The following is a 57301-nucleotide window of genomic DNA, read 5'->3' as shown; positions in this document are numbered from 1 at the left end:
GGGCACCGACTCCGCGCCGCCCGCCAGCGCCGTGCGACCCGGGGTGGCGGCGGCCAGCTGGGCCCGCATGCCGGGGTCCGGCTCCACCGGGGTCACCTCGTGGCCCAGGGCCAGCACGCCGCGGGTGAGGATGCCGGTGCCCGCGCCCAGGTCCACCACGTGCGCGGAGGCCGGCAACCCGTTCAGTGCCCACCGCACGGCCGGCTCCGGGTAGCGGGGCCGAAACCGGTCGTACTCGGCTGCCGCCGCGCCGAACGAGAGGGCCTGAGTGTGATCCGCCATGCCGGGCAGGTTATCCGGTAACGACCCCCAGAGGGCTTGAGTACGCTCGGGCCTGACCCCGCCGACAATCCTTCGTTGAGGAAGCGTGCCGTGAGCGAGCAGAACGCCGTGCCAGTGGACCCCGCCGACGACCTTCCCGAGCAGATGAAGGTCCGCCGGGAGAAGCGGGACCGGATGCTCGCCGAGGGCGTCGAGCCGTACCCGGTCGGTTTCTCCCGGACGACCACCCTGGCGCAGGTCCGGGAGCGCTACGCGGATCTGCCCACCGACACCGCGACCGGTGACCAGGTCGCAGTCACCGGCCGGGTGATCTTCGTGCGTAACACCGGCAAGCTGTGCTTCGCGACCCTCCGCGACGGCGACGGCACCGAGTTGCAGGCGATGCTCTCCCTGGACCGGGTCGGGCCGGAGCGGTTGGAGGCGTGGAAGCGCCTGGTCGACCTCGGTGACCACGTCGGTGTCACCGGTGAGGTGATCACCAGCCGCCGCGGTGAGCTGTCGGTGCTGGCCCAGCAGTGGGAGATGACCGCGAAGGCGCTGCGTCCGCTGCCGGTGGCACACAAGCCGCTCTCCGAGGAGGCCCGCGTCCGGCAGCGGTACGTCGACCTGATCGTCCGGCCGCAGGCACGGGAGATGGTCCGTACCCGGGCGGCCACCGTACGCAGTCTGCGCGATTCACTGCACGGGCAGGGCTTCATCGAGGTGGAAACGCCGATGTTGCAACTGCTGCATGGTGGTGCGGCGGCCCGACCGTTCGTGACCCACAGCAATGCGTTGAACACCGATCTGTATCTGCGAATCGCGCCGGAACTGTTTCTCAAGCGCGCCGTGGTTGGTGGCGTCGACCGCGTCTTCGAGATCAACCGCAACTTCCGTAATGAGGGTGTCGACTCTTCGCACTCGCCGGAGTTCGCGATGCTGGAGACGTACCAGGCGTACGGGGACTACGACACGATCGGCGAGCTGACCCGTAATCTCGTGCAACAGGCGGCGATCGCGGTGAGCGGTTCGATGGTGGTGACCCACGCCGACGGGCGAGAGTTCGACCTGGGCGGCGAGTGGCGATCCGTGACGCTGTTCGGTGTGCTTTCCGAAGCGCTGGGTGAGGAGGTCACGGTCCGCACCGAGCGTTCCCGCCTGGTGGAGTACGCGGACAAGGTGGGATTGGCCGTCGACCCGAAGTGGGGGCCGGGCAAGCTGGCCGAGGAACTGTTCGAGGAACTCGTCGTTCCCAGCCTCGAGGCGCCCACCTTCGTGCGGGACTACCCGGAGGAGACCAGCCCGCTCACCCGAGGGCATCGCAGCGAGCCGGGTCTGGCCGAGAAGTGGGACCTCTACGTGCTCGGCTTCGAGCTGGGCACCGGGTACTCCGAGCTGGTCGACCCGGTGGTGCAGCGTGAGCGGCTGCTGGCCCAGGCGCAGCTCGCGGCCCGTGGCGACGACGAGGCGATGCGTCTTGACGAGGACTTTCTTCGGGCGATGGAGTACGGAATGCCGCCGGCCGGCGGTATGGGAATGGGAATCGACCGCCTGTTGATGGCCCTGACCGGGCTTGGAATTCGGGAAACGATCCTCTTCCCGTTGGTCCGCCCCGAGTAGTCTCGCCCGGCTCGCGCCGAGCCGTAACGGCATCCTATTGACGCGGGAAGCGGCTTACGGGTTATTGTGCTCTCGTTAAGCAGGAGCACCCTGCTCGAAAGGAATGTGGGACGTGGCCAAGCAGATCATTCACAAGCTGGTCGATGACCTGGACGGCGGGGACGCTGACGAGACCGTCAAGTTCGCCCTCGACGGCGTTCAGTACGAGATCGACCTGTCGAAGGCCAACGCCGCTAAATTGCGCGACGCTTTTGCCTCGTACGTTGCCGCCGGCACCAAGGTCGGTCGCGGTGGCGTCGTGATCGGTGGGCGTGCGGCCCGCGGTCGGGGTGGCGCGACCGTCGACCGGGAGCAGAACAAGGCGATCCGGGAGTGGGCCAAGAAGTCCGGCAAGGACATCTCGGACCGGGGTCGTATCCCCCAGGAGATCGTCGACGAGTACCACGCCAAGCGCTGATCAGATCAGCAACCGGTGGCGCGCAGCCACCGCAGGCGACACCGACGCCGGGCCGGAGCACCTCTCCGGGCCGGCGTCGCCGTATCCGGGAGCGGGGTGGCCGCTCCTCCCCGGCGCGGGCGTGTCCGGGAGCGGGGTGGCCGCTCCTCCCCGGCGGGGGCGTGTCCGGGAGCGGGGTGGCCGCTCCTCCCCGGCGCGGGCGTGCCAGGGTGCGGGGGTGGCCGCTCCTCCTCGCGCTGGCGGGTCCGGAGCCGCTTCTTCCTGGCGCCGGCGAGCGACGGCCGGGAGGCGGTGAGCGGGCGGGAAGCATCCGAGGGCCGGCGGCGTTGTCCACAACCAGTGGAGCAGCCATCCACAGCCTGTGGACAACCTCTCCGAGGCCGGGCGCGGCGCTCGCCGCGACTCCCGATCCGCCCTCTCCGAGCCCCCGGAAGCGCCTTCGGGGCCCGGATCGGGCACCTGTAGCGCCCGTCGGATTTCGCTCTGCGCGTAGCGACGGGGCTACCGGAACACCTCCTGAGCGCGGACGGTTGTCCAAAACGACGTGGAACCGACCCAGAGCAGAGACACACGACCTCAGCTGAGTCGGTCGGCGACGATAGAGTAAGGAGGCACGGACGCCCGTCCCGGACGTTCGTGCACCGGCCCCGCCAAGATCTTGACCATCAAGGCGCACGGCACGTGAGGAGCACGAGGGCATGTTCGAGCGGTTCACCGACCGAGCGCGACGGGTTGTCGTCCTGGCCCAAGAAGAGGCCCGGATGCTCAACCACAACTACATCGGTACGGAACACATCCTGCTGGGCCTGATCCACGAAGGTGAAGGCGTCGCGGCAAAGGCCCTGGAGAGCCTCGGCATCTCCCTGGAGGGCGTCCGCCAGCAGGTCGAGGAGATCATCGGCCAGGGCCAGCAGGCGCCGAGCGGGCACATCCCGTTCACGCCGCGGGCCAAGAAGGTGCTTGAGCTGTCGCTGCGCGAGGCGCTGCAGCTCGGCCACAACTACATCGGCACCGAGCACATCCTGCTCGGGCTGATCCGTGAGGGCGAGGGCGTCGCCGCCCAGGTGCTGGTCAAGCTCGGCGCCGACCTCAACCGGGTCCGCCAGCAGGTGATCCAGCTGCTCTCCGGCTACCAGGGCAAGGAGCCCGCCGCCGCGGGTGCCGCGCCGGGTGAGGCCGCGCCGTCGACCAGCCTGGTGCTGGACCAGTTCGGCCGCAACCTGACCCAGGCCGCCCGCGAGGGCAAGCTCGACCCGGTCATCGGGCGCGAGAAGGAAATCGAGCGGGTCATGCAGGTGCTCTCCCGCCGTACCAAGAACAACCCGGTCCTGATCGGTGAGCCCGGCGTCGGTAAGACCGCCGTGGTCGAAGGGCTGTCCCAGAAGATCATCAAGGGCGAGGTGCCCGAGACTCTGAAGGACAAGCAGCTCTACACGCTCGACCTGGGTGCGCTGGTCGCCGGCTCCCGCTACCGCGGTGACTTCGAGGAGCGCCTCAAGAAGGTGCTCAAGGAGATCCGCACCCGCGGCGACATCATCCTGTTCATCGACGAGATCCACACCCTGGTGGGTGCGGGTGCCGCCGAGGGCGCGATCGACGCCGCGAGCATCCTCAAGCCGATGCTGGCCCGTGGTGAGCTGCAGACCATCGGTGCCACCACCCTCGACGAGTACCGCAAGCACCTGGAGAAGGACGCCGCTCTCGAGCGCCGCTTCCAGCCGATCCAGGTGGGTGAGCCGTCGCTGGCGCACACCATCGAGATCCTCAAGGGCCTGCGCGACCGCTACGAGGCGCACCACCGCGTGAGCATCACCGACGCGGCTCTCGTCGCGGCGGCGACTCTGGCCGACCGGTACATCTCCGACCGCTTCCTGCCGGACAAGGCGATCGACCTGATCGACGAGGCCGGTGCCCGGATGCGCATCCGTCGGATGACCGCGCCGCCAGACCTGCGTGACTTCGACGAGCGCATCGCCCAGGTGCGTCGCGACAAGGAGTCCGCGATCGACGCTCAGGACTTCGAGCGCGCCGCCCAGCTGCGGGACAAGGAGAAGCAGCTCCTCGGCCAGAAGGCTCAGCGGGAGAAGGAGTGGAAGGCCGGTGACCTGGACGTCGTCAGCGAGGTCGACGACGAGCAGATCGCCGAGGTGCTCGGCAACTGGACCGGCATCCCGGTCTACAAGCTGACCGAGGAGGAGACCTCGCGCCTGCTGCGCATGGAGGACGAGCTGCACAAGCGCGTCATCGGCCAGGAGGACGCGGTCAAGGCGGTCTCGAAGGCGATCCGGCGTACCCGGGCCGGCCTGAAGGACCCGAAGCGCCCGTCGGGCTCGTTCATCTTCGCCGGCCCCTCCGGTGTCGGTAAGACCGAGCTGTCCAAGGCGCTCGCCGAGTTCCTCTTCGGCAGCGAGGACGCCCTCATCCAGCTGGACATGTCCGAGTTCCACGACCGTTACACGGTCTCCCGGCTCGTGGGTGCCCCTCCCGGCTACGTCGGCTACGACGAGGGCGGGCAGCTGACCGAGAAGGTGCGGCGTCGGCCGTTCTCGGTGGTCCTCTTCGACGAGATCGAGAAGGCCCACCCGGACGTGTTCAACACGCTCCTGCAGATCCTCGAAGACGGTCGGCTCACCGACGGTCAGGGTCGGATCGTGGACTTCAAGAACACGGTCATCATCCTGACCACCAACCTGGGCACCCGTGACGTCGCCAAGGCGGTGTCGCTCGGCTTCCAGGCGTCGGAGGACTCCGAGTCCAACTACGACCGGATGAAGCAGAAGGTCAACGACGAGCTCAAGCAGCACTTCCGGCCTGAGTTCCTCAACCGGATCGACGACACCATCGTCTTCCACCAGCTGCGTCAGACCGAGATCCTCTCGATCGTAGACATCATGATCCAGCGGATCGAGACGCAGCTGCGCAACAAGGACATGGGTCTGGAGCTGACCGACAACGCCAAGAAGTACCTGGCGGCGAAGGGCTTCGACCCGGTGCTCGGTGCCCGTCCGCTTCGTCGCACGATCCAGCGCGACATCGAGGACAACCTCTCCGAGCGGATCCTGTTCAACGAGCTGACCCCGGGTCAGATCGTCGTGGTGGACTGCGAGGGCGACCCGAACGACATCGACAAGTCCAAGCTCGTCTTCCGGGGCGCGGAGAAGCCGGTCGAGGTTCCGGACGCCGTTCCGGCCGACCTCGGCGGCACCGCCGCCGGCACCGCGGCAGCGGCCACCGACGAGTAGCACGATCAGCACCAAGGGGCGGGGCCCCGGTGGCATGAGCCACCGGGGCCCCGCCTTTTCTGCGGTACGCACCGTCGCGCGTCGGATCCTGCCCCGTCCCCGATGCTGCCGCGCGGCGCGCCCGCCGCGTGGGGGCCGACCGCGCCGCCTCCGAGGATCACAAGATCCGCGCAACATCAGGGAAACTGCTGGCTCGCGGCGTCCGGAGGCAGCACTTTCCCTGATGTTGTGGGCGGAGTGACGCTCGGGGCGTTGAGTGGCGGGGTTGCGGGTGGTTTTGATGGCCCTGGGGGCTCGCGACTGCAAGATCACGCAACAACCTGGATGTAGTGGCCTCCAGCTCGGGCGAGACCACTACATCCAGGATCCAGCACGATCTTGCGGGCGCGGGCGCGGGCGCGGGCGCGGGCGCGGGCGCGGGGCGCGGCGTGCGCAAGGCGCGGGGCGCGGGGGTGCCGGGCGCGGGGTGCCGGGCGCGGGGTGCGGGGTGCCGGGCGCGGGGTGCGGGGTGCCGGGCGCGGGGCGCGGGGCGGCGTGCGCGGGGCGCGGGGCGGCGTGCGCGGGGCGCGGGGCGGCGTGCGCGGGGTGCAGGGCGCGGGGGCAGGGCACAGGGTAGGGCGGCGCGGCGGGCAGGGCGGGTCGGCGCGGGGGTGTGGGATGTGGTGGCTTCACCCGGGGCGCGGTCCAACGCCGAACGGGCCATCACCGGGCCGGCTAACGCCGAACGGGCCATCACCGGGCGGGCTAACGCCGGGCGGTGTGGGTCGTTCAGGTGGTCAGGTCAGCGGTGGGGTGGGACGGGCCGTCACCGACCAGGCGGAAGCTGTCAGCGCCGGCTGCTTCGACGAGTCCGTCCTGGACCAGGCCGGCCAGGGCGCGGGCGCGTTGAACGTCGTCGGTCCACACCTGGTCCAACCGTTGGTGCGGGACCGGCTCGGTGGACTCCCGGAGCACCCCGAGCAGTAGGCCGCGTACCTGTCGGTCGGTGCCCGCGTACCGCTGGCGTCGGCGGGTCGGCCCGGCCGGTGCTTCCTGGCCGGAGGCCCGCCACGCGCAGATCGACTCGACCGGGCAGGCCGTGCAGCGCGGTGATCGGGCCGTGCAGATCACCGCGCCCAGCTCCATGAACGCGGCGCTGGCGAGGGCTGCCGCGGCTGGTTGCGCGGGGAGGAGTTCTTCGGTGGCGACCAGGTCGGCGGGCCGGGTGACCGGTCCGGCGTCCGGCTCGCCGGCCACCACTCGGCAGACCACCCGGCGCACGTTGGTGTCGACCACCGGGTGCCGCTGCCCGTACGCGAAGGCGGCCACCGCCCGGGCGGTGTAGGTGCCGACGCCGGGCAGTGCCAGCAGTTGCTCCAACCGGTCCGGCACCTGGCCGCCGTGGCGGTCCACGATGGCGACTGCGCATTCCCGCAGCCGGACCGCCCGGCGGGGGTAGCCGAGGCGTCCCCACATCCGGATCGCCTCGGCGGGGGTGTCGGCCGCCAGCGCCGCCGGGTCCGGCCAGCGGTCCAACCACGCCTGCCAGGCCGGTACGACGCGGACGACGGGCGTCTGCTGGAGCATGACCTCGCTGACCAGGATGGCCCACGGGGTGACCCCGGGTTCACGCCACGGCAGCTTACGGGCGTGCTGCTGGAACCATCGGCTGACCAGTGCGGCGAAATCGGGTTGAGTCATGGCGTCGTCGATGATGTCACGCTCGGCGATCCCGCTGGATGGGCGGCTCGGGCGGGGTGTCACGGCGGGTCTCGCCGGATCGGGGAGAATGCGCGGATGAACGAGCTCGCGATCACCGTCATCGGTCGGGACCGGCCGGGCATCGTGGCCGACGTCGCCGAGGTGCTGGCCGGACTCGGTGCGAACCTGACCGACAGCACGATGACGCGGCTGCGGGGGCATTTTGCGATGACCCTGATCTGCACCGGGCCGGCCGCCGCCGAGGTCGAGGTGGCGTTGGCCCCGTTGGCCGCCGAGGGGCAACTGCTGGCGACGGTACGCGCGGTGACGCCGGACGGTGACGTGCCTCCGGCGGGTGAGCCGTACGTGATGGCGGTGCACGGATCGGACCGGATGGGCATCGTCGCGGCGATGACCCGGGTGCTCGTCGACGCCGGGGGGAACGTCACCGACCTGAGTACGCGGTTGGCGGGTTCGCTCTACGTGGTGCTGGCCGAGGTGGAGTTGCCGGCCGGTGTGGCCGACACACTGGTCGACCGGTTGCACCGGACTGCTGGTGAGTTGGGCGTGGAGGTCACGCTTCGACCGGCGGACCCGGATCTGTTGTGACGGGCGAGGAGAGCGGGCCGGTCGCCGGTCTGGGTGGGTGGACACCGGAGTCGCTGGGCGTGTCGGGTGAGGTGCGGCCGGTGGTGTCGGCCCCGCACCCGGTGTTGAGCCGGGCGTCGGAGGCGGTCGATCCGACCGCGAAGGAGACTGTCCAGCTCGCGGCCGACCTGGTGGCGACGATGCGGGTGTCGCCGGGCTGCGTGGGGCTGGCCGCGCCACAGGTCGGGGTGGGCGCGCACGTGTTCGCCGTCGACGTGACGGGGCACCCGAAGGCGGTGACGGTGCACGGCACGTTCGTGTTGTGCAACGCTCGTGTGGTCGAGGCGACGCGGTGGAAGCCGGGCCGGGAGGGGTGCATGTCGGTGCCCGACCTGACCGGTGACGTGAAGCGGGCCAGTCGACTCGTGGTGGAGGGTGACCTGCCGGGCACGGGCGAGCCGGTCCGCCTGGTCACCGACGGGTTCGAGGCGCGGGCGTTGCAGCACGAGATCGATCACTGCACCGGCCTGCTCTTCCTGGATCGGGTGGCCGGTGCGCACGCCGTCTACCAGCGGAAGGTCTATCTCTGATCGGCCGTCGGGCGGTCCGCACGTCCGTCCTCAGTGGAGGCTGGCACGCGTGCCCGGGAACGGCTCCGGCGCGTCGCACCGTGTTGACGGGCGAAGCGCGACTACGGTGAGGGCATCATGCGTCTGACGGTCGGCCCCCTGCCACCCGCTGTGTACTGGCGGCGTCGTGTCGTCGTACTCGGAGCGGGGCTTCTCTTCCTGATTGTCCTGCTTTATTCCTGCACCCAGTCGGGTCGTTCCGGCGGTCAGGATCCGAAGGCGGGAGGCTCGCCGTCGGGGACGTCCGCTGCGACGTCCGATCCCGGCGGGCCGGTGCTGACACCGCAGACCGGGGCGCCCTCGCCGTCCGCGTCCGCCGACTCGGGTGCGACGACTCCGAGCCCTGCGATGACCAGCAATGATCCTCCGCTGGGCGCGGCGGCCGGCGCGGAGGACGACGGCACCTGCACCAACGACGAGATCAGCGTCGTCTCGGTGGCGAGCCCGACCTCCGTCCAGCGCGGGGCGATCGTCGACCTGCAACTCAAGATTCAAAACACGTCGGACCGGACGTGCAGCCGCAACGTCGGCGCCGAGGCGCAGGAGATCTTCATCAAGTCCGGTGCGGAGAAGGTCTGGTCGTCCGACACCTGTGGCAAGGTCCAGGGCGCGGACGTGCAGTCCTTCCCGCCGGACTTCGTGCGCTCCTACCGGGTGGCGTGGAACGGTCGGGACACCAGCCGGTGCGACGGCAGTGGGCTGGCGGCCGGGCCGTTCCCGCCCGCCGGGTCGTACCAGGTGTTCGCCCGGGTCGGCACGAAGCTCAGCTCACCCACGAAGCTCACCGTCACCGGCTGAGCCGGGTCAGGCGTGAGGTCGCCGGCTCAGACGTAGCGTTCGAGGATGGATGCCTCGGCGAGCCGGGACAGCCCCTCGCGGACGCCCCGGGCCCGGGCGTCGCCGACCCCCTCGACAGCCTGCAGATCCTCGACTGTCGCGCCCAGCAGCCGTTGGAGGCTGCCGAAGTGCACCACCAGGCGGTCGACGACCGCCACCGGCAGACGGGGCACCTTGGCCAGCAGCCGGAAGCCGCGTGGGCTGACCGCGGCGTCCAGCGCGTCGGACGCGGCCGGGTAGCCGATCGCCTTGGCCACCGACACCAGGTCGATCAACTCGGTCGCGCCGAGCAGATCCAGCTCGACCAGCGCCTCGTCCAGGGTGCGCGACTTGCGGCCGACCGGGAGGTAGTCCCGGATGACGAGCGTCCGGTCGGCGTCCACGCCGGCCATCAGCTCGTCGAGTTGGAGGGCGAGCAGACGGCCGTCGGTGCCCAGCTCCACCACGTAACCGGCGATCTCGTCGGCGATCCGGCGAACCATCTCCAGGCGCTGGACCACGGCGACCGCGTCCCGGACGGTCACCAGATCCTCGATCTCCAGTGCGGAGAGCGTGCCGGAGACCTCGTCCAGCCGGAGCTTGTAGCGCTCCAGGGTGGCGAGCGCCTGGTTGGCCCGGGAGAGGATGGCCGCCGAGTCGTCCAGCACATGCCGCTGGCCACTGACGTAGAGGCTGATGATCCGCATGGACTGGCTGACCGAGATGACCGGGTAGCCGGTCTGCCGGGCCACCCGCTCGGCGGTGCGGTGCCGGGTGCCGGACTCCTCGGTCGGGATGGACGGGTCCGGCATCAGGTGCACCGCCGCCCGGACGATCCGGGTGCCGTCGCTGGAGAGCACGACGGCGCCGTCCATCTTGCACAGCTCGCGCACCCGGGTCGCGGAGAACTCCACGTCCAGCGGGAAACCGCCGGTGCACAGACCCTCGACGACCTTGTCGTAGCCGAGCACGATCAGGGCGCCGGTGCGACCCCGCAGGATGCGCTCCAGACCGTCGCGCAACGCCGTGCCCGGGGCCATCAGGGCGAGGTTGGCCCGCAACGGGTCCCCGGCGCCTCCGGCGGCGCCTGCGGCCACGCTCACGCTGATCGGGCGGGCAGGCGAGCCCACGGCGCCGGTGCGGGCCTGGGGCGGCGCGCCGGCTGGCTTGGTGGTATCGCGGTCGATCGGCACGGGCACAGTCTACGGACTGCCGTGCGGTGGGTGCTGTCGTGGTTACTGTGATGTGTCACGATGCGGCCCTTCGAACCGGTTTCCCTCTTGCGGCGCGCTGTCCGGTATCGCCACCCTCGTCGGCACGGTGGGTCACTCCGCGGACGCGCGAGCCGCATGTTGCAACGCCGAACGGACATCGGTGACCTCGGTCACCCGTATCTGCTCGGGCCCGGCGCCGGTGCTGGCCGGGCCGCAACCGGGCGGCACCAGGGCCACCTTGAACCCCAGCCGGGCCGCCTCGGCCAGCCGACGCGGCACCGCCCCGACCCGACGCACCTCACCCGTCAACCCCACCTCGCCGATCGCCACCAGATGCGGCGCGATGGCCAGGTTGAGCCCGCCGGAGGCGACCGCCAACGCGACCGCCAGGTCGGCGGCCGGCTCCACCACCCGGATGCCGCCCACCGTGGCGGCGAAGACCTCCCGGTCGTGCAACGTCAGCCGTTCGGTGCGCCGTTGCAGCACCGCGAGCACCATCGCCAGCCGCGCCGAGTCGAGGCCGGAGACGGTGCGTCGGGGTGACCCGGCCACCGTCGCGCCGATCAGGGCCTGCACCTCGGTGACCAGGGCCCGTCGCCCCTCCATGGCCACTGTCACGCAGGTGCCCGGGACCGGCTCCGCGTAGCGCGTCAGGAACAGCCCGGACGGGTCGGCCAGACTGCTGATGCCGCCCTCGTGCATCTCGAAGCAGCCGACCTCGTCGGCCGCGCCGAACCGGTTCTTCACGCCGCGCACCAGGCGCAGTGAGGAATGCTTGTCGCCCTCGAAGTGCAGCACCACGTCGACCAGGTGCTCGAGCACCCGAGGCCCGGCCACCTGGCCGTCCTTGGTGACGTGCCCGACCAACACGGTGGCGATGCCGCGCTCCTTGGCAACCGAGACTAGCGCGGCGGTGACCGCACGAACCTGGGTCACCCCGCCGGGCACCCCCTCGGTGCCGGTGGTCGAGATGGTCTGCACCGAGTCGAGCACGAGCAGGCCCGGCTTGACCGCGTCGAGGTGACCGAGCACCGAGGCCAGGTCGCTCTCGGCGGCGAGGTAGAGCTGGTCGTGCAGAGTGCCCATCCGCTCGGCGCGTAGGCGCACCTGGCTGACCGACTCTTCCCCGCTGACCACCAGTGAGGGGCTGCCGGCGCCCACCGCCCACTGCTGGGCGACGTCGAGCAGCAGGGTCGACTTGCCCACGCCGGGCTCCCCGGCGAGCAGCACCACCGCGCCGGGGACCAGGCCGCCGCCGAGCACCCGGTCCAGCTCGCTGACGCCGGTGGGGCGGGCGCGGGCCGGAGCCGCGCTGATGGTGGCGATCGGTCGGGCCGGCTCGGACGGCATCCGGGAGCTGACCACCCGGCCGGAGACGGTCGGGCCGGTGATCGTGCTCTCGACCACCGAACCCCACTCGCCGCACTCCGGGCAGCGCCCCACCCACTTGGGCGGCTGGTGCCCGCAGGCGTCGCACTCGTAGGCCGGACGTGGCTCGCGGGCGCTCGACCGACCACGGGCGGCACCGGCCGCGCCGCCACGGGCAGGGGTTGATCGGGAGGTGGTCACGTCAGGACGCTAGCCCTCGCGTACGACGAAAACACCCCGGCGTGGTGGTCACCACGCCGGGGTGTTCGTCGATGTGACGGTCGGGTCACTCGTGGGTCGTGCCACCCTCGTTGCCCTCGTAACCGCCCTCGCGCTCGATGATCGGCGAGGGAGGCGCGGCCGGGGTGAGCGGCACCGCGATCGGCGCCTGGCCGGTGACGGTGTTGCCGTTGCCGAAGTCGAAGGTCACGACGACGTTCTGCCCGGAGCGCAGCGCCTCGGTCAGGCCGATCAGTCGGAGCTGCGAGGTGGCCTCGGAGTTGAACTGGATGTAGCTCAGCGGCGCCAACTCGATCCGGGCCGGCTGGCCCGGCGCGGCCGGGCTGGCCGAACCCGACGCCCGCGCCGACTCCGGGGCGGACGGGGTGGCCGAGGACGAACCGGTCTCGGAGGGCGTCACCGACGGGCTGGCCGAGCGGGACGTCGGGGTCGACGGGCTGACCGATCCGGACGGGGACGGGCTCGTCGAGGTGGACTCTGCCGACGGCGACGGGCTCGCCGAGCCACCGCTGATCACGACCTCGCGGGCGCTCTCGGTGGTGACGGTGACAGTCACCGTCTCCTTCGAGTCGTTGTAGATCACGGCACCGAGCGTCGCGTCCTGGCCGGCCCGGTAGCCCTCGGCGCCCGGGTAGTCGACCAGCAGGCCGCGTACCGAGAAGGAACCGTTGTCGGTGGTGAGGTTGACGCCCTGGACCGACGGCTCCTTCAACGCGGTCTCGGCGATCTGACCGGTGCCGCATCCGGACGCCAGCAGGCTGGCCGCCGCAATCCCGGACAGCAACAGGGCCGCCCGCCGGGATCCCCTGATCGAGCGCGTCACGTCGGTCCTCCTCGTCACAATCCCCACCCGGCCGCACGCCGGGCACGGTGGCCATACCCGCGCAGACCGCGCTCCAGGGTAGTTGGAGCTGATCGAGGCCCGCACGCGGACCCGGCATTGCCACCTGCCCGGGTGCGGCTCACACCACCCGACCGCTCGCCACCAGCAGCACCACGTCGATCAGGGCCACCAGCAGCACCGCCCGGAAGGCCGACACCGGCCGCCGGCCGGCCCGGACCGCCGAGCGGCCGGCGTACCAGCTCAGCGGTGGCACCACCGCGGCCGTGCCGACCGCCGCCAGGCCGACCGCCGACGGCGGCCCGGGTGGTCCGAGGACCAGCACCGCGGTCGCGGCGAGGAGCAGACCGGCCGCTGCGGCCCGGCTGCCGGCGGCGCCCAGCCGGTGGGGCAGGCCGCGCACCCCGGTCCGCGCGTCGTCGGCGAGGTCCGGCAGCACGTTGGCGAAGTGCGCGCCGGCACCGAGGCACGCCGCCGCGACCACCAGCCAGGCGGGCGGGGTCGGCTGGCCGGGCAGGGCCAGCACCACGAAGGCGGGCAGCGCGCCGAAGGAGACGGCGTACGGCAGCACCGAGAACACGGTGGCCTTCAGTGGCCAGTCGTAGAGCAGCGCGGAGGCCAGGGCGACGGTGAGCCAGAACGCCGCCGTCGGGTTCGTGGTCAGGGCGAGCAACGGGCAGGCCACCGCGGCCACCGCCGCGGCCCAGGCCGTGGTGCGCCGACCGACCGCGCCGGAGGCCACCGGTTTGTCGGTACGCCCCACAGTGGCGTCTCGCTCGGCGTCCAGTGCGTCGTTGGTCCAGCCGACGGCGAGCTGGCTGGCCAGCACGGCGAGGACGACGGAGACGATTCCGGCGGGCCGGTGACCCACCCCCCACGCCAGCAGACCGGAAACGGCGGTGACCGCTGCGGCCGGTTCCGGATGGCTCGCTCTGACCAGCCCTAACACCCTGGACGACATAAGGGAAGTCTGGTCGTTACCGAGCAGTCGTGCCACGCTCGGTTCCATGCGAGACGTGGCTGCGGCTGCGGCGTCCACCGGCCCCAGGGTGCTGCCGCGTAACGATCCGCGCCAGTACGACGACCTGGCCGGTGAGTGGTGGCGGCCCGACGGCGCGTTCGCGATGCTGCACTGGCTGGCCGAGGCCCGCGCGGCGCTGGTGCCACCGGCCGACCGCCCGGGCGCGGTGCTCGTCGATCTGGGCTGCGGCGCCGGTCTGCTCGCGCCGCACCTGGCCGGTAAGGGCTACCACCACATCGGAGTCGACCTGACCCGCTCGGCGCTGGTCCAGGCAGCCGAGCACGGGGTACGCGTGGTCCAGGGCGACGCCACCGCGGTCCCGTTGCCCAGCGGTTGCGCCGACGTGGTCTCGGCGGGTGAGCTGCTGGAGCATGTGCCGGCCTGGCCCCGGGTGGTGGCCGAGGCGTGCCGGCTGCTCCGCCCGGGTGGCCTGCTGGTGTTGGACACCCTGAACGACACGGCGGTGGCCCGGCTCGTCGCGGTGCGGATCGCCGAGCGGCTGCCGACGGTGCCGCGTGGCATCCACGACCCTCGGTTGTTCGTGGACGCTCAGGCTCTGGTGGCCGAGTGTGCCCGGCACGGTGTCGACCTGCGGGTGTGGGGCGTCCGTCCGCAGGTCGGTGGCCTGCTCGCCTGGTTGGTACGCCGCGCCCGCGCGTCCGGCGCGGGACCTGCCGGCCGTGCGCCCCGGATCGTGCCTACCCGGTCCACCGCCGTTCTCTACCAGGGCCGGGGGGTCCGCAAAGGATAGTCGGGCCGTGGCGGGGTATGGGACGCCGAGGAGGAGACGATATGACGGTTCAGGCGCTTGAGGCAGCCCGCCGGTTGGCGCCGCGGTTCGCCGCGCGAGCGGCGGAGCACGACCGGGACGGTTCCTTCCCCGCCGAGGACTTCCGTGATCTGCGGGAGGCCGGCCTGTTCGGGTTGATGGTTCCCCAGGCACTAGGGGGTCTGGGGGCGAGCTTCGCCGAGTACGCCGCGGTGGCCACCGAGCTTGCCCGGGGCAACGGTGCGACCGCCCTGGTGTTCAACATGCACGCCTCGGTGACCGGTGCCCTGGGCGCGGTCACCGAGGAGTTGGCCGAGGCGCTCGGTGTGCCGGACGAGGCGCTGGCCGCCCGGGACCGCCTGCTGACCGCCGCGGCGGAGGGTGCCTGGTACGCGGTCGCGATGAGCGAGCGCGGCGCGGGGGCTCGGCTGTCCCAGCTCAGCACGGTCTACGAGGCGACCGACGGAGGTTGGCACCTCAAGGGCAGCAAGACCTTCTGTTCGGGCGCCGGGCATGCCGACGGTTACCTGGTGGCGGCCCGCAGTGCGGCCGACCAGTCGGTGGTGTCGCAGTTCCTGGTGCCGGCCGCTGACGGGCTGACCGTGGAGCCGACCTGGGACTCACTGGGCATGCGGGCGACCTCGTCGCACGACCTGCACCTGGACGTCACGGTGCCGACCGACCGGCTGCTCGGCGGTGTGGAGGGGCTGGCGTTGGTGGTCGCCCAACTGATGCCGCACTGGTTGGTGGCCAGTTACGCGGCCGTCTATGTGGGAGTGGCCCGGGCGGCGATCGACGCGGCGGCCGAGCATCTGAACGCCCGCAACCTGGGCGGTCTGCCGGCGGTGCGGGCCCGCCTGGGCCGGGCGGACGCGGCGACGGCCGCCGCGCAGTTGGTGGTCGCCGAGGCGGCCCGCCGGGTGGACGAGGCACCGGGCGACGAGGAGACCAACCGCTGGGTGTGGCGCGCGAAGCTGCTGGCGGGCACCACTGCCGCCGAGGTGGCGGCGTCGGTGTTGGAGGCGGCGGGCACCTCGGCGACCCGCCGTGGTCATCCGTTGGAGCGGCTCTATCGGGATGCGCGTTGCGGCTCACTGCACCCGGCCACGTCGGACGTCTGCGCCGACTGGTTGGGCATCGCCGCGCTGGGCGGCGACCCGGATCGCGACGGATCGGCACCACGTTGGTGAGCCGGCCGGCTGCGAGCCGTGCGGAGGATAGGCCGGCCGCGATGGCCGGTGGGACGACCAGGGGGAGGACAGCATCTGACGAGAGGTGGGGATCGTGTCCGTACCAGTGATCGCGGGGCTCGGGGCTGCGCAGCCGCCGTCCGCTCGCCAAGACGAGTTGTGGGAGGGCTTCTTCTCCCGGCACTTCTCCGGCACCACCCGGTCGTTGGCCCAGCGCATCTTCGCGAACTCGGGGGTGACTCGGCGGCAGGCCGCGGTCAACCCCCTGTTGGAGGACGTGTCGGACTGGCCGACCGAGCGCCGGATGCGTCGCTACCAGGTCGAGGCTCTTCCGCTCGGCAAGGAGGCGGTGGGTCGTGCGTTGACCGCGGCCGGGCTGGGTGCCGGCGACATCGGGCTGTTCATCGTCTGTTCCTGCACGGGGTACGCCACCCCCGGTCTGGACATCCTGCTCGCCCGGGACCTCGGCATGGCCGCCGACACCCAGCGGATGTTCGTCGGCCACATGGGCTGTTACGCGGCGCTGCCGGGGCTGGGCGCGGCGAGTGATTTCGTCACCGCACGGGGGCGGCCGGCGCTGCTGCTCTGCGCGGAGCTGACCAGTCTGCACATCCAACCGTCGAGCGCCAGGGTGGACACCCAACAGATCGTCTCCCACGCGCTCTTCTCGGACGCCGCGGTCGCCGCCGTGGTCGTTCCGAGCGGCCCGGGGTACGCGCTGCGTGAGGTCACGTCCGTCACCGACACCTCGACGGCTGATCACATGACCTGGGATGTCACCGACGCGGGTTTCCGGATGGGGTTGTCGCCCAAGGTGCCGCAGGTGTTGTCGAGGCATGTCCGCAAGTTGGTCGACGACCTGCTGGCGCGGCACGGCGTCACCATCTCCGAGGTGGACGGTTGGGCGGTGCACCCGGGCGGGCCGCGGATTCTCAACGTGGTCGAGCGCGAGCTGGCGTTGCCCCCGGAGGGGCTGGCGGCGTCCCGGGCGACGCTGGACGAGCACGGCAACTGCTCGTCTCCGACGGTGCTGCTGATCCTGGACCGGCTGAGCCGTACGACGCCTGCCGCTCGACGCGTGGTCATGCTGGCGTTCGGCCCCGGCCTCACCCTCTACGCCGCTCTGCTCGATCGACAGGACTGACCGTCTCGCCGGGCCGGTCGGTACGCTCGGCGGATGCAGGCGACGACTGACGACCGGCTGCGCTCGGCGGTCCTGGTCGCCGTGGCGGTGGCCGTGTTGGCCGTCGGGGGCGGGTGGTGGCGTGCCGCCGCGCCCGCCTCGACGGCCGGGCCTTCGGCGGCCCGGGCGACGGTCGAGCCGAGGGTGAGCACCCCGCTGGAGCGTGCCCTGGTGACCTCAGTGGTGCCCGGTGAGCGGTTCACGATCCGGGTGGACGACACGGACGAGATCGTCAGCGTGCCGCGCGGCTTCTGGGCGGAGATCGACCCGGAGACGGGCATGATCGCCGACATCGAGGGAGAACCCGGCAGGATCCTGTTCCAGGGTGGTCTGCTCAGGTTTCGGGAGACGGTCTGGCGGGAGCGGGCGGCGCTCGCTCCGGGGGAGCGCATCGTCCGGCAGTCGGCTGAGGGTGCTGCCCGTCTCCTGCTGCAGTACCGGTGCACCAGGCCGGGCAGCCTGACGGTGACTGTCGTCGGGGCCGGTCTGGCCGGGCCGTCGGAGATCGACTGCGACGGCACCGTCGCCAGCGCCCGCGTGCTGTCGCACGGCCGGCCGTTCCGGGTGGCGCTGTCGGCGACGGGGGAGCGGGAGATCGACGTCGAGGCCCAACTCGTCGAGCTACCCCGCTGAGCCGCGATGGTCACTGGGTGTCCGCGGTGCTCCGGCGGTCACCGGCGACGAGGGCCATCGCGATGGTGGCGCCGGCCGTCGCTGTGCTCAGGCGGCGAGGGCGTTCAGGTCGTCCCGATAGGCGTCGACCGGGCCGAGGTCGGGCAGCACCAGGGTCACTCTGCCGGTGCGGTCGACGAGCAGAGCTGTCGCGGCGCCGGGGCGGGCCGGTTGGCCCAGGAACGAGCGCAGCCCACCGGCGGGGTCGGCCAGCGCCCGGACCTGCCGTTGGTTGGTCGGTGGGGCGGAGGCCGTCCTCCCGCCGGTGACGGTCACCACGGAGACCCCGGCAGGTGCGGCGGCCAGGGCGTCGCCGACGCGATCGGGGCACTGGCAGCCGTCCAGCAGGATGATCATGGCGGGGAGCAGGCCGCGTAGCGGCACGGGTGCCTGACCCGTGTCGACCAGGTCGAGTGCGGGCAGCGCCCGCCCGGTCAGGGTCGCGGGCGGCGAGTGGGGCGCCGGGGTCGGACGGTCGGTGCGACCGGCTCGCGGCCAGGTGACCACGAGCAGGCCGGCCAGCGTGGTGAGGACCGCCACCGCCAGGACCAGGAGCGGCAGGCGCAGCGCCCGGTTGCCGCCGGGTGGGCCGGTGGTCCTGCCGAGTTCCCGGCGGACCTGGGCGGCCTCGGCGGCGAGGGCGGAGGCGTCGTCGGGGACCACGACCCGGCCCCACTCGGGTGGCAGGCCGGGCAGCCCGTCGGCCGGCCCGTGGCCCTCGGCATCCGGCTTGCCCATCGGACCTCCTGAAAGGGTCTCGAGAGCGGCGTACGGCTCGGTGTCCAGGGTCGCGCACCAGGGGCCGCTCCCGCTACACCTGGGCGCAGTCCGGTCAACCGGGCTACCATGGGAGGAGCGCATAGCCCTTGATCTCGACGTTCTGTTCACCCGTGCCGGGCTGTCATCCGCACGTTACGGAGCGTGTTCGAACCATTGGTTTGACCGCCTGTCAAGCTGAAGAAAGACCTCTCACAGGGCCCCTGAGCTGCGCCAACGGTCAGGACATCGGTGAGACATCGGTGCCTGAGCGTGTTACCCTAGACACAGCGAAAGGGGTTTCGAACCTATGGTTTTCAGTGTCGGCGAGACCGTTGTCTACCCCCACCACGGGGCCGCACTCATCGAGGCAATCGAGACTCGGGTCATCAAGGGCGAGCCTAAGCAATACCTCGTCCTGAGGGTCGCGCAGGGTGACCTGACGGTCCGGGTGCCGGCCGAGAACGCCGAGATCGTGGGCGTTCGAGAGGTGGTCGGCGAAGAAGGCCTCGGTAAGGTCTTCGACGTTCTGCGGGCTCCGCACACCGAGGAGCCGACCAACTGGTCGCGGCGTTACAAGGCAAACCTGGAGAAGCTGGCCTCCGGAAACCCGCTGAAGGTCGCCGAGGTCGTTCGTGACCTGTGGCGCCGGGAGCGGGAGCGGGGCCTGTCCGCGGGCGAGAAGCGGATGCTCGCCAAGGCCCGTGACATTCTCGTCGGCGAGGTCGCGCTGGCTGAGAAGAGCACCAAGGACGAGGCGGAGACGCTGCTCGACAAGGTCCTCACCGAGGCCTAGTCCGCACAGCATCGTCGTACCACTTCGTAGTGAAGAAACCACCGAGGACCGCGACGTGACCGCGCAGCTCAATCCGCGCGGTGACGTCGCGGTCCTCGTGCCTGCGGCGGGTGCCGGTGTACGCCTGGGGCCGGGCCGACCGAAGGCGCTGCGCCTGCTCGCCGGCGAGCCGCTGCTGGTGCACGCGGTGCGTCGGCTGGCCGCCGCTCCCTCGGTGCACACGATCGTGGTGGCCGCCCCGGTCGCCGAGGTGACGGCCGTCCGCGAGTTGCTGACCCCGGTCGCGCCGGTGATCGTCGTCCCGGGCGGCGCGGAGCGGCAGGCGTCGGTCGCCGCCGCGCTGGCCGCGGTGCCTGACGGCCCGACGATCATCCTGGTGCACGACGCCGCTCGTGCGCTCACCCCACCCGAGCTGGTCGAATCGGTCGCGGCGGCGGTCCGTGACGGGCGCGACGCGGTGATCCCGGTCCTGCCGGTGGTGGACACGATCAAGGAGGTCGGTGCCGACGAGGTGGTGCTCGGCACCGTCGACCGGTCCGCCCTGCGCGCGGTGCAGACGCCGCAGGGTTTCCGCCGTGCCGTGCTCAGCGCCGCACACGCCGCAGCCGGTGACCCCCTCACCGACGACGCCGGGCTGGTCGAGAAGCAGGGTGTCGCGGTGAGCTGCGTGCCGGGCTCGGAGTACGCGCTGAAAATCACCCGACCCTTCGACCTGGCTCTGGCGGAGCATCTGCTCGCCACCGGCGGCTGACGCGTACGCTCTGATCATGATCGTTCCCCGGGTGGCCATCGGCACCGACGTGCACGCGTTCGAGCCGGGTCGACCCTGTTGGGTGGCCGGGCTGCTCTGGCCCGACCAGGACGGTCTCGCCGGGCACTCGGACGCCGACGTCGTCGCGCACGCGGCCTGCAACGCGCTGCTCTCCGCCGCCGGTCTCGGCGATCTCGGTGCCGTCTTCGGGGTGGGTGAGCCGGAGTGGGCCGGCGCGTCCGGTGTGGCACTGCTGACCGAGACGGCCCGCCGGGTGCGGGCCGCCGGCCTGGAGATCGGCAACGTGTCCGTGCAGGTCGTCGGCAACCGCCCCAAGATCGGTCGTCGCCGTGCCGAGGCGCAGGAGGTGCTCTCCTCCGCCGTCGGCGCCCCGGTCACCCTGTCCGGCGCGACCACCGACGGGCTCGGGTTTCCCGGGCGCGAAGAAGGGCTGGCGGGCATCGCGGTGGCTCTGGTGTACGACGCGCCGGCCGCCTAAGCTCGCCGCGATGTCCACCGACCCCGCCCCCGACCGGTCCGCCGCCGACGGCTACGTCCAGCGCGCCCAACTCCTCGCCGAACTCGGCCGCCACGACGAGGCGGCCGGTGAACTGACCTACGGGCTGGCGCTCCAGCCGGACGACGTGGATGCCCTCACCATGCTGGGCCGGGTGCAGCTGGCCGCCCGCCGCCCGGCCGAGGCGCTCACCGCCGCCGACAGGGCCGTGGCGGCCGCACCGGAGGCACTGCCACCACTCGTCGTCCGGGCGATGGCGCTGGCCGACCTGGAGCGTTACTCCGAGTCGGCGGCCACCGCCGACCGGATCCTCGCCCTGGGCCCGGCCGACGCGTACGCCCAGCGCAGCGCCGCGGCGATCCTGGCCGACGCCCGCAACGGGCAGCCGGCACTCAACGCGGCCTGGCGTGGGGTCGAGTTGGCCCCGGAGGAGCCGCAGGCGCATCTGGTGCTCAGCCTGGTCGCCGCCCGGCTGGACCTGTTCGACCTGGCGGAGCGGGCCTACCGGGAGGCGCTGCGGCTCGATCCCCGCATCGCCGAGGCCGGGCACGACGTCGGTGTCATGCGACTGGAGCAGCGTCGCTGGTCGGAGGCGTTGGAGCACGTCGCCGAGGCGGTCACGGTCAGCCCGAGCCGGATCGACTCGCCGCGCACCCTGGCGTACGGCCTGCACCGCCTGGTGCTCTACGGCGCGGGTTGGTCGCTGGTGGCGGCGGTGCTGGTCGCGGTCGCGGCTGCGGCGAACGGCGGGTTCTCCCGGGTCCTGGCGGTGCTCGCCGCGCTCACCGGTGGGATCGTCGTCTGGCAGCTCGCGGCCCGGCTGCCGGGGCTCACCCGGACCGTCTTACCGGCCATGCTGCACTCGGACCGGGCGATGGCCCTGGCGGTCTACGCCGTGGCCGCCGCGCCGCTGTTGCTGCTGGTGTACGCGGTGGTCGGCTCCCCGTGGCCCCTGGTGCTGGCCATCGCGGTCACGGCGGTAGCCGAGCTGGCCGTCTTCACCAGAACCGCGATCCGCTAACCCAACCGACTCGACGCTCGGCGTAACCCAAAAGATCAACAAGCGTCGGATAGCCCGCCCACGTCAGGGTTTCGCCGGAGCCCACCCGCGTCGGGATCAAGCCTGACCGCCCAGAGCGGGTGGGCTCCGGCGAAACCCCCAGAGGGCGACTAGACAGACCGCGCCCACGTCCAGGCGTACCCCTCGTCCTCGCAGGCGCCTGCGGCATCGCAGAGGTCAAGGGGACGGAAGGTGTCGACCATGACGGCCAGCTCGTCGAAGTAGTCCGCACCGATGGAACGCTCGGCCGCACCCGGCTGGGGGCCGTGGGTGAAACCGGACGGGTGTAGGGAGATCGAGCCCTGCTCGATGCCGGAGCCGCGCCGCGCCTCGTAGTTGCCGCCGGTGTAGAAGAGCATCTCGTCGGAGTCGACGTTGTGGTGGTTGTACGGCACCGGGATCGCGTCCGGGTGGTAGTCGACCTTGCGGGGCACGAACGAGCAGATGACGAAGTTGGGGCCCTGGAAGGTCTGGTGCACCGGCGGGGGCTGGTGGATGCGGCCGGTGATCGGCTCGAAGTCGTGGATGGAGAACGCCCACGGGTAGAGGTGCCCGTCCCAGCCCACCACGTCGAACGGGTGCTGGGCGTAGACGTAGCGGGTCCAACCCCGTCGGTGGCGGACCAGCACCTCCACCTCCTCGCCGTCGACGAGCAGGGGGGTGCCCGGGCCGCGGACGTCGCGCTCGCAGTAAGGCGAGTGCTCCAGGAACTGGCCGCGTACGGAGAGGTAGCGCTTGGGCGGGCCGATGTGCCCGGACGCCTCGACGGTGAGCAGGCGGACGGGCTGGTCGCCGGTGGGCACCAGCCGGTGGATGGTCGAGGTGGGGATGATGACGTAGTCGCCGGCGACCGCGTCCAGCACCCCGAAGGGGGACTCGACCCGCAGGGTGCCCGACTCGACGTAGAGGCAGTGGTCGCCGGTGGCGTCGCGGAACAGCGGTGAGGGCCGGTCGGCGAGCACGTACCCGATGCGAACGTCGTCGTTGGCGAGCAGGTACTGCCGGCCGAGGACGGGATCGGAGCCGCCGGTGTCCAGCTTGTGGGTGCGCAGGTGGCGGGGCTTGAGCGGCAGGTTCGGCGTCCGGGTGAACGTGGGCGGGGCGAACTCGTCGGCGGCCAGGATCGCGGTGGGCGCGTGCCGGTGGTAGAGCAGCGACGAGTCGGAGGAGAAGCCCTCCTGGCCCATCAGCTCCTCGGCGTAGAGCGTCCCGTCGGGCTGACGGAACTGGGTGTGGCGCTTGCGCGGCACGTCGCCGACGCTGCGGTAGTACGGCATCTCGCCTCCCGATTTGTTCCGTTCACCGATCAACAGTGTCCGATAATCGGACACTGTTGTCCGTTCCTCGTAGCGTCCCGTACATTCTTGTTCCGTGTCAACGCAGGTGCCCGCACTCCTCGACGGCCTGGTGGACGACGCCGCCGTCTTCCCGCCGGGCAGCGCCACGCTCCCCGACGCGCTCGCTGCTCACCGCCGACACCGCACCGACTGGTACGCCGACCTGGTCGGGCCCCTGCTCGTCCCCGCCTCGACCGTCGCGGCCGGGGAGCTGACCGGCCTCGTCCACCCGGGCGAGGGCCTGGTGATCGGGTTGATCGGTGACACCGGGATCGCCCGACTGCCGTTCGCGCTGTCGTTCCTGGCACCCGATGGCGTCACGGCCCGCCAGGTCGAGGTGGCGGTCGCCAAGCGCGGCGAGGACCCGCTGCCCGGCATCACCGAGCTGCTGCGGCTCACCGACGCGATGCCGGGTGTCGAGGCCGTCTACGCCGAGCTGCCGTTGACCTTCGGGCTGATGGGCGCGCTGGACGCGCTGGCCGCCGCCCGCGCCGACGGTGTGCCGATCGCCGCCAAATTCCGTACCGGTGGCCTGGCCGCCGAACTCTTCCCCACACCGGCCGAGCTGGCCGCCGTGATCTGCGCCTGCCGGGACCGGGCCCTCCCGTTCAAGCTCACCGCCGGACTGCACCAGGCGATCCGGCACCTGGACCCGGAGACCGGCTTCACCCACCACGGCTACGCCAACGTGCTGGCCGCCGCCCTGGCCGCCGCCGACGGCGACCGGATGGAGACGGTCGCCGAGCTGCTGACCGTCGTCGACCCGCGCCCACTGCTGGAGCGCGCGAGCGGGCGGCTCGACTCGCCGCGCCCACTGTGGGTCGGGTTCGGCTCGTGCAGCATCCTGGAACCACTGACCGATCTGATCCGGCTTGGGCTGGTGAACGGGGGCTACGACGCATGACCTGGGTGACCGGCGCCGAGGGTTCGCCGTACGGGGTGACGAACCTGCCGTACGGGGTGTTCCGGACCGACGGGGGGCAGCCCCGGATCGGCGTACGGATCGGGTCGTGGGTGTTCGACCTGGCCGCGGCGGAGGCCGCGGACCTGGTGCTGGCCGCCGGTGCGCTGTGCCGGCCCACCCTCAACGACTTCATGGCGCTCGGCCGTCCCCAGTGGACGGCGACCCGGCAGCGGATCATCGAGCTGCTGACCGACCCGGCGCACCGGGCCGCGGTGGAACCGCTGCTGGTGCCCCTCGCGGACGTGGAGTTGCTGCTGCCGATCGAAGTGGCCGACTACGTCGACTTCTACTCGTCCGAGCACCACGCCTCCAACGTCGGCCAGATCTTCCGCCCCGGTCAGCCGCCGCTGCTGCCGAACTGGAAGCACCTGCCGATCGGCTACCACGGGCGGGCCGGCACCGTTGTCGTCTCCGGCACGCCGGTGATCCGACCGACCGGGCAGCGCCCCTCCCCGGACGGCCCGGTGACCGGCCCCTCGGTACGCCTCGACATCGAGGCCGAGGTGGGCTTCGTGGTGGGCGTACCCAGTCCGTTGGGTCAGCGGGTCGCCGTCGACGACTTCGCCGACCACGTGTTCGGTGTGGTGCTGGTCAACGACTGGTCGGCCCGGGACATCCAGGCCTGGGAGTACCAGCCGCTCGGGCCGTTCCTCGGCAAGTCGTTCGCCACCTCGGTGTCGGCCTGGGTGACGCCGCTGGACGCGCTCGGCGGCGCCTTCGTCCCCGCTCCCGACCAGGACCCGCCGGTCGTCGACTACCTCCGTGACGTGCCGCACCTGGGCCTGGACCTGCGACTGGTGGTCGAGTGGAACGGCGAGCCGGTCAGTGAGCCGCCGTTCGCCACCATGTACTGGACGCCGGCGCAGCAGTTGGCGCACCTCACCGTCAACGGCGCGTCACTGCGCACCGGCGACCTGTACGCCTCCGGCACCGTCTCCGGCCCGGACCGGTCGCAGGTCGGCTCGTTCCTGGAGTTGACCTGGGGCGGGGCGGAGCCGGTCAAGGTGGGCGACGAGACCCGCACCTTCCTGGCCGACGGCGACACGGTGACCATCACCGCCACCGCCCCCGGCCCGGACGGCACGACCATCGCCCTCGGCGAGGTCACCGGCACGGTTCGTCCGGCCGTCTGAGCGGGCGCATTCCATCCGTCTCGTGCACGGGACCGGTTATCGCACAGCCCGTGCGATAACCGGCAGTGGTTGATCCGTTGATCGTCCGGATCCTGTTGCCTCGCCGCGCAATCCGGGCCGGGAACTGCCCGGCCGGCTGCGGTGGGGCATTCATCGCACACGGAGGTAACGACGATGCACGATCTTGCGGGCGCGATCTGGCGTACCAGTAGCCGTTCCAACGACCAGGGGCTCTGCGTGGAGGTGGCGGACAACCTGGTCGACGTCCACGGTCTGGTGGCGGTCCGCGACTCCAAGGACCAGGCCGGCCCCACACTCGCGGTCAGCCCGCCGGGGTGGACAGCCTTCATCGGCGCGATTCGGGCTGGTCGCTTCGAGCGCTGACCGAAAGCCTCGGCACCGGTCGACGACGCCCGGTGCCGAGCAGCCGTCCAATCGGACGAAGTGGCCTCCGGGTGGTGGGAATTCCGTCCCGGGGGCCCCGTCCGGCCCTCACTCCGCGTACCGTCGGGGACACGGGAGGGTGGCATGTCGACGGTGGCGGTTACCAGAATCATCGAGGCACACGCCGTCGATGTCTGGCGTCTGCTGACCGACCTGCCCGGCCGTGCGGCCCGGCTGAGCGCGACCGGCCCGATCGAGGTGCTCACCCCGGGGCCGTTCGGCCCGGGCACCGCCTGGCGCGAGGAGCGCGCCCAACCCGACGGCGGCGCCCTCAGCGAGGAGTTCCTGGTGGTGGAGGCACTCGCTCCGCAGCGGCTGGTGCTGGTCTCCTCCGGTGCCGGCGTCGACTACCGGATCACCTGGACCCTGCGTCCGGTCCGCCGTCGCCGCCGGGGTTGCACGGCGATCACCGTCGCGCAGGAGGCGGTGCCGACCGACCCGTACGGCCGGGTGGTGGCGCTGTTGCTCGGTGGCCTCGCCGCGCGGGCGGTCGAGGTGGCGCTCCGGCGCGATCTCGCCGACCTGGCCGCGGCGGCGAGCGTCGGCACCTCACTAGAAGCCGCCTGACCGCCGGCCGGTACGCAGCGCACCGAACGCCGACTGGTCCGAGCCGCACTGGCCGTCGACCGGCCCGAGCCGCACCGAGCGCTAGCGCCGTCGCCGTGACCTGAGCACGGTGCGGCCGGTTCCGCTGGGTAGGGTGCCGGGCGGAGGTGCGGCATGGGGTTCCCGAGGGGTCGGCGACGGCTCGTGGTGGTGGTCGCGGCGCTGCTCGCGACCGCGGCCGTCGCGGTCATCGTGCACCGGGTGCTCGCGCCGGCAGAGGTGAGCACGCTGGCGAGAGGCGACTACCCGGCCCCCGCCCGACCGCCCGCCGGAGTGATCGGCCGGCTTCCGGTCGCCCCGTTGATCGTGGACGAGCGGCTGCGGGTGTACGCCGCACACCGTCAGGTCTACGCCGACCGGCCGGTCGACGGGCGGTACCGGACCAGCCCGTTCTGGTCCTACCGGCGTTGGCCGGCGGAGTTGACCGGCATCGTGGCCAGCGGCAGTACGGTGGTCAGCCGCTGGTCCGACGGCCGACTGGTCGCGCTCGACGCCCGGACCGGCGGGGTGCTCTGGCGAGCCGACGGCCCGGAGCCCGCCGGGAGCGCGGTGCCGGTGCGGCGTACCGGGGCGGCGATCGTCTGGGACGCGGCCGGGCTCCAACTCACCGACCTTCCCGACGGGCGGGCCGTGCTGCTGGTGACCGGGGCTGCCGAGGCGAGTGGGGTCGAGCTGAGTGGTGGCCGGCAGCTGTGGCGGGTCAAACTGCCCGACGGGTGCCGTAGCGATATCGGCACCACCGCCAACGGGCAGCTGATCGGTCTGGACACCTGCGCCGGGGCGGCCACTGTCGAGTTCCGGGACGCGGCGACGGGCGAGGTACGTGAGCGCTGGCGACCGCCGGGCGGTCCTGACGACCTGGTGGTGACGCCGCTCGGTTGTCGTACCGGCCGGTCGGAGTGTCTGGGGCTGCGGACCGTCGGGCCGGGTGACGAGGGCGGTCGGGGTTGGCTGTTGGACGCCGGCTCGCCGGTTGCCGCTCCCGCGCTGGACCAGGCCGGCGCGGCGCTGGTCGGTGAGCAGTCCGTCGCCGTGCTCGACGGGGTCGTGGTGGGCCGGTCGGCGCGTACGGGGAGCGAGCTGTGGCGGTCTGCGGACCTGGGTGCGGCCCGGGTGCTGGCCGGGCAGCCGGGCCGGGTGCACCTGCTGACCGAGGCGAACGATCTGGTGACGCTGGATCCGACGACCGGTAGGCAGTTGTCCCGTTTCGTGCTCAACGTCGGCTCGGACGGGACCGGGTGGGCGCCCGGGGCGGTGGCGGCCGAGGACGGGTTCGTGGCGGTGGAACGGCTCCGAAAGCCGGTCGACCCCACCGGCGATGACCAGCGCTACTACTACACCGGGGAGGCGGTGATCCTGGCCGCCACCTGATCGTGGCGTCTTCGACCCCGGGCACACCGAACCAACTGAACCCTTTGTTCAGAAAGGGTATTTTTTTCACGGTTCGGGTTTCCGGTGGAAGGGGTCGGCGCATGGTCGGGACAGCAGCCCAGTGTGTGGTGGGCGGCGCGCTTGCCGCCGCCGCGACCCTGGCGTTGGCGGTGTCGCCGGTGCTGGCCGCCGACCCCGCCTCGGTGCGAGCGTTCGGTGCCGTCCGGGCCGAGCCGTCGGTGGGCACTGGCGTGACCTTCGAGATCCTGCCGGCGTCGCCGACCCAGCCGCCGCCCACGTCCACGCCGACGGCGCCACCCCAACCCACCCCCAGTCACGGCGGTGAGCTGCCGGTGACCGGATCGGGCGGGTCGGTGCTGCTGTTCGCCGCGCTCGGCGCGGCCCTGGTCCTCATCGGGTGGCTCGCAGCCCGTCGCCGTCGGCCGAGCTGACAGCCCGTCGCCGTCGCCCGAGCTGGCCCGTCGAGGCAACGACCGGCTGACGCTCGACAAAACGGACATAAGTTATCTATAGTCTCGTTGTGCGACTCCTGGCAGCCCTGTTGGGTTCGATCATCGTCCTGCTCTTCCCGGTGCCGGCCGAGGCCGCACCGACTGCCACGCGGACAATCACGCTCGCCCGGACCGTCGGGGTGGACATCCTCGTGCCGGCGTCGGTCAACCTCGGCTCGGGCATCGTGGGGAATTCCCTGACCGGCCAGCTCGGCCCCGTCGAGGTGCGCGACTCCCGCGGGCCGGTCAACCCGAACACCTGGGTCGCGACCGTCTCCGCCACCGTGTTCATCACGGGTGCGGGTGGCGCGCAACGAACGATCGCCAGTGGCCAGATCTTCTACTCGTCCGGTCCGGCGGTCCGTAGTACCGGTGGCGGCGTCCTGGTGCCGGGTCAGCTCACCGCCGCTCAGGCGGTGTCTCTGAGTACGACCCGAGAGGCGTTCCGGAAGACGAGCGGCAATGGCAACAACATGGTCGTCTGGGTGCCGACCATTCGCGTCGCCATCCCGACCGGCATCATCGCAGGGACCTATCGGGGAACAATCACCCACTCTGTCGCCTGATGGGTGATTCATCCCTTTTCTTGGGGTTCCGAGATGGTCCGCTGCCTAGTGTCAACGGCATGAGGAAGCCACTTCTTGCCCTGACCGCCGGTGCGGCCGCCGTGGTAGCACTGGCCTCGCCCGCCGCGGCGGCCCCGTCGGGTGACACCATCGTCACCTTCACCATCGCCACCGCCGACCTGAACATCGTCGTTCCGGCCGCTGTCAACCTCGGTTCCGTGTTCGCCGGCAACAGCATCACCGGTGAACTCGGCACCGTGACGGTCAGCGACCAACGGGCGGCGCTCGCCGCCACCTGGGTGGCCACCGTCACCAGTAGTTCGTTCACAACGGGCGGCGGCACTCCCGAGGAGACCATCACGCCCAACAACGTGGAGTACTGGTCCGGTGCGGCCACTGCCACCAGTGGCACCGGCACGTTCGTCCCCGGACAACCCACCCAGGCCGACGCGGTGGTCCTGAACGTCCCCCGCACCGCCTTCTCGAAGACGTCGGGTTCCGGCGCCAACTCGGCGAGCTGGGCACCGGACATCCGGATCACGATCCCGGCGACCGCCGTGGGCGGTACCTACTCGGGGGTGATCACCCATTCGGTGGCGTGATCGGGCCGGCGCCCTCGCCCTGGCCGCGACCCTCCTGGTCGCGGCCGGGGCGCCGGCGATGGCCGCAGGATCCGTGTCCGCCGCCGCGCAGCGGCCGCCGGCACTCGCCGAGCCCACCCTGCCCGAGGCCGACCTGCCGGCGGCGGGGTCGCGAGAACCGTCGACCACGCCCAGCCCTGATGCGCAGCCGGCCGGGGTGGGGATTCGGCTACTCGACGCCCCGGTGGACCGGCGTGATGACACCCGGGCGTACAAGTACATCGTCGACCACGTCAAGCCCGGCACGACGATCAAGCGCCGGGTCGAGGTGCGGAACTCGTCTGAGATCCACCGGAAGGTGACTCTCTACGCCGCTGCCGCCAGCGTCTCCGAGAACGGATTCGAGTTCGCCCCGGACCGGACCGAGAACGAGCTGAGCAGCTGGATCTCCGTGTCTCCGACCGAGGAGGCGCTCGCACCCGACGAGGAGGTCGAGGCGCTGGCGACCATCACGGTGCCGTCCGCCGCAGAGGCCGGCGAGCGGTACGCGGTCGTCTGGGCCGAGGTGCCCGGGACGGACGGGTCGGATGTCCGGAGTGTCGGCCGGGTCGGCATCCGGGTCTACCTCTCGGTGGGCCCCGGTGGTGAACCCCCGTCGGGCTTCGACGTCGGCCCGCTCACCGGTGGTCGGGACGCCGAGGGGACGCCGTTCGTCACCGCCGAGGTACGCAACACCGGTCGTCGCGCGCTCGACCTGGCCGGCGAGCTGCGGCTCAGCGACGGGCCGGGTGGCCTCGCCGCCGGCCCGGTCAAAGTCGAGGCGGGGACGCTACCGCTGGACGGTCGGGCCACGGTCCGGGTGCTGCTCGACCGCCGGCTCCCGGACGGTCCCTGGGCCGCAACGCTCGCGCTGGCCAGCGGCTGGACCAAACGCACCGCGACCGGCGCCGTGACGTTCGGTCCGGTGCCCGCCGGGGCGAGCAGCGAGGATCAGTCTCGCCAGTTGCTCACCGGTGGACTGGTCGCCTCGGGCCTGGTGCTGACGTTTCTGGTGGTGTACGTCTACCGCCGACGGCTGCGAACTCAGGAGCCCGTACCAGCCGCCTGACGTCGGTCGGTCCGGTCCCCGGGGACAGCGAAGGGAACCGGACCGACCGAATGCTCGCAGTCAGGCCAGCGCCGCCTCCGCAGCCGCCAGGAACGCGTCGTTCTCCGCCGGGGTGCCGATGGTGACCCGGACGCCGTCACCGGCGAACGGCCGCACGATCACGCCGCGCGCCTCGCACGCCTTACCGAAATCCACCGACCGGTCGGCCAGCGGCAACCAGACGAAGTTGGCCTGGCTCGTCGGCACGTCGGGCTGGAACTTGCGCAGCGCCTCGGTGACCCGGTCCCGCTCGGCGATGACCAGGGCGCACCGGCGCTCCATCTCGGCGGCCTGGGTCAACGCGGCGAGTGCCCCGGCCTGGGCGGCGGTGCTGGTGGAGAACGGGGTGGCCACCTTGCGGATGGCGGCAGCCACCGCCGGCTGGGCGACCAGCCAACCGATCCGCAGCCCCGCGAGCCCCCACGCCTTGGACAGCGTGCGCAGCACCGCGACGTTGGACCGGTCCAGGTAGTCGAGCCCGTCCGGCACCTCCGCGTCGGTGACGAACTCCCGGTACGCCTCGTCGATCACCACCAGCACGTCGTCCGGCACCGCGTCGAGGAACGCGTCCAGCTCCGCCCGGCGTACGGCCGTGCCGGTGGGGTTGTTCGGGTTGCAGACCAGGATCACCCGGGTCCGGTCGGTCACGGCCGCGGCCATCGCCGCCAGGTCGTGCCCGTGCCCGGCGTCGTTGGGCACCCGCACGCTCGTCGCGCCGCTGGTCGCCGCGATGATCGGGTACGCCTCGAAGGAGCGCCACGAGTAGAGCACCTCGTCCCCGGGCAGGCAGGTCGCCCGGACCAGGTGCTCGGCGAGCGCCACCGACCCGCAGCCGGTGGCGATCCGGTCGGCGTCCACGCCGTACCGCTCGGCCAACGCGTCGCGCAGCGCGACCACGCCCATGTCCGGGTAGCGGTGCGAGGCGGTGATCGCCTCGGTGACCGCCTCCACCACGCCGGGCAGCGGCCCGTACGGCACCTCGTTGCTGGCCAGCTTGACGGCCTCCGGCAGGCCCAACTCCCGGGCCAGGTCGGCGGGGCTGCGGCCGGGCACGTAGTTGGGCAACGCGTCCAGGTCGGCGCGGGTCAGCCGCAGAGCCGGCTGGTGACGTCCGGAGTCGGTCATGGGGTTTCTCCCGGGGGCTGGTTGCGGTCGTCCGAGGGGGCGGGACCGGGGCGGTAGGGAACTTCGACGACCACCGTCTGCGCGCGCTTGTCGTGCAGCGCCTGGCGCAGCGGATGGTCGAAGAGGGGGGAGAGGGCATCGATCAGTTGCAGCACCAGGCCGATCCCGGCGCAGTACCAGAGCAGCGTCGGCAGGCCCAGCGTGCTCCACCGGCTCAGTGCCCGGCCGAAGCCCAGCGGCTCATCGGCGGCCATCGGCACCGCCCGGATCCGCATCAACCGCTTGCCGAACGTCTGCCCACCGGAGGCCATGGAGGGCACCTCGTACGCCAGCCACAGCGCGGTGGCGATCAGCAAGATCACCACGAGTAGCGATCCCGCCTGCTCGCCGGGCATCGGCATGCCCTCGGCGGACGTGTCGCGGCTTGCGACGCGCCGGAAGAACTCCTGCCAGTACGGCGCCCACTCCTGCGCCCAGCGCCAGACGAACCAGCCGTTGACCAGCACGTTCAATGCGAAGATCAGGCCGAAGTCGATCAGCCGGGCGGTGAGCCGGCGACCGTAACCGGCCAGCCGGTGACCGTGCGGTCTCGGCTCGGGCGGTCGTCCCGGCCAGCCGGGGTGACCAGCCGGCGGCACCCAGCCGGGTTGTCCGCCCGGAGGTGCCCAACCAGGCGGGCCGGACTGTGGTCCCCAGCCCTGTCCCGGTGGTGGGCCGTAGCCCGGGCCCTGTCCCGGTGGTGGGCCGTAGCCCGGGCCCTGTCCCGGCGGCGGGCCCCAGCCCGGTCCCGGCGGCGGGTTGTATCCCGACTGCGGGCCGTACCCGGTGGGTGGGCCCTGGTGCGGCGGCCCACCCGGCGCGACGGCTTCGGAGCCGGGGGCGGCCGGGCCGGAGGTCGGGGCCGCGGCCGGCGTGACCGGCTCGACCGGCGGAGGACCGTCCGGCGGGGTGGCGTCGACGGGGATGGGCGCGCCGAGCCAACCCTCGCCGTCCCAGTAGCGTCGGGTCTCGGTGTCGGCGGGGTCGACGTACCAGCCGGGTTGCACGCTCACGCCGTCGCTCCGCTTCGCTGCGCGACGGCGCGAGACGCCACGCCAATAGGCCTGCTGGTTCGCTCGCTCACGTGGACACCTTAACGACGACGGTTCCGGCGAACTTGTCGTGGAGGCACTGCTGCCACGGCTTGTCCCAGAGCTGCCACAGCCCGTCGGCGTAACTGCACCCCGGGACCAGCGAGCCCGCCACGTGCTGCACCAACCACCGTCGGGCGGCCATCCGCCGGTCCAGCGTGCGGGTCGGGTCGAGCGGCACCACCCGCAGCTTCATGACCTTCTTGCCGAGGGTCTGACCGCCACGCTTGAGGTATTCCACGTGGTAGAGCCAGTAGAGCCCGAGCATCAGCACGAACAGCGCGAGCTGAAGCAGCAGGATCGGCAGGAGGAACTCCAGGAAGAAGGTACGCGGGTCGGGCTCCACCAGGGTGCCGTCCGGGTTGGTCTGGTGCAGCTCGGTGAACATCCGCCACCACAGGACGATGAAGACCGGCATGAACAGCACCAGCAGGACGGCGGTCGCCAACGCCATGTCGATCAGCCAGGCCAGTAACCGGTCACCGAAGCCGGCCAGCGGCTGACCGCTCGGGCTCAGCGGCGGAGGTGGCGGCGGGCCGGGTGGTCCGGCGTACCACTGCGGTGGGGCGTACCCGGGTGGGGCGTACTGCGGCGGCGCGGCGTACCCCTGGGGGTGTGGTCCGGGCGGCGGCACGACGCCGCCGGCGGCGGGCTGAGGCCCACCGGCCGGCGGCGTCGGGTACGACGGAGGCTGCGTCACGCTCGCAAGTGTTACAGGTTGCCGCGGGCTTCCTGCTCACGCTCGATCGCCTGGAACAGCGCCTTGAAGTTGCCCTTGCCGAAGCCCAGCGAACCGTGCCGTTCGATCAGCTCGAAGAAGACGGTCGGGCGGTCCTGCACCGGCTTGGTGAAGATCTGCAGCAGGTAGCCGTCCTCGTCCCGGTCGACCAGGATCTTGCGGGCCTTCAGCTCCTCGATCGGCACCCGCACCTTGCCGATGCGCTCGCGCAGCTCCGGGTCGTCGTAGTACGAGTCCGGGGTGTCCAGGAACTCCACGCCCGCGGCGCGCATCGCGTCGACGCTGGCCAGGATGTCGTTGGTGGCGACGGCGATGTGCTGGGCGCCCGGGCCCTGGTAGAACTCCAGGTACTCGTCGATCTGGGACTTCTTGCGGGCGACGGCCGGCTCGTTGAGCGGGAACTTCACCTTGCGGGTGCCGTTGGCCACGACCTTGCTCATCAGTGCCGAGTAGTCGGTGGCGATGTCGTCGCCGACGAACTCCGCCATGTTGGAGAAGCCCATCACCCGCTTGTAGAACTCGACCCACTCGTCCATCCGGCCCAGCTCCACGTTGCCGACCACGTGGTCGACGGCCTGGAAGAAGCGCTTCGGCTGGATGCCGGCGGCGATCATCGGCTGCCGGTCCACGATCGGACCGCGGGCCACGAAGCCGGGCAGGAACGGGCCGGTGTAGCGGGACCGGTCGACCAGGGTGTGCCGGGTGTCGCCGTACGCGGCGATGGCGGCCATCCGGACGGTGCCGTGCTCGTCGGTCACCTCGTGGGGCTCGACGACGCTGGCGGCGCCCTGGGCGATGGCGTGCGCGTACGCGGCGTCGACGTCCGGGACCTCCAGCGCGATGTCGCTGACCCCGTCGCTGTGCTTCGCCACGTGCTCGGTGCCGTCGGCGTCCGGGCGCACCGCGCCGGTCAGCACGAAGCGGGCCGAGCCGCTGGTCAGCACGTACTGGGCGTGGTCCCGGTAGCCCTGCTCGGGACCGCGGTACGCCACGCAGGTCATGCCGAAGGCGGTGGAGTAGTAGTGGGCGGCCTGCTTGGCGTTGCCGACCAGGAAGTGCACGTGGTCGAGACCCCGGACCGGGAACGGGTCGTGGCTGATGTCGTGGTCGACAGCGCCGACGAGCCGGTCGACGTCGACGTCCTCGGTCGACTGGGGTCGGTCGATCGCCTGGGTCATGGTGGGCTCCCTCGCGTACCGGCCGGCCTCGTGGGCCGCCGTTGTCGGTTCTTGTGGCGAGGATCGCTGGCCCGGCGCCGGGTGGGCAACTGTCGACGGAAGTGCTGGTCAGGTTGCACATTCGGTATGGTCTGGACCCATGAATGGTGAGCAGAATGTACAGCTCGACGCGCTCGACGTGCGCTTGATCGAACTGCTCGCCGAGGAGCCGCGGATCGGGGTGTTGGAGTGCTCCCGGCGGCTCGGGGTGGCCCGGGGCACCGTGCAGGCGCGGCTGGACAAACTGGTGGAGCGGCGGGTCATCGAGGGTTTCGGCCCGGAGATCGCACCGGCCGCGATCGGGTTCGGGGTGACCAGCTTCGTCACCCTGGAAATCAGCCAGCGGCACGGCCACGACCCGGTCACCGCCCACCTGGCGGCCATCCCCGAGGTGCTGGAGGCGCACACCATCACCGGCTCCAGCGACCTGCTCTGCCGGATCGTGGCCCGCTCCAACACCGATTTGCAACGGGTCATCGACCAGATCGTGTCGTCCGCCGGCATCACCCGGGCGTCGACGATCATCGCGTTGGCCGAGCAGATCCCGTACCGCACGCTGCCGCTGGTGCGCAGCGCCGTCCGGGCCGATGGAAAGGCGCTCTAGGGCCCGGTCGTCGTCCGGGCCCGCCGGCCGGCCAGGGGCTTCGACACACGCCCTAACACCTCCGAGCCCAGAAAGCGTGGCGACACGGCGGCGCGGGCGTACGGAAGATCCGCGATCGTGGCTACGGTGTGCGGGTGGCGAAGGGGAGCGTGCGCGGTGGGCTGCTGCTCGGCGTCGCCGTGGTCGTCGCCCTCGCCGCGACCGGCGTGTGGAACCCCTTCCCCGGTCTGTGGGAATGGGTGGACCGCAGCGAACCCATCTCCGAGCCCGACGTGGTGTGGCAGCAGCGGGTCGGTGGGACTCCGCGCAGCGTGACGATCGCCGGCGACGCCGTCGTGGTCGAGCAGCGCACCCGGGTCGAAGCCCGCAGCCTGGCCACCGGCGCGCAGCTCTGGGAGCGCAAGGCCGACTGGTCGGCGGTGGCCGGCGGCGACCGGGACGCGGTCGTCGCCGTGGGCAAGCTCCTGGTCAAGGGGTACGAGCTGCTCGACCCGACCACCGGCGCGACCCGGCGACGCGACGACGACGCGGTGGCCGTCTGGACGTACCGGAATCTGCTCCTCGACGCCCGCTGCACCGATGCCACCGACTGCACCCTCAGTGCCTGGGATCCGCGCGGGACCGCACCGCTCTGGACGGCCTTCCTGCCCGGTGTGCACAGCGGCCTACTGGCCGACAACCCGGGCCTGCGCGGCACCCGTCGACTCACCGCGACCCGGATCGACGACGGGGTGGCCGGGGCGGAGACCGCGCCGCCGCTGCTCGGCTTCCCGGTGGACGGACGGGTGCACGTGGTCGACACCGCCACCGGCCGGGTGTTGCAGAACGTCGAGCCCGCCCGGGACGAGCGGCTGTCGGTGGTGGGCGGCCGGATGCTGCGGATCGCGGCCCGCTCCCAGGACGGGGCCTGCTACTTCGCCATCTCCGCCCGGGACCCGGCGACCGGGCAGGAGGCCTGGCAGCGGGCCGGGGTCAACCTGCGTACCGCCGACTCCGCCGGCTGCGTGCAGCGGGAGGACCCGCAGGGCGGCCGGAACGTGCTGATCGGCGTGGGCCCGGACGGCCGCGAGGCGGTCATCGACGGGTACGACGGGAGGCTGCTCTGGGTCGGCGAAGCGGGCACCAAGTTGATCGCGGTGGACGATCGGGTGGCGGTGTTCCGGGCCGCCGACAAGCGCTCGGTGGTCGCCCGTGAGCTGGGCACCGACAAGGTGCTCTGGACCCGCCCGGCCAGTGGCAAGGCCGGTGCCGCGCTCACCCCGTACGCGGCGGTGGTCGCCGACGAGAAGCCGTCCCGGCTGGTCGCCGTGGACCCGCGCAGCGGCCGGGAGCTGGCCGCTCTGCGCACCTCGGCGAACGCCCTCGCCGTCGGGTCACAGGGCATGATCGTCGGTGAGGGGCGGGAGATCGGGTACGTCCGCTTCGGCGCGTCCGGGGGCTCGCCCGCCCGACCCCCCGGCAACGGTGGGAATCCCGCCCCGGGCGGCACCGATCCCGGCGGGCCGAACAACGGCGACTGCGGGCCGAAGGGTGAGCTGTGTCCGGAGCCGGAGGGCGGCAAGGACGGCTGAGCACGGTTCACCTGCTCGTCGGCACGACGGCTGGGCGGGGTTCACCTGCTCGTCGGCACGACGGGTCGGGCGTTCGACGCGCGGCGGATGAGAGCGGCGTCCCAGGACGCGCCCGGCGGGTGGGAGTGATCGACCGGTCTGCCCTAGGCTTGCCGCTCATGAGCAGTGCCGCCGCATTCTCGTACGCCCCTCTGCTGCCGACCGGCCCGGACCAGATGGACTATCGCCTGGTCACCGATGAGGGTGTGGACGTCGTACACGGCCCGGGAGGCCGCCGGTTCCTGACCGTGGAGCCGGCCGCGCTCACCGCGCTGACCGCCGAGGCGATGCACGACATCGCGCACTTCCTGCGCCCCGCGCACCTGGCCCAGCTCCGGGCGATCATCGACGACCCGGCGGCCTCGCCGAACGACCGGTTCGTCGCGTTGGACCTGCTGCGCAACGCCAACATCGCCGCCGGTGGCGTGTTGCCGATGTGCCAGGACACCGGCACCGCGATCGTGATGGGCAAGCGAGGCCGGCACGTGCTGACCGACGGGGGCGACGCCGAGGCCATCTCCCGGGGCGTCTACCAGGCGTACACCAAGCTCAACCTGCGCTACTCCCAGCTCGCCCCGCTCACCATGTGGGACGAGCGGAACACCGGCAGCAACCTGCCGGCGCAGGTGGAGCTGTACGCCGAGGACCCGGACGGGCACCCGGACGCGTACAAGTTCCTGTTCATGGCCAAGGGCGGCGGCTCGGCCAACAAGTCGTACCTCTACCAGGAGACCAAGGCGCTGCTCAACCCGACGCGGATGATGCAGTTCCTGGAGGAGAAGCTGCGGCTCATCGGCACCGCCGCGTGCCCGCCGTACCACCTCGCCATCGTCATCGGCGGCACCTCCGCCGAGTACGCGTTGAAGACCGCGAAGTACGCCAGCGCCAAGTACCTCGACGCGCTGCCCACCTCCGGCTCGATGAGCGCGCACGGCTTCCGGGACCTGGAGTTGGAGGCGGAGGTGCTGGAGTTGACCCGCAACTTCGGCATCGGCGCGCAGTTCGGCGGCAGGTACTTCTGCCACGACGTACGGGTGGTCCGGTTGCCCCGGCACGGCGCGTCCTGCCCGGTCGCGATCGCCGTCTCCTGTTCGGCGGACCGGCAGGCGGTCGCCAAGATCACCCCGTCGGGCGTGTGGCTGGAGCGCCTCGAAACCGACCCGGCGCGGTTCCTGCCCGAGGTCACCGACGACTCGCTCGACGCCGAGATGGTCGTCCGGGTGGACCTGAACCGGCCGATGGACGAGATCCGCGCCGAGCTGTCCAAGTACCCGGTGAAGACCCGGCTGTCGCTGTCCGGCCCGCTCGTGGTCGCCCGGGACATCGCCCACGCCAAGATCGCCGAGCGGTTGGACGCCGGTGAGCCGATGCCGCAGTACCTGCGCGACCACGCGGTCTACTACGCCGGCCCGGCGAAGACCCCCGAGGGGTACGCGTCCGGCTCCTTCGGCCCGACCACCGCCGGTCGGATGGACGCCTACGTGGAGAAGTTCCAAGCCGCCGGTGGCTCCCAGGTGATGCTGGCCAAGGGCAACCGCTCCGGTCAGGTGACCCGTTCCTGCCAGCAGCACGGCGGCTTCTACCTCGGCTCGATCGGCGGCCCCGCCGCCCGCCTCGCCCAGGACTGCATCAAGCACGTCGAGGTCCTCGAATACCCGGAGCTGGGCATGGAGGCGGTCTGGAAGATCGAGGTGGAGGACTTCCCGGCCTTCATCGTGGTCGACGACAAGGGCAACGACTTCTTCGCCGAGGTCACCAAACCGGTGCTCACCATCGGCCGCCGCTGACCGACACGTACGCGAAGGGGCGCCGGGCGAACTCGCCCGGCGCCCCTCTGTCGTCCGTGCTCTACCGACATCGGTACGCCCGCCCCGCTGGGGTGGGACGGGCGCACCGCCCCCGTCGGATGCCGTCACCGACAACGCACAGCGAGTCTGCTGAGCGCCACTGTCGATCCACTCTCATGTCACTCTCGCCTGGCCGAGGCGATCAGTCACCGTCGGACTACTCTGCTGGAAGTTGCATCACCGATGCGGGAGAGCACATGCGGTTCGGGATCCTGGGACCCCTGCGGGTCGGCGGTGGCGAGTCCACCGTCACGGCAGGGCGCGACCGGATCGTGCTCGCCATGCTGCTGTTGCGCTTCGGCCGGCTGGTACCGGTCGACGAACTCGTCGACGCGGTGTGGGAGGAGCGCCCTCCGGCCACCGCCAGAGCCCAGTTGCAGACCTGTGTGTCGCGGCTGCGCCGCCGGTTCACCGAACTCGGGCTGGCGCCTGAGCTCATCGTCACCGACCCGGCCGGCTACGGCATCCGCACCGCACCGGCCGACCTGGACGCTCAGGTGTTCGCCCGAGGTGTGGAGGCCGCCCGTGCCGCCGTCGCGGCCGGTCGCCTGGCCGAAGCGGGTACGGAGTTCCGCGCCGCCCTGGCACTGTGGCGAGGTCCGGCGCTCGGCGGCATCCCGAGCAGCAGCGTCCGTCGTCGCGCGCAGGCACTTGACGAGCAGCGCCTCAACGCCTTGGAGGAGTGCGTCGACGTCGAGCTGCGCCTCGGGCGGGCCACCGAGCTGATCGGGGAGCTGGCCGAGAGCGTCGACCGGCATCCGCTTCGGGAGCGTCTACGCGGTCAACTGATGCTGGCGCTCTCCTCGGTCGGGCGGCAGGCCGACGCACTCGCGGTCTACCGGGAGGGCCGTCGTCTCTACGCCGACGAGCTGGGCATCGAACCAGGCGCCGCGTTGCAGGAGATGCACCAGCGGGTGCTCGCCGGCGACCTGGCTCTGGCCGGCCGGGAGGCCCGACCAGTCGGCCCGATCCGTGCGCTGCCCCGGGCGATCGGTGACTTTGTCGGCCGGCAGGAGACGGTGGCCCGTCTGGTCAAACAGATCGAGGAGGACGGCAGTCGCATCCAACTGGTCGACGGGATGCCCGGCAGCGGCAAGACCGCGCTCGCCGTGCACGTCGCCACCGCACTCGTCGACCGCTATCCCGACGCGCAGCTCTTCATCGACCTGCACGGGCACAGCGAACGCCGACCGTTGACGCCGGCCACCGCCGCGGCGACCCTGCTGCGTCAGCTCGGCGTGCCGCCGGAGCGGTTGCCGGAGAACCCGGACGACCGGTTGGCGCTCTGGCGGACGGAACTGGCCGGCCTGCGTGCCCTGGTGGTGCTGGACAACGCGGCCACCGCCGACCAGGTGGAGCCCCTGCTGCCCAACGGCTCGCACTGCCTGGTCCTCGTCACCAGCCGTCGCCGGTTGGTCGGGCTCGACGAGGGCCGGCCGACGTCGTTGCCGGTCCTCGACCCCGACGAGGCGATCGAGTTGCTCGGTCGGGTGGCCGGTGTGGAGAGGGTCGCCGCGGAACCGGAGGCCGCGGCCGAGGTGGCGCGTCGCTGCGGCCACCTTCCCCTCGCCATCCGGTTGGCCGGTGCTCGGTTGGCTCACCGGCCGCGCTGGCGGGTCGCCGACCTGGTCGAGCGGCTGGTCACCGGGGCGGGCCCGCTGGCCGAGCTCACCGCCGGCGAACGTTCGGTGGGGCAGGCGTTCGCCCTGTCGTACGCGCAGGTCTCACCGTCGGCGCAGCGGTTGTTCGCGCTGCTCGGCCTCCATCCGGGTGGCCACCTGGACGTCCAGGTGGCCGCCGCCCTCGCCGACCTGCCGCTGGGCGACGCGCAGGACGTGCTGGACGAGTTGGTCGACGCGCACCTGGTGGAAGAGGCACCGCCGGGCAGGTTCCGGTTGCACGACCTCCTTCGCGACTACGCCCGGCTGCTGCTCGCACCCCCGGAGCGGCAGGCCGAGCGCCGAGGCGCGGTGGAACGGCTGCTGGATCATCACCTGTCCGTCGCGCTGGCGATCGCCCGGTCGATCGAGGCGGCCGGCAGCCGCAGCAACCTTCCGGTGCGTACGCCCGGCCGACCCGACCTGCTGGGCGTGCCGGTGGCCAGGAAGCGCGCGTGGTTCGAGGAGAATCACCCCGGCCTCACCGCCCTGGTCCGCGTGGCCGAGGAGGAGGACTTCCCGGTCGAGTGCTGGCAGTTGGCGCGGGCCTGCTGGCGGCTCAACTTCGAAGGCGGGCACCTGGACGAGCTGATCGAGACCCACACGATCGGGCTTCGGGTCGCCCGACGGCTGGGCGACGAGGCGGCGGTCGCCACCATGCTCAACTACCTCTCCTCGGCGTACTTCCGGCTGGCCCGTTTCCCGGAGGCGATCAGGACGATGGAGGTGGCGCTCAGGCTGCGCCGTCAGCTCGGGCTGCGCAGCGACGTACTCACCACGCTGTGGAACCTGGGTATCTCCTACGCGGCGAACGGTGACCTCCGGCAGGCCGAGGCGAAGTTCGACGAGGCACTCGGTCTGGTCCGGGTTCCGGCCGACGCTCACGCGCTGACCAACCTGTTGAACAACCTGTCCTACGCGTTGATCGGTGGAGGCCGGTACGACGACGCGCTGCGCCTGACTCGGTTGCACCTGCAGTTGGCCCGGCAGACGAAGGACTTCCGGCAGATCAACAATGCGATGGGGCACCTCGCGATGGTGCGGCACCGGATGGGGGATCTCGGTCCTGCTCGCCGTCTGCTGCGGACCGCGCTGTACCTCAAACGACGCGATGGTAATCGCTTCGGCGAGGGGGAGGTGATCAACGAGATCGCTGTGTTGGAGCGCAACGCCGGACGGCCGGATCATGCCGCCGCACTGCACCGGGAGGCGTTGGTGGCGATGGTCGATGCCGGCGACCGGGTCGGCCAGTGCGCCTCCCGTAACCTCCTGGCCCGGGCGATCCTGGAGCAGGGAGACGTGACGAGCGCCCTCGACCTGCATCGTCGGGTGCTGGTCGACGCTTCCGGCCTCGGTGCACGCTACGAGCAGGGCCGGGCCCTGGAGGGCATCGCCCGCTGCCTGCGGACGACCGACCCGGCGGCAGCTCGCGCCCACCTGACCCGGGCGCTGTCCCTGTACCGCCAGATCGACGTGCCGGATCGGCACGAGGCGGAACGGCTGCTGGCCGAGTTGGGCTGACGGATCATCTGCGAGTCGGCCATCGGCGCGGCAGGATGGTACGCGTGACGACTCCAGAGGCGACCGGTTACCGCATCGAACGTGACTCGATGGGCGAGGTGGAGGTGCCCGCCGAGGCGCTGTGGCGGGCGCAGACCCAGCGTGCGGTGCAGAACTTCCCGATCTCCGGCCGAGGCATCGAGCCGGCCCAGATCAAGGCCCTCGCGCAGATCAAGGGTGCGGCGGCCGAGGTCAACGGCGAGCTCGGCGTGATCGACGCGAACGTGGCCGCCGCGATCACCGCCGCCGCCGCGCACGTCGCCGACGGTGGTTACGACGACCAGTTCCCGGTCGACGTCTTCCAGACCGGCTCGGGCACGTCGTCGAACATGAACACCAACGAGGTGATCGCCACCCTGGCCAGCCGGGAGTTGGGCTCGCCGGTGCACCCGAACGACCACGTCAACGCCTCGCAGTCCAGCAACGACGTCTTCCCGTCCTCGATCCACCTGGCGGCCACCCAGTTCATCGTGGAGGACCTGCTGCCGTCGCTGAACCACCTCGCCGCCACGTTGGAGGCGAAGGCGGCGGAGTTCGAAACGGTGGTCAAGGCCGGTCGCACGCACCTGATGGACGCCACGCCGGTCACCCTGGGCCAGGAGTTCGGCGGGTACGCCGCCCAGGTCCGCTACGGCGTCGAACGCCTGGAGGGCTCGCTGCCCCGACTGGCCGAGCTGCCGCTTGGCGGCACCGCCGTCGGCACCGGAATCAACACCCCGCTCGGCTTCGCCGCCGCGGTGATCGAGAAGCTGCGTGAGTCGACCGGGTTGCCGTTGTCCGAGGCACGCAACCACTTCGAGGCGCAGGGCGCCCGCGACGCGCTGGTGGAGACCTCAGGCCAACTGCGGACCCTGGCCGTCGGCCTCTACAAGATCGCGAACGACATCCGGTGGATGGGTTCCGGCCCCCGGGCCGGTCTCCGCGAGCTGCGTATCCCCGACCTGCAGCCCGGCTCGTCGATCATGCCCGGCAAGGTCAACCCGGTCGTCGCGGAGGCGATGCGGCAGGTCTGCGCCCAGGTGATCGGCAACGACGCGACAGTCGGCTTCGCCGGTTCGCAGGGCGACTTCGAGCTGAACGTGATGCTCCCGGTGATGGGCCGCAACCTGCTGGAGTCGATCCGCTTGCTGTCCGCGGTGAGCCGACTGTTCGCCGATCGGCTGGTGGTCGGCCTGGTCGCGGACGCCGAGGTCTGTCTGGCGTACGCCGAGGGCTCACCGTCGATCGTCACCCCGCTCAACCGCCACCTGGGGTACGACGAGGCGGCCTCGATCGCCAAGGAGGCGCTGGCCAAGCAGACCTCGATCCGCGAGGTGGTGATCTCCCGGGGGCACGTCGACTCGGGCAAGCTCACCGAGACCCAGTTGGACGAGACGCTGGACCTGCTTCGGATGACTCACCCCTGACCTGCTCGACGCGGTCGCCGCGCGGTTTCGCCCAGCCGAGGAAGCGGGTGAAGAGCGCGGCCGGGTCCGGGCCGTCGTGCGGGTTGAGCCGGTACAGGTCGGCAGCCGCATCGTGCAGGACCGTGCACAGGTAGACGCTCAACGCGATCCGGTCGTCGGCGTACTCCTGACAGAGGGTGAGCCGGGCCACCGGGCACGGCCAGGGCGCGGCGCAGACCCGGCAGAGCCAGAGCGGGCGCAGCGGCAGGTGGGGTCGGCGTGGCGTCGTCGCTCGGTCGTCCAGGGCGGTCCAGGACATGGTGTTGCCGTCCTTTCGAGCTGACTCGTTTGTGGCATCACCCCGGCCTGGGCCGCGCCGGGCTGGGCTGCGTTGGGCTGGGCTGCGTTGGGCTGGGCTGCGTTGGGCTGGGCTGCGTTGGGCTGGGCCGCGCCAGCGCGATCTTGCTCGGCCGCTCGGCCGCTCGGCCGCTCGGCCGCTCGGTCGCTTGGGGTGGTCGGTCGCTTGGGGTGGTCGGGGATGTCCTGTGCGGACGCTTTGGAGCTGAATCGTTTGTGGCATCAATCTCGCGTCCGGGCGGGTTGGGGCGGGTTCTGGGCGGGGCGGGTTCTGGGTGGGGCGGGTTCTGGGCGGGGTCGGCTTTGGATGGGTCGTCTGGGGTGGGACCGCCCGGCACGGGGGAGCGGGCGGTCCCGTGCGGCACCGCCGGGATCCCGGGGGACGGGGAGCGGTGCCGCACTTCACAGTCTGGTGATCGGACGACTACGGTCGGAAGGGTTTGGTCGCGTCGTCACAGCCGCCCTGTGTTCGGTGGTGACACCGTTGGCGACCGGCTGGAATCAATCGTCGGCGGGGTGGAGGGCGGCTGGCATGGCCGATGGGCAGATGACGGCGGCGGCGTTCCTGATCGCGGAGCTGCGTCGGGCGCGGGTCCGGCGGGGCTGGAGTCAGGACGAGTTGGCGAAGGCGGTCAACTACTCGGCGTCGATGGTCAGCGCCGTCGAGTTGGGTCAGCAGCCGCCCACCGTGAAGTACCTGGAACTGGTCGACCGAGCCCTGGACACCGGCGGCCTCTTCGGCCGCATGTCGACCGAACTGGTCAGTCTCGACCGGGCGCAGCCGTGGCTGCGGGGCTGGCAGGCGATCTATGAGCAGGCGCGCACGATCCGGTGGTACGAGCCCCGCTACGTGCCCGGACTCTTCCAGACCGAGGCCTACGCGCGGGCGGTCTTCGAGGCGGGTGGCCTGCTGGAGTCGGAGGAGGTCGACCGGCGACTGACCGACCGGATGGACCGCCAGCAGGTGCTCTACGGCGAACGGTCGCCACACATCGTCGCGGTACTGGACGAGGCGGTGCTGCGTCGACGGGTGGGCGGGCGGAAGGTGATGCGCGAGCAGGCACTGCACCTGGCGAAGATCGCCACCGAGCATCCTCGGATTCGCCTGCACGTGGTGCCGCGCTCTGCCGAGGAGTATCCCGGGCTCGGCGGGCAGTTCTCGCTGGCCACCCTGCCCGACGGCACGGAGTTGGCCTACCTGGACTGTCAGGTTCGTGGCCAGGAGCTGGACCAGCCACGGGATCTGCTGCGGTTGCAGCGGGTCTGGGAGGCTACCTTGGGCGAAGCCCTGCCCCCGCAGGCGTCCATCGAATTGCTGAGGGAGGTGGCCGAGTCGTGGAGTTGATCGGCGCTCGATGGCGCAAGAGCAGCCGCAGCAACCAGGACGCCAACTGCGTCGAGGTGGCTACGAACCTTGCGGACGTGGTCGGGGTGCGAGACAGCAAGGACCCGGACGGACCCGTGCTCGTTGTCGACGCGTACTCCTGGCGGCTCTTCGTGGTCGCGCCCCCGCGCTGACGCGACGGCCTGGCCCGCGGCGGCGATCGGGGTTGCCGCCGCGCGCAACTTCGCCGATGTTGCTGCTTCGGCGGCGCCGGAGGCAGCAGTTTCGCCGATGTTGCGCGGATCTTGCGGGCGAGCGGCGGTAAAACGGCTCGACGGTGGGAGGGCGCGGCGGGATGATCCGGTCGTGCGTGGTGGTGACCTGGTGGTTCCAGCGGAGACCGAGCGGCTGCGGTTCCGGCGGTTGACGATGGGCGACGTGGACGCGCTGGTCGAGCTGGACGGCGACCCCGAGGTGATGCGGTTCCTCACCGGCGGGGTGGCGACGTCACCGGCGACGGTCCGGGACGAGCAGTTGCCGAGGTTGCTGGCCCAGTACGAGCGGCATCCCGGGCTGGGGCGTTGGGCGGCGCTCGATCGGGAGTCCGGCGACTTCCTGGGGTGGTTCGCGCTCGACCCGTCGGCGGACGGGGCCGAGGCCGAGTTGGGCTACCGGTTGCGCCGCTCGGCGTGGGGGCGGGGGTTGGCCACCGAGGGGTCGCGGGCGCTGGTCCGGTATGCCTTCGACACCGTCGGGGTGCGCCGGGTGTGGGCCGAGACGATGGCGGTCAACGAACGCTCCCGGCGGGTGATGGCGAAGGCCGGGCTGCGTCACGTGCGCACGTTCCACCTGCAGTGGGACGACCCGATCCCGGGCACCGAGCACGGCGAGGTGGAGTACGAGGTGGTTCAGGAGCGGCCGGCGGCTCGGCGGGCGCGGTAGGCGGTCACGGCGGCCCGGTTGCCGCAGCCGGCCTCGCAGAACCGCCGCGACCGGTTGCGGGACAGGTCGACGACGACGTTGTCGCAGTCCGGGTACTCGCAGATGCGCAACCGGCTCAGCTCGCGCGCCCGGACCAGGTCCGCCATGGCCATCGCCGCCTCCACCGCGATCCGGGTCGCGAGCGGTGCGTCGCGGGGCACGGCGTGCAGGTGGTACGGCTCGTCGTCGTGCTCGATGAGCTGGGGCAACGCCTTGTGCTCCAGTAGCAGTCCGTTGATCAGCGCGACGATCTCGGGCGGCTCGGCGTGCCAGATACGGCGCAGTTGGGGCCGCAGGTCCTTCACGGCGTTCAACTCGGCGTCGGTGTGCTCGTGCCGTCCGCTGTAGGAGTGGCGGACGAAGAACGCGTCCAGGGCGGCGACGTCGGGCAACAACTCGCCGTCCCGACCCGCTGTGTTGACCAGCGCGGCGGTGGCGATCAGCGAACATTCGGTGTCATGAGCAAATAGCATCTTGACTCCTGTCAGGGCGGACGCCTAGCGTCATCAGTACAAGGATAGTTTGCTCATGACACGGTGCCGTCCCGAGGAGCGCGACATGCACTCACGACCCGCTGCCGGTGCCGCGTTGGTGCTGCTCTCCGCCGTCACCTTCGCCACCTCCGGCACCTTCGCGCGATCACTCATCGAGGCCGGCTGGTCGGCCGAATCGGCGGTGATCGCCCGGGTCGGCGTGGCCGCCCTCGTGCTGGCGATCCCCGCCCTGTTGTCCCTGCGAGGCAGGTGGGCCGTGCTGCGCAGCAACGCTACGGCGATCGGGATGTTCGGGCTCCTCGGGGTGGCCCTGGCCCAGGTCTGCTTCTTCAACGCCGTGCGCTACCTGCCCGTCGGTGTCGCGCTGCTGCTCGAATACCTGGGCATCATCCTCGTCGTGGGCTGGATGTGGGTGCGACACGGGCAGCGACCCCGCCGGCTCACCGTGGCCGGGTCGGTGGCCGCCCTGGTCGGGCTGGCGTTCGTCCTCGACCTCGCCGGCACCGCGGACTTCCACCCGGTGGGCGTGCTCTGGGGCCTGGGTGCGGCATTCGGCCTGGCCGGCTACTTCGTCCTCGCCGGCCGGGTCGACCCACGGCTGCCCTCGGTCGCCATGGCCAGCGGCGGAATGGCAGTCGGCGCCGCCGTGCTGCTCCTCGTCGGCCTCACCGGGTTGCTGCCACTGCACGCCACCTTCGGTGAGGTCACCTTCGCCGGACAGACCACCAGTTGGCTGTTGCCCATCGCCGGGCTGTCGCTGGTGGCGGCCGTCATCGCGTACCTGGCCGGGATCGCCGGCACCCGCATCCTCGGCCCCCGGCTGTCGTCGTTCGTCGGGCTGACCGAGGTGCTCTTCGCGGTGCTGATCGCCTGGCTCCTCCTGAACGAGCTGCCCACCGGCTGGCAGCTCTTCGGCGGCGCGTTGATCGTCGCCGGGGTCGCGCTGGTACGCCTCGACGAGCTGCGCGGATCGCCGGCCGAGTCCACGCCGGTCTCACCCGAGCCCGCACTCGCGCTCGACGGCCGGTAGGTGTTCTGCCCCTTGGCGGCCTGGTGCCTGCTGCAACGTTGGTGGGGGTGCTGGCGCTCTTCCTCGGTGAGACAGTGGGTGTCGTGCTGACCACCGTGGTGTTCGACGCCGACGAAACCCTGCTCGACTTGCGGCCGGCCGTGACCGGCGGGCTGGCCGCCGTTCTCGACGAGATGCGGCGACGCACACCGGCGGCGGCCGAGGTGACGCTCTTCGAGCTGGAATCGGACTGGGGTGCGGTCTTCGGTGAGCTGGCGGCCGCCCCGGTGATGGAGATCCGACGCGCCGCACTGGCCCGATCGTTAGCCCGCGCCGAGCTGGGCGACCACCTGGACGAGTTCGCAGCCCTCTTCTTCGCCCGCCGGTTCGCCCTCACCAGGCCGTTTCCGGATGTGCCGAGGGCGCTGGCCACGCTCCGCGCAAGCTACACGCTGGGCTTTGCCACCAACGGCAACAGCCGCGCCGAACGTTGCGGGCTCGCCGGTGAGTTCGCCTTCGAGCTGTACGCGCACGAGAACGGCCTGCCGAAGAAGCCTGCCCAGGAGTTCTTCGCCGCGGTCGTCAAGGCGGCGGGGGTGCCGGCCGAGCAGATCGTGTACGTCGGTGACTCGTGGGAGCACGACGTCGTGGCGCCCCGAGGGGCCGGCCTGCGCTCGGTGTGGTTGAACCGGGCCGGCCTGCCTCGCCCGCGCGGGGTCGTGCCCGACGCGGAGGTATCCACCGTGGCGGCTCTGCCAGCGGTGCTGGCAGATCTTCTGCCGCGCGCCGAGCCGGGCGGATGAAGCAGAGATTCGCCGCCATAACGGACGTTCAGGTGGCGTAAAACTGCCGGGTGTTGTGTGATGGCAGCCACGTCCCTCAACGAGAGGATCCGATGTGGTGAGCAAGCGCTTCACCGCCGGTGCTGTCGCGACCGCGGCAGTGTTGGCACTGACGGCTGCGGGGCTGGGTGTGCCGGCCAGCGCCGCGCCGAGCTCGTCCCGCACCTTCACCGTCGTCGCCGAGGACGGTGTCGCCGCCGAGACGGCGGTAGCCGCGATCCGCGCGGCCGGCGGCACTGTGGTGTCCCGGTCCGACGAGGTCGGCATGTTCCAGGTCACCAGCGACCGGGCCGACTTCGCGGCCAAGGCGACCGCCGCGCCGACGCTGATCGGCGCCGCCGAGCAGAAGGCCATCGGCCGCAAGCCCAAGCTGGACCGCGTCGAGCAGGAGCACCTGACGGCAGCCGCCGGGGCTGCTGCCGCTGGTGCCGCCGCCCGCAAGGGCGCCAAGCTCGACCCGCTCGACGACAAGCTCTGGGGTCTGGCGATGCTCCGGGCCGACCAGGCCCGCAAGATCGAGCCGGGCGACCGTCGGGTGACCGTCGGCGTGCTCGACACCGGCGTCGACGCCAGCAACCCGGACATCGCGCCGAACTTCAACTGGGCGCTGTCGCGCAACTTCGCACCCGACCTGACCGATGTGGACGGCCCCTGCGAGGTGCCGAGCTGCCTCGACCCGGTGGGTACCGACGACGGTGGGCACGGCACCCACGTGGCCGGCACCATCGGTGCCGCCGCCAACGGGTTCGGCCTCTCCGGTGTCGCCCCGAACGTCTCGCTCGTCGAACTCAAGGGTGGCCAGGACTCCGGCTACTTCTTCCTCGAGCCGGTCGTCAACGCCCTCCTGCACGCCGGCCGGTCCGGCATCGACGTGGTGAACATGTCGTTCTACGTCGACCCGTGGCTCTACAACTGCACGGCCAACCCCGCCGACTCGCCGGAGGACCAGGCCGAGCAGCGCGCCATCATCAAGGCGATGAAGCGGGCGCTGGTCTTCGCCCACAACAAGGGCGTCACCCTGGTCGGTGCGCTCGGCAACAACAACGAAGACCTGGGCGCGCCGCGCACCGACACCACCAGCCCGGACTACGGCGCCGACCCGTACCCGCGCCCCATCGACAACGAGAGCTGCTGGGACCTGCCCACCGAAGGCCCGCACGTGATCGGTGTGTCGTCGGTCGGCCCGTCCGGCAAGAAGTCGGACTTCTCCAACTACGGCACCGAGCAGATCTCGGTCGCCGCTCCCGGCGGCTGGTTCCGGGACGGCTTCGGCACCGACACGTTCCGCACCGACGCCAACATGATCCTTTCCTCGTACCCGAAGCACGTGCTTCAGGAGGAGGGCTCCGTCGACGCCGACGGCAACATCGTCGCCGGTTTCGAGGAGTCGGTCTTCAAGCAGTGCAAGGCCAACGGTGAGTGCGGCTACTACACCTACCTCCAGGGCACCTCGATGGCGTCCCCGCACGCCGCCGGTGTCGCCGCGCTGATCGTCAGCCGGTACGGCAAGACGCAGGGCCGCTCCGGCTTCGGCATGTCGCCGGACCTGGTCGAGCAGCACCTTTACCGCACGGCCGCCGAGCACGCCTGCCCGGAGCCGCGGTTGCAGCAGTACCGCAACGAGGGCCGCGACGAGACCTACGACGCGTACTGCGCCGGTGGGGTCAACTTCAACGGCTTCTACGGCTACGGGATCGTCGACGCCTACGCGGCGGTGAAGACCCCGCTCAAGCCGAACGCCCGCCCGTAAGCACCATCCAACGTGGCCCGGTCGACCACCGTCGACCGGGCCCGTTGCCGTTCCGAGCGATTGCCGGCGCGATCCGTGGAGCTTGATCGGCCCGACCCGTCTTGATTCACTCGGGTTCCTGAAAACCGCGCTATCCCATCTGCGTTGACACCGCGCTTTGCAGGAATCCGAGTCGACCAAGGCCGAGCAGGTTGGGGTTGTCACCGTCGCCAGCCTCGGCTGGCCAGCGCGGTACGCACCTCGCGGAGCACTGCCGGAAACTCGCCGTGCAGCCGTCGACTCGTCACGTGCAATACCATCCAACCCGCGCCGACCAGCAGGTTCAGTCTGCGGCGGTCGCGGTGCAACTGCTCTGCGTCGGAGTGCCAACGCCCGTCGTACTCGACCGCTACCCGATATTCCGGCCATGCCAGGTCGGGGTGCAGGACCACGCCGTTGGGCAGGCGTACGGGATGTTGGACGACCGGGCGCGGCAGCCCGCCCAGTACGAGACGCACGCGCAGGTGGGACTCAGGCGGAGACTGGGCTCCGCCGTCAGCCAGGTCGAAGAGCCACCGCGCCCGCCGCCCACCCGGCCGGTCGGCATTGCGGTCGGCCATGGCCGCTAGCGTGTCTCGATCGGTCAACCCCTGGCCGAGCAGCGAGTCGACGATGGCGATGGCACGGAGCGGGTCAAGCCAGACGGCCGTTTCCCAGGCTGCCCGCTCGGGGTCGGAACGGGGGATCAGGCCACCCGGGTGACTGCTGAGACAGGGCATCAAGGCCGTCGTCCGGCTGTCGCCCGGTCTGAATGTCCTGGCCTCTGGTCCGACCGTCAAGGCATTGGGCCTGGTCGCCGTGTCTCCTGGTCTGGCGGTCGTGCCGTCAGGTCTGGTGGTTGCCATGCCTCCTGGTCTGGTCGTCATGCCGCCCGGTGGCCGGCCTGCGGCCGGTGGACGCCCAGGGCCTGGCGTATGCCTAGGGCCGGGTGGACGGCGGAGGGACGGTGATTGCCCGACTCGCTCTGGCGCCCCGCTGTCCGGCAGTGAGGTGATGGCGTTGACGTGCACGCGGAGGCCGCGCTGTGGGCCGATTCGAGGCGATCGCGGCACGAGGACGTGTACGTCGTCGGTGAAGGCCGCGGCGTGTTCGACACCGAGCAGGTACGCGGCTGACGGGCCTCCGACGGTCACCCCGGGCGGAAGCCGGAGCAGCGCGGCGCGACAGGCCAGGGCGTGGTCCCGGTCGAGCCGTGCGTCGGCGTAGATGTCGTGGCGCAGCCGCACCCAGGCGGCGCTGCGCAGCTGGTGTTCGGTGAGCAGGCCCTCCCGGACGGCGTCGGAGCCACGGAAGACCTGCCAGTTCAGGGCATCGGGGCGGTGCGGACGAGGTGGCATGCGGAGCAGCCTGCCGACTGCCGACCGGCCGCCGAAACCCTTGTGGATAACCGCTCCGGGACGGCCGCCCAACCCTGTGGACGACCGGGATTCCGCCCGCTGGTCGTGGTATGACGCGTCCCGCCTTGTGGCCGATCGGGTCCGTCACCGGGCGGGCTCGGAGGTTGATCCACTCGCGTTTCCGGAAGTCGGGCCATCAACGGCAGCGCGATACCGCGACATCCGTGAACCCGAGTTGATCAAGCCGCAGGTGGGTGCGACGGTGACTGGCCTCGGGTCAGCTCGAAGGCGGCGGTCGGGGGTGACTGGCTTCGGGGTCAGGTCAGGGTGGCGGCGACGGACCTGGCGGCGGCCAGCACCTGAGGGCCGATCTCGTCGACGTCCAGCGGGGCGAGGGCGACCACCCCGACGCTGGCCTCCAGGCCGGGTACGCCGAGCACCGGCGCGGCCACCCCGTACGCCCCGGACTGCAACTCTCCGCTGCTGCTCACCGGTTCGGCCAGCCCGGCTCGACCGGCCAGGATGGCCCGGCCCGCCGCCCCCCGATCCAGCGGATGCCGTGCACCGGCCCGGTACGCGACGTGGAACGACGTCCAGCTCGGCTCGACCACGGCCAGCGCGACACCCTCGCCGGCCTCGACCACCGTCAGGTGCGCGGTCGCACCGGCCTGCTCGGCGAGGCGTCGCAGCGCGGGCAGCGCGCCCTCGGCGAGCAACGGCTGGGCGCGTCGGGCCAGGTACAACAGGCCGGCGCCGAGGCGCAGTCGGCCGTCGCTGTCCCGGCGCAGCATGCCGTGCCCGACCAGCGGGCTGACCAGTCGGTAGACGGCTGCCCGCCCGATGTTGAGTCGGTGCGCGGCCTCGGTGACGGTCAGACCAGCCGAGGCGTCCGCGACCAGGTGCAGCAACCGCAACCCCCGGTCGAGGGTCTGCGACGCCTCCCCGGCCCGCCCCGCGACGCCGTCGGTTCGCCCCGCGAGACCGTCGGCCGGCCCCACGACAGCGACAACGTCGGCATCGGCCTGTCCCGCGACGCTCTCCGCCCGCCCGGTGCCGGCATCCCGCCGCGCCCCGACGCCGTCGGCCTGCGCCGTTACCCCGTCGGCCGGGCTCAGGAGCCCGGCGGCGGGGGCGCTGGGGTCGGCGGGAGTGTCACCGGAGCGTGCGGTCGCATCCACGCCTGGCAGCGTACGACCCGGCACCGGCGGACTCGGACAGGCACGGACAGCTACCCTTGTACGGTGACGCTACGCCTGTATGACACCGCCACCCGATCGGTGCGGGACTTCGTCCCGCGGGAAGCCGGCAAGGTGGGGGTCTACCTGTGTGGTCTCACTCTTCAGGCCCCGCCGCACATCGGTCACCTTCGCTCGGGCGTCAACTATGACGTGCTGCGTCGCTGGCTGTCGGCCGCCGGCTACCAGGTCACCTTCATCCGCAACCTGACCGACATCGACGACAAGATCCTCGTCAAGGCCGGGGACCAGGGGCGCCCGTTCTGGTCGATCGCGTACGCGAACGAGTTGCTCCTCGCCGAGTCGTACCGGTCGTTGAACGTGCTGCCGCCCACCTACGAGCCGCGCGCCACCGGGCACATTCCGGAGATGCACGAGCTGATCACGAAGTTGATCGCCGACGGGCACGCGTACCCGGCCACCGACGGGTCCGGCGACGTCTACTTCGACGTGGCTTCCTGGCCGGCGTACGGGTCGCTGTCGGGTCAGTCACCGGACGCGATGCAGTCGGCCGGGGACGCGCCTGACCGGGGCAAGCGGGACCCGCGTGACTTCGCGCTCTGGAAGGGTGCCAAACCGGACGAGCCGGCGGACGCGTACTGGCCGTCGCCGTGGGGGTTGGGTCGTCCGGGCTGGCACATCGAGTGCTCGGCGATGTGCTGGCGGTATCTCGGCCCGGAGTTCGACATCCACGGCGGTGGGCTGGACCTGACGTTCCCCCACCACGAGAACGAGATCGCCCAGTCCAACGCCGCCGGGCTGCCGTTCGCCCGCTACTGGGTGCACCACGGCCTGCTCAGCATCGGCGGGGCCAAGATGGGCAAGTCCGCGGGCAACGCGTTGGGCCTGGCGTACGTCGACTCGCTGGGTGTGCGACCGGTGGAGCTGCGCTACTACTACGCCGCCGCGCACTACCGCTCGGTGATCGACTACTCGGAGGAGTCGCTGCGCGAGTCGGCCACCGCGTACCGCCGGATCGAGGGTTTCGTGCAGCGGGCGGCGGAGCGGGTCGGCGCCGGGCAGCTCGGCGAGCTACCGGCCGGGTTCGTGGCGGCGATGGACGACGACCTCAACACGTCCGCCGCGCTGGCCGTTCTGCAACAGCACCTGCGGGACGGCAACACCGCGTTGACCGCCGGCGACGATGTGACTGTCCGCACCACCCTGGCCGCGGTGCGAGCGATGCTGGATATCCTCGGTATCGACCCCCTGGACCCGGCCTGGACCGGTGGCGGCCGATCGAATGATCTCCGTGCCGTGGTGGACTCCCTGATCGCGCTGGCCCTGGAGCAGCGTGCGCAGGCCCGGGGCCGCAAGGACTGGGCCGCCGCCGACGCGGTACGTGACCAGCTCAAGCTGGCCGGCGTGGCGGTCGAGGACACCCCCCAGGGCCCCCGTTGGACTATTGGAGAGCAGGACTGATGGCCGGCAACTCGCAGCGCCGTGGCCGGCGACTGACGTCGAAGGCAGGCGCCCCCAAGGGCTCCGGCGGCAAGAACAAGGACTCGCTGGCCGGGCGGGGCCGCACCCTGCCCGCCGACGAGCGCCCCTGGCACAAGGGCTACTCGGGCACCGAGAAGCTGCCCCAGCGCACCGCCTGGAAGCAGGAGAAGGAGCGCCGGGCGGCGGCCGAGGAGGGGCGCGCCCCGAAGATCGGTCAGCCGGGCAGCAAGGACACCACCTGGGGCAAGGGCGGCGGTCGGGGCGTACCGGTCGGTCGGGGTGCGACCGGCGGTCGGGGTGGCAAGCCCACCGCGCGCTCCGGCCCCCGGGTCACCCCGGGGCGCAAGTCCAACCCGTCGAAGGACAGCCCGGAGCTGTTGGTCGGGCGTAACCCGGTGCTGGAGGCGCTACGCGCCCAGGTGCCGGCGACGGCGCTCTACACGGCCCAGGGCATCGACATGGACGAGCGGACCAAGGAGATCATCCGGACCGCCGCCGACCGGGGCATCGCCAACCTGGAGATCAGCCGGGCCGAGCTGGACCGGATGACCGGCGGGGTGCTGCACCAGGGCGTCGGGTTGCAGGTGCCGCCCTTCGCGTACCAGCCGTTCGAGGACATGGTCGCCGCTTCCCTGGAGCAGCAGGCCCCGCTGCTGGTCGCGCTCGACGGTGTCACCGACCCGCGCAACCTGGGTGCCGTGATCCGGTCGGCCGCCGCGTTCGGCGCGCAGGGTGTCTTCGTACCCGAGCGGCGTGCTGCCGGGATCACCGCGACCGCCTGGCGGACCAGCGCCGGCGCGGCCGCGCGGGTGCCCGTGGCGCAGGTGACCAACCTGACCCGGTCGTTGAAGGCGTGCCGGGACGCCGGCTTCATGGTCGTCGGCCTGGACGCCGATGGCGACACCGACCTGTACGACCTGGAGGCCGCGGTCGGGCCACTGGTGGTGGTGGTCGGTTCCGAGGGCCGTGGTCTTTCCCGCCTGGTCGGGGAGACCTGCGACCTGACCGTCAGCATCCCGATGATCTCCGAGGTCGAGTCGCTCAATGCCAGCGTGGCGGCGGCGGTCGCCCTGGCCGAGGTCGCCCGGCGGCGTTCCGTCGAGCTGTAGACCAGGTCCAGCCCCTCCCAGTGCGGGAGGGGCTAGATCTGGTGGGTCCACGCGACGAAGAGCAGCGCCCCGGCGACCGCCATCAGCAGCACGGTCGGCAGCAACCAGAACGGGCTCCGCTCCCCGTCCAGGCGGCCGGTGAGCCGTTGGTGCACGGCGGCGATGCCGATCAGCGCGGCCAGCCCGGCGGCGGCCAGCGGCAGGCCGACGAGGAAGTGCGCCAGCCACGCGCCGCCCCGGCTCGGGCCACCCCAGGAATCGTCGTACGGGCCGGGGTCCACCACCCCGTACAGCACGCCGCGCAGCACCATGAGCACCTCGACGCCGATCGGCAGCAGGGCCACCGCACCGACGAGCAGGCTGAGCCCCGCGTGGCCGAGCACCGCGATCATCCCGGGCCGTCGTTCGGGCGCGGCCGTCGACGGCAGTCGAAGCAGCCAGGTACGCAGAGCCCGCCACCGGGCGACAGCGGTGCCGGAGCGCCCCAGCGGGGCGGTCACCAGCGCGAACACGGCGACCGGGAGCAGCGCCGCGCAGTAGGCGAGGCTGCGACCGGCCAGGCGGGCGGTCCGGTAGGGCCGACTACGGATGGTCGGGTGGGCGGTGGTGGTGGTGGGCACGGCGTCTCCTCGGCTTCGGAATGCCGTGACGGTACGACCATGTCCGCCCATGCCGGGTCATCCCACAGAGCCATTTCCGTGCTGGCCCCAGGGTCTGACAACCCCTCGCCGGTACGACGAAGGGGGCGGCCCGCCGAAGCGGACCGCCCCCTGTCGGTGCGGCGTTACGTCAGATCCGGTGGCCGGTGGAGGCGTGGAAGACGTGGCTACGACCGGCGGTCGGCTTGACGAACACGGTGTCACCCATGTTCGGCATGTTGCGCCGGTCGGTGCGGACGACGAAGCGCTCCGAGTTGCCGCCGAGCGCGGCGTGACCGTAGACGTTGGCGTCCGAGCCGAGGTCCTCGACCAGCTCGACCACGACCGGCATGCCGCCCTCGGTGGGGCTGACCAGCTCGCAGTCCTCCGGGCGGAAGCCCACGGTGACCTTGCCGTCGCCACCCTCGGCACGGGCCGCCTCGACCTGCTCCCGGGTCAGCGGAATGTACATCTCCGCGAACTCGGCGCCCTTCTCGTTCAGCGGAACGGTCTTGATGTTCATGGCGGGCGAGCCCATGAAGCCGGCGACGAACACGTTGGCCGGGGTGTCGTAGAGCGCCCGCGGGGTGTCCACCTGCTGCAGGACACCGTCGAGCAGCACCGCGACCCGGTGACCCATGGTCATGGCCTCGACCTGGTCGTGCGTGACGTAGACCGTGGTGACACCCAGCTTGGCCTGCAGGGACGCGATCTGGGTACGGGTCTGCACGCGCAGCTTGGCGTCGAGGTTCGACAGCGGCTCGTCCATGAGGAAGACCTGCGGCTCGCGGACGATCGCCCGGCCCATCGCGACACGCTGACGCTGACCACCGGAGAGCGCCTTCGGCTTACGGCTGAGGTACTCCTCCAACTGGAGCAGCCCGGCCGCCTCCTTGACCCGCCGGTCGATCTCCGACTTGGAGGTCTTGCGCAGCTTGAGGGCGAACGCCATGTTCTCGTACACCGTCATGTGCGGGTAGAGCGCGTAGTTCTGGAAGACCATCGCGATGTCGCGGGCCTTCGGGGGCAGGTGGGTGACGTCACGCTGGTCGATGTAGATCGAGCCGGCGTCCACGTCCTCCAGGCCGGCGAGCATCCGCAGGCTGGTGGACTTACCGCAACCGGAGGGGCCGACCAGGACGAGGAACTCGCCGTCGCCGATTTCGAGGTCCAGCTCGTTGACGGCGGGACGCTCTTGGCCCGGGTAGACCCGGGAAGCCTTGGAATAGGTGACCGTAGCCATGGTGAAGCGCTTCCTTTCACCGGCAGGAACGTGCCGGACGATCCGAGTGAAGGAGCGACCGGCACGTATCCGCGCCGGTCAACGGACGGCGGCTCGGTCGCGAGAGCGCCGGGTCGTCGTCCGTGTCATGAACCGTAAACGTGTTTCCCCGTGCTGCCAAGGTGAGGGAGCATCGAACGACGGCGGCCCGGCTACGCATTCCGGTCACTCCGGCACGGTCGGACATCAATCGACGCGTCGCCGGGCGGCGTGAAGACGTTCCGGCGTCGGGTTGTTGACGTTTCCCGTGCTCG

Annotated in this window: 54 protein-coding genes (1 of these 54 running past the window's edge); 36 read left to right on the top strand and 18 right to left on the bottom strand. The window is 71.5% G+C overall.

The window, feature by feature from the left end; translation table 11 throughout:
* Positions 1–282, bottom strand: partial view of a class I SAM-dependent methyltransferase gene (locus O7616_RS03515; protein ID WP_282305592.1) — the start only. It extends 459 nt beyond the left edge of the window; the window shows 282 of its 741 coding nt (coding positions 1–282); the start codon lies at positions 280–282; its stop codon lies beyond the left edge, outside the window.
* A gap of 90 nt (positions 283–372) precedes the next feature.
* Between O7616_RS03515 and lysS the strand changes: the two genes are divergently transcribed.
* From lysS to O7616_RS03500, 3 genes are all read left to right on the top strand, one after another.
* Positions 373–1881 (top strand): lysine--tRNA ligase, encoded by a 1509-nt coding sequence (gene lysS, locus O7616_RS03510; RefSeq protein WP_282264060.1) that lies wholly within the window; start codon positions 373–375, stop codon positions 1879–1881.
* Positions 1882–1993: 112 nt separating this feature from the next.
* A complete protein-coding gene (locus O7616_RS03505; RefSeq protein WP_348773850.1) occupies positions 1994–2338 on the top strand; it encodes an Lsr2 family protein in 345 nt (114 codons plus the stop codon).
* A gap of 698 nt (positions 2339–3036) precedes the next feature.
* On the top strand, positions 3037–5580 hold the full coding sequence (locus O7616_RS03500; RefSeq protein WP_282264063.1) for an ATP-dependent Clp protease ATP-binding subunit: 2544 nt from the start codon (positions 3037–3039) through the stop codon (positions 5578–5580).
* Positions 5581–6348: 768 nt separating this feature from the next.
* Here O7616_RS03500 and O7616_RS03495 read toward each other — a convergent pair.
* Positions 6349–7260: an A/G-specific adenine glycosylase gene (locus O7616_RS03495; RefSeq protein WP_282305590.1), complete on the bottom strand. Its 912-nt coding sequence runs from the start codon at positions 7258–7260 to the stop codon at positions 6349–6351.
* Between the two features lie 96 nt (positions 7261–7356).
* Here O7616_RS03495 and O7616_RS03490 point away from each other — a divergent pair, with 96 nt between their 5' ends.
* The 3 genes from O7616_RS03490 (at position 7357) to O7616_RS03480 (ending at position 9275) form a co-directional block, all read left to right on the top strand.
* Positions 7357–7869: an ACT domain-containing protein gene (locus tag O7616_RS03490; RefSeq protein WP_282264066.1), complete on the top strand. Its 513-nt coding sequence runs from the start codon at positions 7357–7359 to the stop codon at positions 7867–7869.
* Complete coding sequence (locus tag O7616_RS03485; RefSeq protein ID WP_282305589.1) at positions 7866–8438, top strand: peptide deformylase; 573 nt, start codon at positions 7866–7868, stop codon at positions 8436–8438. Before O7616_RS03490 ends, O7616_RS03485 begins: the two co-directional genes overlap by 4 nt.
* Before the next feature lie 117 nt (positions 8439–8555).
* Positions 8556–9275 (top strand): hypothetical protein, encoded by a 720-nt coding sequence (locus O7616_RS03480; protein WP_282305588.1) that lies wholly within the window; start codon positions 8556–8558, stop codon positions 9273–9275.
* Positions 9276–9301: 26 nt separating this feature from the next.
* On the opposite strand, the gene disA is transcribed toward O7616_RS03480, so the two are convergent.
* The 4 genes from disA to O7616_RS03460 all read right to left on the bottom strand — a co-directional run bounded on the left by disA (position 9302) and on the right by O7616_RS03460 (position 13965).
* Complete coding sequence (disA, locus tag O7616_RS03475; protein WP_282305587.1) at positions 9302–10486, bottom strand: DNA integrity scanning diadenylate cyclase DisA; 1185 nt, start codon at positions 10484–10486, stop codon at positions 9302–9304.
* A 132-nt stretch (positions 10487–10618) separates the two neighbouring features.
* Positions 10619–12076, bottom strand: a complete 1458-nt coding sequence (gene radA / locus O7616_RS03470) for a DNA repair protein RadA (RefSeq protein ID WP_282305586.1) — start codon at positions 12074–12076, stop codon at positions 10619–10621.
* 85 nt (positions 12077–12161) lie between these two features.
* Positions 12162–12938, bottom strand: coding sequence for a hypothetical protein (locus O7616_RS03465; RefSeq protein ID WP_282305585.1), 777 nt, complete (start codon positions 12936–12938; stop codon positions 12162–12164).
* Positions 12939–13077: 139 nt separating this feature from the next.
* Entirely contained in the window at positions 13078–13965 is an 888-nt protein-coding gene (locus O7616_RS03460) for a UbiA family prenyltransferase (RefSeq protein WP_282305584.1), read from the bottom strand.
* Between O7616_RS03460 and O7616_RS03455 the strand changes: the two genes are divergently transcribed.
* From O7616_RS03455 to O7616_RS03440, 4 genes are all read left to right on the top strand, one after another.
* On the top strand, positions 13964–14728 hold the full coding sequence (locus tag O7616_RS03455) for a methyltransferase domain-containing protein (RefSeq protein WP_282305582.1): 765 nt from the start codon (positions 13964–13966) through the stop codon (positions 14726–14728). The two genes, O7616_RS03460 and O7616_RS03455, sit on opposite strands and share 2 nt — an antisense overlap.
* Before the next feature lie 41 nt (positions 14729–14769).
* Complete coding sequence (locus tag O7616_RS03450) at positions 14770–15936, top strand: acyl-CoA dehydrogenase family protein (protein WP_282305581.1); 1167 nt, start codon at positions 14770–14772, stop codon at positions 15934–15936.
* Positions 15937–16030: 94 nt separating this feature from the next.
* On the top strand, positions 16031–17080 hold the full coding sequence (locus tag O7616_RS03445) for a type III polyketide synthase (RefSeq protein ID WP_282305580.1): 1050 nt from the start codon (positions 16031–16033) through the stop codon (positions 17078–17080).
* Between the two features lie 33 nt (positions 17081–17113).
* Positions 17114–17752 carry a hypothetical protein gene (locus tag O7616_RS03440; protein WP_282305579.1) on the top strand — a complete coding sequence of 213 codons (639 nt, stop codon included), beginning with the start codon at positions 17114–17116 and terminating at the stop codon, positions 17750–17752.
* An 87-nt stretch (positions 17753–17839) separates the two neighbouring features.
* Here the strand turns inward: O7616_RS03440 and O7616_RS03435 are convergent, their stop codons facing one another.
* Positions 17840–18529 carry a hypothetical protein gene (locus tag O7616_RS03435; RefSeq protein ID WP_282305578.1) on the bottom strand — a complete coding sequence of 230 codons (690 nt, stop codon included), beginning with the start codon at positions 18527–18529 and terminating at the stop codon, positions 17840–17842.
* A gap of 328 nt (positions 18530–18857) precedes the next feature.
* On the opposite strand from O7616_RS03435, the gene O7616_RS03430 reads away from it, so the two are divergent.
* The 4 genes from O7616_RS03430 to O7616_RS03415 are packed head-to-tail and all read left to right on the top strand — an operon-like array spanning position 18858 to position 21632.
* A complete protein-coding gene (locus tag O7616_RS03430) occupies positions 18858–19343 on the top strand; it encodes a CarD family transcriptional regulator (protein WP_007073334.1) in 486 nt (161 codons plus the stop codon).
* A 55-nt stretch (positions 19344–19398) separates the two neighbouring features.
* Positions 19399–20094: a 2-C-methyl-D-erythritol 4-phosphate cytidylyltransferase gene (gene ispD, locus O7616_RS03425; RefSeq protein ID WP_282305577.1), complete on the top strand. Its 696-nt coding sequence runs from the start codon at positions 19399–19401 to the stop codon at positions 20092–20094.
* A gap of 13 nt (positions 20095–20107) precedes the next feature.
* Positions 20108–20593 carry a 2-C-methyl-D-erythritol 2,4-cyclodiphosphate synthase gene (ispF, locus tag O7616_RS03420; protein WP_278147824.1) on the top strand — a complete coding sequence of 162 codons (486 nt, stop codon included), beginning with the start codon at positions 20108–20110 and terminating at the stop codon, positions 20591–20593.
* Positions 20594–20603: 10 nt separating this feature from the next.
* Positions 20604–21632, top strand: coding sequence for a tetratricopeptide repeat protein (locus O7616_RS03415; protein ID WP_282305576.1), 1029 nt, complete (start codon positions 20604–20606; stop codon positions 21630–21632).
* Positions 21633–21781: 149 nt separating this feature from the next.
* Here the strand turns inward: O7616_RS03415 and O7616_RS03410 are convergent, their stop codons facing one another.
* Complete coding sequence (locus O7616_RS03410) at positions 21782–22948, bottom strand: cupin domain-containing protein (protein WP_282305575.1); 1167 nt, start codon at positions 22946–22948, stop codon at positions 21782–21784.
* Between the two features lie 94 nt (positions 22949–23042).
* Between O7616_RS03410 and O7616_RS03405 the strand changes: the two genes are divergently transcribed.
* From O7616_RS03405 to O7616_RS03365, 9 genes are all read left to right on the top strand, one after another.
* The gene (locus O7616_RS03405) at positions 23043–23912 is read left to right on the top strand and encodes a hypothetical protein (RefSeq protein WP_282305574.1); all 870 of its coding nucleotides are present in this window, start codon (positions 23043–23045) and stop codon (positions 23910–23912) included.
* A complete protein-coding gene (gene fahA, locus O7616_RS03400; protein WP_282305573.1) occupies positions 23909–25105 on the top strand; it encodes a fumarylacetoacetase in 1197 nt (398 codons plus the stop codon). Before O7616_RS03405 ends, fahA begins: the two co-directional genes overlap by 4 nt.
* Before the next feature lie 174 nt (positions 25106–25279).
* Complete coding sequence (locus O7616_RS03395) at positions 25280–25489, top strand: DUF397 domain-containing protein (RefSeq protein ID WP_088987326.1); 210 nt, start codon at positions 25280–25282, stop codon at positions 25487–25489.
* Positions 25490–25633: 144 nt separating this feature from the next.
* Positions 25634–26116, top strand: coding sequence for an SRPBCC family protein (locus O7616_RS03390; protein ID WP_282264092.1), 483 nt, complete (start codon positions 25634–25636; stop codon positions 26114–26116).
* Between the two features lie 153 nt (positions 26117–26269).
* Positions 26270–27526, top strand: coding sequence for a PQQ-binding-like beta-propeller repeat protein (locus O7616_RS03385; protein WP_282305572.1), 1257 nt, complete (start codon positions 26270–26272; stop codon positions 27524–27526).
* Positions 27527–27627: 101 nt separating this feature from the next.
* A complete protein-coding gene (locus O7616_RS03380) occupies positions 27628–27978 on the top strand; it encodes an LPXTG cell wall anchor domain-containing protein (protein ID WP_282305571.1) in 351 nt (116 codons plus the stop codon).
* Positions 27979–28067: 89 nt separating this feature from the next.
* Positions 28068–28604: a hypothetical protein gene (locus tag O7616_RS03375; protein ID WP_282305570.1), complete on the top strand. Its 537-nt coding sequence runs from the start codon at positions 28068–28070 to the stop codon at positions 28602–28604.
* Positions 28605–28663: 59 nt separating this feature from the next.
* The gene (locus O7616_RS03370; protein WP_282305569.1) at positions 28664–29206 is read left to right on the top strand and encodes a hypothetical protein; all 543 of its coding nucleotides are present in this window, start codon (positions 28664–28666) and stop codon (positions 29204–29206) included.
* 58 nt (positions 29207–29264) lie between these two features.
* A complete protein-coding gene (locus O7616_RS03365; protein ID WP_282305568.1) occupies positions 29265–30293 on the top strand; it encodes a hypothetical protein in 1029 nt (342 codons plus the stop codon).
* A gap of 60 nt (positions 30294–30353) precedes the next feature.
* On the opposite strand, the gene hisC is transcribed toward O7616_RS03365, so the two are convergent.
* From hisC to hppD, 4 genes are all read right to left on the bottom strand, one after another.
* A complete protein-coding gene (hisC, locus tag O7616_RS03360) occupies positions 30354–31457 on the bottom strand; it encodes a histidinol-phosphate transaminase (protein WP_282305567.1) in 1104 nt (367 codons plus the stop codon).
* Positions 31454–32509, bottom strand: a complete 1056-nt coding sequence (locus O7616_RS03355) for an RDD family protein (protein WP_282305566.1) — start codon at positions 32507–32509, stop codon at positions 31454–31456. The genes hisC and O7616_RS03355 overlap by 4 nt, the downstream gene beginning before the upstream one ends.
* A 67-nt stretch (positions 32510–32576) precedes the next feature.
* Complete coding sequence (locus tag O7616_RS03350) at positions 32577–33287, bottom strand: RDD family protein (protein ID WP_282305565.1); 711 nt, start codon at positions 33285–33287, stop codon at positions 32577–32579.
* Positions 33288–33298: 11 nt separating this feature from the next.
* On the bottom strand, positions 33299–34504 hold the full coding sequence (gene hppD / locus O7616_RS03345; protein ID WP_282264106.1) for a 4-hydroxyphenylpyruvate dioxygenase: 1206 nt from the start codon (positions 34502–34504) through the stop codon (positions 33299–33301).
* Between the two features lie 139 nt (positions 34505–34643).
* Between hppD and O7616_RS03340 the strand changes: the two genes are divergently transcribed.
* From O7616_RS03340 to O7616_RS03320, 5 genes are all read left to right on the top strand, one after another.
* Positions 34644–35147: an Lrp/AsnC family transcriptional regulator gene (locus O7616_RS03340; protein ID WP_282305563.1), complete on the top strand. Its 504-nt coding sequence runs from the start codon at positions 34644–34646 to the stop codon at positions 35145–35147.
* A gap of 161 nt (positions 35148–35308) precedes the next feature.
* Complete coding sequence (locus O7616_RS03335) at positions 35309–36718, top strand: PQQ-binding-like beta-propeller repeat protein (RefSeq protein WP_282307516.1); 1410 nt, start codon at positions 35309–35311, stop codon at positions 36716–36718.
* A 158-nt stretch (positions 36719–36876) separates the two neighbouring features.
* A complete protein-coding gene (locus O7616_RS03330; protein ID WP_282305562.1) occupies positions 36877–38544 on the top strand; it encodes a fumarate hydratase in 1668 nt (555 codons plus the stop codon).
* Positions 38545–38801: 257 nt separating this feature from the next.
* Positions 38802–41783 carry an AfsR/SARP family transcriptional regulator gene (locus tag O7616_RS03325; protein ID WP_282305561.1) on the top strand — a complete coding sequence of 994 codons (2982 nt, stop codon included), beginning with the start codon at positions 38802–38804 and terminating at the stop codon, positions 41781–41783.
* 35 nt (positions 41784–41818) lie between these two features.
* Positions 41819–43228, top strand: coding sequence for a class II fumarate hydratase (locus O7616_RS03320; protein WP_282305560.1), 1410 nt, complete (start codon positions 41819–41821; stop codon positions 43226–43228).
* On the opposite strand, the gene O7616_RS03315 is transcribed toward O7616_RS03320, so the two are convergent.
* Positions 43173–43526 carry a hypothetical protein gene (locus O7616_RS03315; protein ID WP_282305559.1) on the bottom strand — a complete coding sequence of 118 codons (354 nt, stop codon included), beginning with the start codon at positions 43524–43526 and terminating at the stop codon, positions 43173–43175. The two genes, O7616_RS03320 and O7616_RS03315, sit on opposite strands and share 56 nt — an antisense overlap.
* A gap of 570 nt (positions 43527–44096) precedes the next feature.
* On the opposite strand from O7616_RS03315, the gene O7616_RS03310 reads away from it, so the two are divergent.
* The 3 genes from O7616_RS03310 to O7616_RS03300 all read left to right on the top strand — a co-directional run bounded on the left by O7616_RS03310 (position 44097) and on the right by O7616_RS03300 (position 45830).
* Positions 44097–44909: a helix-turn-helix transcriptional regulator gene (locus O7616_RS03310; protein WP_282305558.1), complete on the top strand. Its 813-nt coding sequence runs from the start codon at positions 44097–44099 to the stop codon at positions 44907–44909.
* Positions 44900–45082 (top strand): DUF397 domain-containing protein, encoded by a 183-nt coding sequence (locus O7616_RS03305; RefSeq protein WP_282305556.1) that lies wholly within the window; start codon positions 44900–44902, stop codon positions 45080–45082. The genes O7616_RS03310 and O7616_RS03305 overlap by 10 nt, the downstream gene beginning before the upstream one ends.
* 172 nt (positions 45083–45254) lie before the next feature.
* The gene (locus O7616_RS03300; protein ID WP_282305555.1) at positions 45255–45830 is read left to right on the top strand and encodes a GNAT family N-acetyltransferase; all 576 of its coding nucleotides are present in this window, start codon (positions 45255–45257) and stop codon (positions 45828–45830) included.
* Here O7616_RS03300 and O7616_RS03295 read toward each other — a convergent pair.
* A complete protein-coding gene (locus O7616_RS03295; protein WP_282264119.1) occupies positions 45797–46342 on the bottom strand; it encodes a CGNR zinc finger domain-containing protein in 546 nt (181 codons plus the stop codon). The two genes, O7616_RS03300 and O7616_RS03295, sit on opposite strands and share 34 nt — an antisense overlap.
* 85 nt (positions 46343–46427) lie before the next feature.
* On the opposite strand from O7616_RS03295, the gene O7616_RS03290 reads away from it, so the two are divergent.
* From O7616_RS03290 to O7616_RS03280, 3 genes are all read left to right on the top strand, one after another.
* Positions 46428–47393 carry a DMT family transporter gene (locus O7616_RS03290; RefSeq protein WP_282305554.1) on the top strand — a complete coding sequence of 322 codons (966 nt, stop codon included), beginning with the start codon at positions 46428–46430 and terminating at the stop codon, positions 47391–47393.
* A gap of 83 nt (positions 47394–47476) precedes the next feature.
* Complete coding sequence (locus O7616_RS03285) at positions 47477–48175, top strand: HAD family hydrolase (RefSeq protein WP_282307515.1); 699 nt, start codon at positions 47477–47479, stop codon at positions 48173–48175.
* 97 nt (positions 48176–48272) lie between these two features.
* Positions 48273–49964 (top strand): S8 family serine peptidase, encoded by a 1692-nt coding sequence (locus O7616_RS03280; RefSeq protein WP_282305553.1) that lies wholly within the window; start codon positions 48273–48275, stop codon positions 49962–49964.
* A gap of 200 nt (positions 49965–50164) precedes the next feature.
* Here the strand turns inward: O7616_RS03280 and O7616_RS03275 are convergent, their stop codons facing one another.
* Complete coding sequence (locus O7616_RS03275; RefSeq protein ID WP_282305552.1) at positions 50165–50563, bottom strand: DUF559 domain-containing protein; 399 nt, start codon at positions 50561–50563, stop codon at positions 50165–50167.
* Positions 50564–51657: 1094 nt separating this feature from the next.
* The gene (locus O7616_RS03270) at positions 51658–52338 is read right to left on the bottom strand and encodes a helix-turn-helix domain-containing protein (RefSeq protein WP_282307514.1); all 681 of its coding nucleotides are present in this window, start codon (positions 52336–52338) and stop codon (positions 51658–51660) included.
* A gap of 243 nt (positions 52339–52581) precedes the next feature.
* Between O7616_RS03270 and cysS the strand changes: the two genes are divergently transcribed.
* Complete coding sequence (cysS, locus tag O7616_RS03265; RefSeq protein WP_282264124.1) at positions 52582–53997, top strand: cysteine--tRNA ligase; 1416 nt, start codon at positions 52582–52584, stop codon at positions 53995–53997.
* A complete protein-coding gene (gene rlmB / locus O7616_RS03260; protein WP_282305551.1) occupies positions 53997–55127 on the top strand; it encodes a 23S rRNA (guanosine(2251)-2'-O)-methyltransferase RlmB in 1131 nt (376 codons plus the stop codon). The genes cysS and rlmB overlap by 1 nt, the downstream gene beginning before the upstream one ends.
* 32 nt (positions 55128–55159) lie before the next feature.
* Here the strand turns inward: rlmB and O7616_RS03255 are convergent, their stop codons facing one another.
* Both O7616_RS03255 and ugpC read right to left on the bottom strand, forming a co-directional pair.
* A complete protein-coding gene (locus O7616_RS03255) occupies positions 55160–55747 on the bottom strand; it encodes a hypothetical protein (protein WP_282305550.1) in 588 nt (195 codons plus the stop codon).
* 169 nt (positions 55748–55916) lie between these two features.
* Positions 55917–57008 (bottom strand): sn-glycerol-3-phosphate ABC transporter ATP-binding protein UgpC, encoded by a 1092-nt coding sequence (gene ugpC / locus O7616_RS03250; protein ID WP_282264127.1) that lies wholly within the window; start codon positions 57006–57008, stop codon positions 55917–55919.
* Positions 57009–57301: the final 293 nt, after the last annotated feature.

This window comes from Micromonospora sp. WMMD964 (assembly GCF_029581455.1).
Taxonomy (GTDB): domain Bacteria; phylum Actinomycetota; class Actinomycetes; order Mycobacteriales; family Micromonosporaceae; genus Micromonospora.
Note: the sequence above shows the minus strand (reverse complement) of the source record. Positions and strands in the feature narration are given on the sequence as shown.

Coding starts and splice junctions, on each gene's coding strand:
- O7616_RS03500 (WP_282264063.1), top strand. CDS start 3,037: ATGTTCGAGCGGTTCACCGACCGAGCGCGACGGGTTGTCGTCCTGGCC.
- O7616_RS03495 (WP_282305590.1), bottom strand. CDS start 7,260: ATGACTCAACCCGATTTCGCCGCACTGGTCAGCCGATGGTTCCAGCAG.
- O7616_RS03490 (WP_282264066.1), top strand. CDS start 7,357: ATGAACGAGCTCGCGATCACCGTCATCGGTCGGGACCGGCCGGGCATC.
- O7616_RS03480 (WP_282305588.1), top strand. CDS start 8,556: ATGCGTCTGACGGTCGGCCCCCTGCCACCCGCTGTGTACTGGCGGCGT.
- O7616_RS03455 (WP_282305582.1), top strand. CDS start 13,964: ATGCGAGACGTGGCTGCGGCTGCGGCGTCCACCGGCCCCAGGGTGCTG.
- O7616_RS03460 (WP_282305584.1), bottom strand. CDS start 13,965: ATGGAACCGAGCGTGGCACGACTGCTCGGTAACGACCAGACTTCCCTT.
- O7616_RS03450 (WP_282305581.1), top strand. CDS start 14,770: ATGACGGTTCAGGCGCTTGAGGCAGCCCGCCGGTTGGCGCCGCGGTTC.
- O7616_RS03440 (WP_282305579.1), top strand. CDS start 17,114: ATGCAGGCGACGACTGACGACCGGCTGCGCTCGGCGGTCCTGGTCGCC.
- O7616_RS03435 (WP_282305578.1), bottom strand. CDS start 18,529: ATGGGCAAGCCGGATGCCGAGGGCCACGGGCCGGCCGACGGGCTGCCC.
- O7616_RS03430 (WP_007073334.1), top strand. CDS start 18,858: ATGGTTTTCAGTGTCGGCGAGACCGTTGTCTACCCCCACCACGGGGCC.
- O7616_RS03415 (WP_282305576.1), top strand. CDS start 20,604: ATGTCCACCGACCCCGCCCCCGACCGGTCCGCCGCCGACGGCTACGTC.
- O7616_RS03410 (WP_282305575.1), bottom strand. CDS start 22,948: ATGCCGTACTACCGCAGCGTCGGCGACGTGCCGCGCAAGCGCCACACC.
- fahA (WP_282305573.1), top strand. CDS start 23,909: ATGACCTGGGTGACCGGCGCCGAGGGTTCGCCGTACGGGGTGACGAAC.
- O7616_RS03395 (WP_088987326.1), top strand. CDS start 25,280: ATGCACGATCTTGCGGGCGCGATCTGGCGTACCAGTAGCCGTTCCAAC.
- O7616_RS03390 (WP_282264092.1), top strand. CDS start 25,634: ATGTCGACGGTGGCGGTTACCAGAATCATCGAGGCACACGCCGTCGAT.
- O7616_RS03385 (WP_282305572.1), top strand. CDS start 26,270: ATGGGGTTCCCGAGGGGTCGGCGACGGCTCGTGGTGGTGGTCGCGGCG.
- O7616_RS03380 (WP_282305571.1), top strand. CDS start 27,628: ATGGTCGGGACAGCAGCCCAGTGTGTGGTGGGCGGCGCGCTTGCCGCC.
- O7616_RS03370 (WP_282305569.1), top strand. CDS start 28,664: ATGAGGAAGCCACTTCTTGCCCTGACCGCCGGTGCGGCCGCCGTGGTA.
- O7616_RS03365 (WP_282305568.1), top strand. CDS start 29,265: ATGGCCGCAGGATCCGTGTCCGCCGCCGCGCAGCGGCCGCCGGCACTC.
- hisC (WP_282305567.1), bottom strand. CDS start 31,457: ATGACCGACTCCGGACGTCACCAGCCGGCTCTGCGGCTGACCCGCGCC.
- hppD (WP_282264106.1), bottom strand. CDS start 34,504: ATGACCCAGGCGATCGACCGACCCCAGTCGACCGAGGACGTCGACGTC.
- O7616_RS03340 (WP_282305563.1), top strand. CDS start 34,644: ATGAATGGTGAGCAGAATGTACAGCTCGACGCGCTCGACGTGCGCTTG.
- O7616_RS03330 (WP_282305562.1), top strand. CDS start 36,877: ATGAGCAGTGCCGCCGCATTCTCGTACGCCCCTCTGCTGCCGACCGGC.
- O7616_RS03325 (WP_282305561.1), top strand. CDS start 38,802: ATGCGGTTCGGGATCCTGGGACCCCTGCGGGTCGGCGGTGGCGAGTCC.
- O7616_RS03320 (WP_282305560.1), top strand. CDS start 41,819: ATGGTACGCGTGACGACTCCAGAGGCGACCGGTTACCGCATCGAACGT.
- O7616_RS03315 (WP_282305559.1), bottom strand. CDS start 43,526: ATGTCCTGGACCGCCCTGGACGACCGAGCGACGACGCCACGCCGACCC.
- O7616_RS03310 (WP_282305558.1), top strand. CDS start 44,097: ATGGCCGATGGGCAGATGACGGCGGCGGCGTTCCTGATCGCGGAGCTG.
- O7616_RS03295 (WP_282264119.1), bottom strand. CDS start 46,342: ATGCTATTTGCTCATGACACCGAATGTTCGCTGATCGCCACCGCCGCG.
- O7616_RS03290 (WP_282305554.1), top strand. CDS start 46,428: ATGCACTCACGACCCGCTGCCGGTGCCGCGTTGGTGCTGCTCTCCGCC.
- O7616_RS03275 (WP_282305552.1), bottom strand. CDS start 50,563: ATGGCCGACCGCAATGCCGACCGGCCGGGTGGGCGGCGGGCGCGGTGG.
- rlmB (WP_282305551.1), top strand. CDS start 53,997: ATGGCCGGCAACTCGCAGCGCCGTGGCCGGCGACTGACGTCGAAGGCA.
- ugpC (WP_282264127.1), bottom strand. CDS start 57,008: ATGGCTACGGTCACCTATTCCAAGGCTTCCCGGGTCTACCCGGGCCAA.